General features: G+C 45.7%; 47 protein-coding genes and 1 riboswitch (2 of these 48 only partly in view). Of the genes, 34 read left to right on the top strand and 13 right to left on the bottom strand.

Features of this window, described 5'->3' with window-relative positions; translation table 11 throughout:
* Positions 1 to 190 carry the beginning of a zinc-dependent alcohol dehydrogenase family protein gene (locus C8268_RS19680; protein ID WP_106769237.1) on the bottom strand. It extends 851 nt beyond the left edge of the window, so 190 of the gene's 1,041 nt are visible here — the first part of the coding sequence; its start codon is at positions 188 to 190; the stop codon falls past the left edge of the window.
* A 133-nt stretch (positions 191 to 323) separates the two neighbouring features.
* On the opposite strand from C8268_RS19680, the gene C8268_RS19675 reads away from it, so the two are divergent.
* The 4 genes from C8268_RS19675 to C8268_RS19660 all read left to right on the top strand — a co-directional run bounded on the left by C8268_RS19675 (position 324) and on the right by C8268_RS19660 (position 3,606).
* On the top strand, positions 324 to 1,223 hold the full coding sequence (locus C8268_RS19675; protein WP_106769236.1) for a LysR family transcriptional regulator: 900 nt from the start codon (positions 324 to 326) through the stop codon (positions 1,221 to 1,223).
* Between the two features lie 184 nt (positions 1,224 to 1,407).
* The gene (locus C8268_RS19670) at positions 1,408 to 2,124 is read left to right on the top strand and encodes an ABC transporter ATP-binding protein (protein ID WP_106769235.1); all 717 of its coding nucleotides are present in this window, start codon (positions 1,408 to 1,410) and stop codon (positions 2,122 to 2,124) included.
* Entirely contained in the window at positions 2,121 to 2,858 is a 738-nt protein-coding gene (locus C8268_RS19665; protein WP_106769234.1) for an ABC transporter permease, read from the top strand. Before C8268_RS19670 ends, C8268_RS19665 begins: the two co-directional genes overlap by 4 nt.
* 16 nt (positions 2,859 to 2,874) lie before the next feature.
* The gene (locus C8268_RS19660) at positions 2,875 to 3,606 is read left to right on the top strand and encodes a MerR family transcriptional regulator (RefSeq protein ID WP_106769233.1); all 732 of its coding nucleotides are present in this window, start codon (positions 2,875 to 2,877) and stop codon (positions 3,604 to 3,606) included.
* 109 nt (positions 3,607 to 3,715) lie between these two features.
* Here C8268_RS19660 and udk read toward each other — a convergent pair whose 3' ends face one another.
* The gene (udk, locus tag C8268_RS19655; RefSeq protein WP_106769232.1) at positions 3,716 to 4,360 is read right to left on the bottom strand and encodes a uridine kinase; all 645 of its coding nucleotides are present in this window, start codon (positions 4,358 to 4,360) and stop codon (positions 3,716 to 3,718) included.
* Between the two features lie 521 nt (positions 4,361 to 4,881).
* Here udk and C8268_RS19645 point away from each other — a divergent pair.
* The 5 genes from C8268_RS19645 to mtnA all read left to right on the top strand — a co-directional run bounded on the left by C8268_RS19645 (position 4,882) and on the right by mtnA (position 10,976).
* The gene (locus C8268_RS19645) at positions 4,882 to 5,994 is read left to right on the top strand and encodes a sugar ABC transporter substrate-binding protein (RefSeq protein WP_106769230.1); all 1,113 of its coding nucleotides are present in this window, start codon (positions 4,882 to 4,884) and stop codon (positions 5,992 to 5,994) included.
* Between the two features lie 92 nt (positions 5,995 to 6,086).
* Positions 6,087 to 7,601, top strand: a complete 1,515-nt coding sequence (locus C8268_RS19640; RefSeq protein WP_106769229.1) for a sugar ABC transporter ATP-binding protein — start codon at positions 6,087 to 6,089, stop codon at positions 7,599 to 7,601.
* Position 7,602: 1 nt separating this feature from the next.
* Complete coding sequence (locus C8268_RS19635; RefSeq protein WP_234032910.1) at positions 7,603 to 8,604, top strand: ABC transporter permease; 1,002 nt, start codon at positions 7,603 to 7,605, stop codon at positions 8,602 to 8,604.
* Positions 8,605 to 8,625: 21 nt separating this feature from the next.
* Positions 8,626 to 9,855, top strand: coding sequence for an S-methyl-5-thioribose kinase (gene mtnK / locus C8268_RS19630; protein ID WP_106769228.1), 1,230 nt, complete (start codon positions 8,626 to 8,628; stop codon positions 9,853 to 9,855).
* A gap of 32 nt (positions 9,856 to 9,887) precedes the next feature.
* Complete coding sequence (mtnA, locus tag C8268_RS19625) at positions 9,888 to 10,976, top strand: S-methyl-5-thioribose-1-phosphate isomerase (RefSeq protein WP_234032908.1); 1,089 nt, start codon at positions 9,888 to 9,890, stop codon at positions 10,974 to 10,976.
* Positions 10,977 to 11,186: 210 nt separating this feature from the next.
* Here mtnA and C8268_RS19620 read toward each other — a convergent pair whose 3' ends face one another.
* Positions 11,187 to 11,948 (bottom strand): DeoR/GlpR family DNA-binding transcription regulator, encoded by a 762-nt coding sequence (locus tag C8268_RS19620; RefSeq protein ID WP_106769227.1) that lies wholly within the window; start codon positions 11,946 to 11,948, stop codon positions 11,187 to 11,189.
* A gap of 285 nt (positions 11,949 to 12,233) precedes the next feature.
* On the opposite strand from C8268_RS19620, the gene C8268_RS19615 reads away from it, so the two are divergent.
* From C8268_RS19615 to C8268_RS19590, 6 genes are all read left to right on the top strand, one after another.
* Positions 12,234 to 13,058, top strand: a complete 825-nt coding sequence (locus C8268_RS19615; protein ID WP_106769226.1) for a class II aldolase/adducin family protein — start codon at positions 12,234 to 12,236, stop codon at positions 13,056 to 13,058.
* 438 nt (positions 13,059 to 13,496) lie between these two features.
* Positions 13,497 to 14,033: a DUF3267 domain-containing protein gene (locus C8268_RS19610; RefSeq protein ID WP_106769225.1), complete on the top strand. Its 537-nt coding sequence runs from the start codon at positions 13,497 to 13,499 to the stop codon at positions 14,031 to 14,033.
* Between the two features lie 41 nt (positions 14,034 to 14,074).
* Positions 14,075 to 14,554 carry a hypothetical protein gene (locus C8268_RS19605; RefSeq protein WP_106769224.1) on the top strand — a complete coding sequence of 160 codons (480 nt, stop codon included), beginning with the start codon at positions 14,075 to 14,077 and terminating at the stop codon, positions 14,552 to 14,554.
* An 811-nt stretch (positions 14,555 to 15,365) separates the two neighbouring features.
* Entirely contained in the window at positions 15,366 to 16,193 is an 828-nt protein-coding gene (locus C8268_RS19600) for a papain-like cysteine protease family protein (protein WP_106769223.1), read from the top strand.
* 18 nt (positions 16,194 to 16,211) lie between these two features.
* The gene (locus tag C8268_RS19595; protein ID WP_106769222.1) at positions 16,212 to 16,817 is read left to right on the top strand and encodes a hypothetical protein; all 606 of its coding nucleotides are present in this window, start codon (positions 16,212 to 16,214) and stop codon (positions 16,815 to 16,817) included.
* 686 nt (positions 16,818 to 17,503) lie between these two features.
* Positions 17,504 to 17,588: riboswitch (cyclic di-GMP riboswitch) on the top strand.
* 113 nt (positions 17,589 to 17,701) lie between these two features.
* Complete coding sequence (locus C8268_RS19590) at positions 17,702 to 19,429, top strand: immunoglobulin-like domain-containing protein (RefSeq protein WP_106769221.1); 1,728 nt, start codon at positions 17,702 to 17,704, stop codon at positions 19,427 to 19,429.
* 259 nt (positions 19,430 to 19,688) lie between these two features.
* Here the strand turns inward: C8268_RS19590 and C8268_RS19585 are convergent, their stop codons facing one another.
* The 5 genes from C8268_RS19585 to C8268_RS19565 all read right to left on the bottom strand — a co-directional run bounded on the left by C8268_RS19585 (position 19,689) and on the right by C8268_RS19565 (position 26,798).
* Entirely contained in the window at positions 19,689 to 20,591 is a 903-nt protein-coding gene (locus C8268_RS19585; RefSeq protein WP_106769220.1) for a DUF3298 and DUF4163 domain-containing protein, read from the bottom strand.
* A gap of 37 nt (positions 20,592 to 20,628) precedes the next feature.
* Complete coding sequence (gene rsiV, locus C8268_RS19580; RefSeq protein WP_106769219.1) at positions 20,629 to 21,495, bottom strand: anti-sigma-V factor RsiV; 867 nt, start codon at positions 21,493 to 21,495, stop codon at positions 20,629 to 20,631.
* A complete protein-coding gene (locus C8268_RS19575; protein ID WP_106769218.1) occupies positions 21,492 to 22,007 on the bottom strand; it encodes an RNA polymerase sigma factor in 516 nt (171 codons plus the stop codon). Before C8268_RS19575 ends, rsiV begins: the two co-directional genes overlap by 4 nt.
* A gap of 190 nt (positions 22,008 to 22,197) precedes the next feature.
* Positions 22,198 to 25,146 carry a DEAD/DEAH box helicase gene (locus C8268_RS19570; protein ID WP_106769217.1) on the bottom strand — a complete coding sequence of 983 codons (2,949 nt, stop codon included), beginning with the start codon at positions 25,144 to 25,146 and terminating at the stop codon, positions 22,198 to 22,200.
* Positions 25,143 to 26,798, bottom strand: coding sequence for an SWIM zinc finger family protein (locus C8268_RS19565; RefSeq protein WP_106769216.1), 1,656 nt, complete (start codon positions 26,796 to 26,798; stop codon positions 25,143 to 25,145). Before C8268_RS19565 ends, C8268_RS19570 begins: the two co-directional genes overlap by 4 nt.
* Before the next feature lie 282 nt (positions 26,799 to 27,080).
* Between C8268_RS19565 and C8268_RS19560 the strand changes: the two genes are divergently transcribed.
* From C8268_RS19560 to C8268_RS19545, 4 genes are all read left to right on the top strand, one after another.
* Positions 27,081 to 29,609: a GH39 family glycosyl hydrolase gene (locus C8268_RS19560; RefSeq protein WP_106769215.1), complete on the top strand. Its 2,529-nt coding sequence runs from the start codon at positions 27,081 to 27,083 to the stop codon at positions 29,607 to 29,609.
* A gap of 166 nt (positions 29,610 to 29,775) precedes the next feature.
* Positions 29,776 to 31,095 (top strand): MFS transporter, encoded by a 1,320-nt coding sequence (locus C8268_RS19555; protein WP_106769214.1) that lies wholly within the window; start codon positions 29,776 to 29,778, stop codon positions 31,093 to 31,095.
* Positions 31,096 to 31,117: 22 nt separating this feature from the next.
* Positions 31,118 to 33,409: a glycoside hydrolase family 3 C-terminal domain-containing protein gene (locus C8268_RS19550; RefSeq protein ID WP_106769213.1), complete on the top strand. Its 2,292-nt coding sequence runs from the start codon at positions 31,118 to 31,120 to the stop codon at positions 33,407 to 33,409.
* Positions 33,410 to 33,508: 99 nt separating this feature from the next.
* Positions 33,509 to 35,791: a glycoside hydrolase family 3 protein gene (locus C8268_RS19545; RefSeq protein WP_106769212.1), complete on the top strand. Its 2,283-nt coding sequence runs from the start codon at positions 33,509 to 33,511 to the stop codon at positions 35,789 to 35,791.
* A 145-nt stretch (positions 35,792 to 35,936) separates the two neighbouring features.
* Here the strand turns inward: C8268_RS19545 and C8268_RS19540 are convergent, their stop codons facing one another.
* The gene (locus tag C8268_RS19540; RefSeq protein WP_106769211.1) at positions 35,937 to 36,749 is read right to left on the bottom strand and encodes an AraC family transcriptional regulator; all 813 of its coding nucleotides are present in this window, start codon (positions 36,747 to 36,749) and stop codon (positions 35,937 to 35,939) included.
* A 140-nt stretch (positions 36,750 to 36,889) separates the two neighbouring features.
* Here C8268_RS19540 and C8268_RS19535 point away from each other — a divergent pair, with 140 nt between their 5' ends.
* From C8268_RS19535 to C8268_RS19505, 7 genes are all read left to right on the top strand, one after another.
* Positions 36,890 to 37,663 (top strand): sugar phosphate isomerase/epimerase family protein, encoded by a 774-nt coding sequence (locus C8268_RS19535; RefSeq protein ID WP_106769210.1) that lies wholly within the window; start codon positions 36,890 to 36,892, stop codon positions 37,661 to 37,663.
* Between the two features lie 58 nt (positions 37,664 to 37,721).
* Entirely contained in the window at positions 37,722 to 38,741 is a 1,020-nt protein-coding gene (locus tag C8268_RS19530; protein ID WP_106769209.1) for a Gfo/Idh/MocA family protein, read from the top strand.
* A 125-nt stretch (positions 38,742 to 38,866) separates the two neighbouring features.
* Positions 38,867 to 40,654 (top strand): sensor histidine kinase, encoded by a 1,788-nt coding sequence (locus tag C8268_RS19525; RefSeq protein ID WP_106769208.1) that lies wholly within the window; start codon positions 38,867 to 38,869, stop codon positions 40,652 to 40,654.
* 25 nt (positions 40,655 to 40,679) lie between these two features.
* Positions 40,680 to 42,260, top strand: coding sequence for a response regulator (locus tag C8268_RS19520; protein WP_106769207.1), 1,581 nt, complete (start codon positions 40,680 to 40,682; stop codon positions 42,258 to 42,260).
* Positions 42,261 to 42,334: 74 nt separating this feature from the next.
* Positions 42,335 to 43,657: an extracellular solute-binding protein gene (locus C8268_RS19515; RefSeq protein WP_106769206.1), complete on the top strand. Its 1,323-nt coding sequence runs from the start codon at positions 42,335 to 42,337 to the stop codon at positions 43,655 to 43,657.
* Positions 43,658 to 43,700: 43 nt separating this feature from the next.
* On the top strand, positions 43,701 to 44,576 hold the full coding sequence (locus C8268_RS19510; protein WP_106769205.1) for a carbohydrate ABC transporter permease: 876 nt from the start codon (positions 43,701 to 43,703) through the stop codon (positions 44,574 to 44,576).
* 94 nt (positions 44,577 to 44,670) lie between these two features.
* On the top strand, positions 44,671 to 45,480 hold the full coding sequence (locus C8268_RS19505; protein WP_106770037.1) for a carbohydrate ABC transporter permease: 810 nt from the start codon (positions 44,671 to 44,673) through the stop codon (positions 45,478 to 45,480).
* An 85-nt stretch (positions 45,481 to 45,565) separates the two neighbouring features.
* On the opposite strand, the gene C8268_RS19500 is transcribed toward C8268_RS19505, so the two are convergent.
* The gene (locus C8268_RS19500; RefSeq protein WP_158702786.1) at positions 45,566 to 46,084 is read right to left on the bottom strand and encodes a hypothetical protein; all 519 of its coding nucleotides are present in this window, start codon (positions 46,082 to 46,084) and stop codon (positions 45,566 to 45,568) included.
* Positions 46,085 to 46,380: 296 nt separating this feature from the next.
* Between C8268_RS19500 and C8268_RS19495 the strand changes: the two genes are divergently transcribed.
* The 5 genes from C8268_RS19495 (at position 46,381) to C8268_RS19475 (ending at position 52,567) form a co-directional block, all read left to right on the top strand.
* Entirely contained in the window at positions 46,381 to 47,703 is a 1,323-nt protein-coding gene (locus C8268_RS19495) for an MFS transporter (protein ID WP_106769203.1), read from the top strand.
* Complete coding sequence (locus tag C8268_RS19490; protein WP_106769202.1) at positions 47,675 to 48,592, top strand: polysaccharide deacetylase family protein; 918 nt, start codon at positions 47,675 to 47,677, stop codon at positions 48,590 to 48,592. Before C8268_RS19495 ends, C8268_RS19490 begins: the two co-directional genes overlap by 29 nt.
* 207 nt (positions 48,593 to 48,799) lie before the next feature.
* Positions 48,800 to 50,242 carry a DHA2 family efflux MFS transporter permease subunit gene (locus tag C8268_RS19485; protein WP_420094290.1) on the top strand — a complete coding sequence of 481 codons (1,443 nt, stop codon included), beginning with the start codon at positions 48,800 to 48,802 and terminating at the stop codon, positions 50,240 to 50,242.
* A 33-nt stretch (positions 50,243 to 50,275) separates the two neighbouring features.
* Positions 50,276 to 50,881 carry a TetR/AcrR family transcriptional regulator gene (locus C8268_RS19480; protein WP_106769200.1) on the top strand — a complete coding sequence of 202 codons (606 nt, stop codon included), beginning with the start codon at positions 50,276 to 50,278 and terminating at the stop codon, positions 50,879 to 50,881.
* Positions 50,882 to 51,136: 255 nt separating this feature from the next.
* Entirely contained in the window at positions 51,137 to 52,567 is a 1,431-nt protein-coding gene (locus tag C8268_RS19475) for an aspartate ammonia-lyase (protein WP_106770036.1), read from the top strand.
* 145 nt (positions 52,568 to 52,712) lie between these two features.
* Here the strand turns inward: C8268_RS19475 and C8268_RS19470 are convergent, their stop codons facing one another.
* A complete protein-coding gene (locus C8268_RS19470; protein ID WP_106769199.1) occupies positions 52,713 to 53,693 on the bottom strand; it encodes a hypothetical protein in 981 nt (326 codons plus the stop codon).
* Between the two features lie 305 nt (positions 53,694 to 53,998).
* On the opposite strand from C8268_RS19470, the gene C8268_RS19465 reads away from it, so the two are divergent.
* The 3 genes from C8268_RS19465 to C8268_RS19455 are packed head-to-tail and all read left to right on the top strand — an operon-like array spanning position 53,999 to position 55,833.
* Entirely contained in the window at positions 53,999 to 55,111 is a 1,113-nt protein-coding gene (locus C8268_RS19465; protein WP_337441816.1) for a glycosyltransferase, read from the top strand.
* Positions 55,112 to 55,115: 4 nt separating this feature from the next.
* Positions 55,116 to 55,532, top strand: a complete 417-nt coding sequence (locus tag C8268_RS19460; RefSeq protein WP_106769197.1) for an alpha-helical endospore appendage domain-containing protein — start codon at positions 55,116 to 55,118, stop codon at positions 55,530 to 55,532.
* The gene (locus C8268_RS19455; protein WP_106769196.1) at positions 55,525 to 55,833 is read left to right on the top strand and encodes a hypothetical protein; all 309 of its coding nucleotides are present in this window, start codon (positions 55,525 to 55,527) and stop codon (positions 55,831 to 55,833) included. Before C8268_RS19460 ends, C8268_RS19455 begins: the two co-directional genes overlap by 8 nt.
* On the opposite strand, the gene C8268_RS19450 is transcribed toward C8268_RS19455, so the two are convergent.
* Positions 55,823 to 56,758, bottom strand: a complete 936-nt coding sequence (locus C8268_RS19450) for a cation diffusion facilitator family transporter (RefSeq protein ID WP_420094289.1) — start codon at positions 56,756 to 56,758, stop codon at positions 55,823 to 55,825. The two genes, C8268_RS19455 and C8268_RS19450, sit on opposite strands and share 11 nt — an antisense overlap.
* Positions 56,759 to 56,930: 172 nt before the next feature.
* A protein-coding gene (locus C8268_RS19445) for an AraC family transcriptional regulator (protein ID WP_106769194.1) crosses the window boundary here: on the bottom strand, positions 56,931 to 57,671 show its 3' portion. Its footprint extends 120 nt past the window's final position; 741 of the gene's 861 nt are visible here — the last part of the coding sequence; its start codon lies off the right edge, out of view; its stop codon occupies positions 56,931 to 56,933.

The raw sequence follows: 57,671 nt of genomic DNA, 5'->3' as shown, positions 1-57,671 counted from the left end.
CGCTCATCTCATGGCCGAGAATATGCGGCAAGCCCTTGACTGGAAGATGTCCACTCCAACCATGCAAGTCACTGCGACAAACACCGGTAGCTTCCAATTTCAAGATAACGCCATCTGGCTGCAACTTCGGATACTCGACTTGTTTAATAACCAGTGGTTCATTAAATGCTTCCAGAACAGCTGCCTTCAATTTTATCAGCTCCTATTTTTTTGTAAGTTGATGATTCGATGTTATTATACCCCGGACCCATTCATAAAGTATAATGTATATTAATTTATGATATTATAAATTTAAATCTATTAATTGCGAGGTGAGAGTTTCCATGGAATTGTTGCAGCTTAAATATTTTCAGGCGGTTGCAGAAATGGAGCATATTACCAAAGCAGCACAGATGTTAAATGTGACCCAGCCTTCACTTAGTAAAACGATTGCACGCTTGGAAGAAGACGTAGGTGTGCCTTTGTTTGACCGCCAAGGGCGCAATATCCGGCTGAACTCGTTTGGCAAAGTTTTTTTGGAGCATGTAACACGCGCATTTCGCGAATTGGAGGATGGAGAGAAGAAAATACACGATATGGCTGGAATGAGCGAAGGCAGTGTGAAGATAGCGACATCGATCACCAGCATTTTACCTGATTTGCTAGGGGCCTTTTTAAGGAAGTATCCGAACATACATTTCCGGCAGGTATTACAGCCGCCGACGGTTGTCAAGAAAATGCTCGAAGAAGGCGAAATTGATCTAAGCATTACAGGGCCGATCGAAGGTTCTGATTTGGAATGGCGCTTACTACGAACTGAGGAAATCTATGTTGTAGTTCCGGAAAATCATCGGTTAGCTGGTCAAAGCGAAGTACGAATGAGCGACCTTAAGGATGAGCCCTTTTTAGGATTGGGTTCGGAATACTGGTTCCGTAGCCTGATGGAAGGTTACTGTCATGAAGCGGGATTTACACCAAAATACATCATGGAGGTGGACGAGCCGGATGCCATTGTGCTACTGATTAAACAAGGGCTGGGCATATGCTTTGTCCCCGAGCTTGCCTGGAAGAAAAGAGCTCAATTTTTGCCCCATCGATTAAAGATAAAGGATATGGAATGTCAGTATAGAATGGGCATTACCTGGTCACGAAAACATTATTTATCGAAAGCGGCACAGCAATTTTTCAGCTTCGTCATCGACTATTTTGAGCATTTACAGCAAAATAACGAGCGATCGCTTTGAAGAGAACCTTTTCCCTCATGGCCGGGCAGCGAATACAGAGTTCAGATGATTGAATTCAAGCGCTGTGGGTCAGAGGGCTTTTTTTTATAGTAAGAAAATTTTATGTGAACCCTCCAATATTACACCACCCTATGCCTCATTTGATATAGTGTGAAGCGATTGAACGAAAAGCGAGGTGATAGAGATGACTTTAAGTGTCAAAAATTTATCGGTACGATACGGGGAAAAAGTTGCAGTTAGGGATTTAAGCTTTCATGTTGGAAAAGGTGAGGTGTTCGGACTGCTTGGCGCGAACGGTGCCGGCAAATCCTCCAGCATAGCAGCGATTTTAGGCATGGAGAAAAGTGAGTTTAAAGAGCTGTCCATACTTGGGAAATCACCTATTGCTGAACGAAAGAAAGTGTTTGAAAAAGTCGGTGTTCAATTTCAGGAAACGAATTTTCAGGATCGCATTACAGTCGAGGAAGCGTGCATTCAGTGGCGTGCTCTATATAAAGAAACCCAAGAACTTGAACCGCTGCTGATTTCCTTTGGTTTACAGGAAAAGAAAAAACAGCTCGTCAAGTCGCTATCTGGCGGTGAAAAGCAGCGTCTTGCCGTACTGTTGGCACTGCTGCCGAATCCGGAGCTAGTTTTTTTGGACGAGTTAACAACAGGACTCGATACGAAGGCGCGCAGAATGTTGTGGAAGCAGCTGCTCAAGATGAAGGAGAGCGGTCTGTCCATTGTGCTCACTTCTCACTATATGGATGAAGTGGAGGCACTTTGTGACCGGTTGTTGATTTTACGAGAAGGTCAGACGGTCGCAGGCGGTACAATTCAAGAAATAGTGGGGCTTAGCGGAAAAGCGACGCTAGAGGAAGCTTATTTACATTTTGCAGGGGAAGAGGAATGGGGATGACGATGTTTTGGACCATGTTGAGAATAGAAGGGAAGCTTGTCTGGAAGGGGATGGATATCCTTATATTCGGCATCCTGTTTCCCATGATATTGGCAGCTCTGTTTGGTTATATGCTGAGTAAAGATGCATCTGTGGGCGGTGCGTCTATGTTTGAAGTATCCTATCCTGCGCTCATTACGATCGGGGTGCTTGCTACAGGGGTAATGGGGGTGCCGCTGACGATTGCTGATTATCGCCACCGGGGGATTTTAAGGAGATTTCAGGTGACGCCTGTGTCCCCTCTGCATATTTTGCTCGTGCAGGTAGTTATTCAGCTTTCTTCCGCGTTGGTGTCTTTTATTGGTGTAACGGCTGTATATGAATTATTATTTGATTATGAGATGAAAGGTTCATGGGGAATCTTCTTACTTACGTATGCCTTTGTTATTTGTGCCATGTACAGCATCGGGATCTTCATCGGCAGTGTGGTGCCTGATCAGAGATCAGCGAATTTGTGGAGCTCGCTGGCCTACTTTACGATGCTGCTGTTCTCGGGCGCGACCATTCCATACGAAATCATGCCGCGTTTTTTCCAATGGTTTATGAATATCTTTCCGCTATCTCATGGCATTCATCTTCTCAAGCAAGTTTCGATTGGGGGGACGGCTCAGTCTCTGTTTGCGAGTTTTGCAGTGCTTGTCCTGTGTATTGTTCTTGGTCTAGGCGGTGCGATCAAGTTTTTTAAATGGAAGTAACAAAGGAGGGATTCGGGTGTACAGAACAACAGAGATTGCCAAAGAAGCGAATGTGCATCCGAATACCGTCCGAGTTTATGAAAAATGGGGTTACATTTCGCCAGTTCCACGAGCGGACAACGGATACCGCATGTTTTCAGATGTTCATTTGTTTCAGCTGCGAGTGGCGAGATGCGCTTTTCGCTGCGAGATCGTTCAAGGTCATATCCGGGAAAAAGCAAGAGATATCGTGAAGGCCTGCGGTGAAGAACATTTTAGCCTTGCTCTACAGCTCGCCGAGCATTATCTGACTCATTTGAAACAGGAACATGCACAAGCGCTGGAAGCGATCGAACTTGTTGAGAAATGGCTGGGCGGAACCGAGTCTGAGTTCGTTGATGAATCGTATACCCGTGTAGAGGCTGCCAATCTGTTGAAGGTTTCAGCGGAGACGATCAGAAATTGGGAGCGAAATGGTCTTATAACGGTTCCGAGACGAGATGATGGGCATAGAATTTATTCGGAAAAAGAAATCAATCGATTAAAAATCATCCGCACATTGAGAGCCGCTCATTATTCCATCAGTGCAATTCTCCGCTTATTGAAGCAGGCAGAGAAGTCGAAGGAGTTAAACGTAAAGCGTGTGTTAAACACGCCGGAAACAGATGATGACATTATTACAGTAACAGATTGCTTAATTCATTCACTTGATGAGGCGATACAGAGTGCGAAAGAGGTTATACAGCTTTTAATAACACGTGAAGAATAGGCAGAGTGACAGGTATTAGCCCAAGGAATGAACATAAACAAGCTGTCTCGGCAGATTACCGGGACAGCTTGTTGTCTATGAGATATTCGGCTTCAAACCATGCGCTGAATCAAGATTTCTTGGTTGCATCCCAAGTTCGATCACCCGTCAGGTATTTTTCAGTCAAGATGGACAGCATTTTGATGCCGACCTCGTTTTCCCCGCCTTCTGGAATGATAATATCGGCATATTTTTTGGATGGCTCGATAAAAGCTTCGTGCATCGGTTTGACTGTGTTTAAGTATTGCTCGTGGACTGATCGGATCGTTCTGCCGCGCTCCTCGATATCCCGCACGACTCGTCGAAGGATACGTACATCAGGGTCAGTATCCACAAACACTTTAATATCGAGCAGCTTTCGAAGATTCTCGTCCGAGAGGACATGAAGCCCTTCGATGATCGCAATATGGTTTGGTGTCAGTTCCACCGTTTCTTCTTTGGAGCGGGCATGAGTCGTAAAGTCATATACCGGAGCATGCGCAGATTGTCCTGACTTTAAAAGCTCCAGATGTTCAATAAGCAGCTCATTGTCAATGGCAAAAGGATGATCATAATTGATCTTCTCGCGCTCAGCGAAAGTGAGCTGTGGGTTGTCCCTATAATAATTATCCTGAGATATAAAAGTAACCTTGCCGGGTCCGAGTCGGTCAATGACAGACCGGGCCACCGTCGTTTTGCCGGAGCCAGTTCCGCCGGCGATCCCTATAATGAGCATGGTGTTCCCCAAACCTCCCTAAGGCTTTCGTACACTGCAATTCAATATTCTATCATAGTATGTGTATTTTTTCACCTTGGCTGAGGCTCCGAACCTTTAACAAGGACAGAAGAGTAAAAAGTGTCCAAAGATTGATGAAATTATTAGCTGAACGGCGTCCTTGATGTTATCAAGGGCGTTTTTTTATGCTTGGGAAGCAAGGAAATGATTGGATTCATCTGTGGTCTCGGTTTATATCCTATCGAGTTTCATGGTTTTCCTAATTTAGTGCATGATAATTTTATGTTTTTACTTATTGTTTTGGTTTTTGTTCGCACACGATTGAAAATAATGGCATATTTTTATGTTTTTTATTCAATAAACAAAATGATTAATTATATAAACAACATAAAGAAATATAAAACAATATATTTTCGTTGCGATACAGGTATAAAGGTGGTACTATTTACTCAATAACAGGTTTTTGTAAACGATCACAGGGGCCTGGAGTGTTACTTATTTTTTTAAAAGGGGTGCAGGAGATGAAGTTCAAGAGGATTGCCAAATTTGTCATCATGATGTTGGCCGTTTTACTTGTATTGGCTGGATGTTCAAATGGAGGGGACTCTGCGCAAAGCAAACCAAATGTGGACAAAAGCAAAATTGAAAATCTTCCTCAGCCTATTGCGGAAAAAGATGTGAAGGTTATGGTTATCCGAAAAATTGGAGGTGACGATCATACAGCGCAATACTTGGCGGGGGCGAAACAAGAAGGAGAGGCGATGGGGTTCACCGTCGATACGTATTCGGCTAACGGGGATACGGCCAAGTTTCACGATGCGATCGCACAGGCAATGGAGAAAAACTATGACGGCGTTATTATCTCGCACGGGGATGATGCAGCGACGGTAGATAACGTGAAGAAATTGAGAGAGAAAGGGATTCAAGTCGTTACCTTTGACTCCAATCCTGATCTTGCTTCGATTGACGGGGTGACGCTGACGTCACAGGATGATGAGCAGCTTGCCAAACTTGCCTTGGAAAGTATGAATAAACAGCTAAATGGAAGCGGTAACATCGTGTACTTGTGGGTGGATGGATTTCCGCCGATGGTAAGCCGCAACAATGTGTACCAGCAATTTTTGAAAGACAATCCGGGAATGAAGGAAATCGAGCGCTTTGGCGTTGCATCATCGGATACGTCGGTTCAGACGCAAAATGCAGTGTCCGCCATGTTAACCAAGCATGGCAAGGGAGAGATCGATGCTATTTTTGCAACTTGGGATGCGTTTGCGATCGGTGCGGCCCGCGCCGTGAAGGAGGCTGGACGCGATGAAATCAAAATTTACGGCATTGACGTATCGAACGCCGATTTACAGCTCATGCAGGAAAAGAACAGCCCTTGGGTAACGACGGCTGCTGTAGACCCGAAAGTGATCGGCGCTGTAAACATGCGACTCGCTGCAAAGAAAATCGCCGGTGAAGAAACGCCGCAAACCTTTAATTTGAAGCCGACATTGATAGCGCAGGAACAGTTGAGCGGGGAGAAGGTCAATATGGAAAGCCTTGGAGAGATTATCGCTGGCTGGGGGGTTAGCGACGATTTTGAAGAGGACTGGATGAAAGCGCTTAAGAATGCATATTCAGGGCAATAAGAAGGTGACGGAGGGGAGCGTTAAGGGATGGAGCCGTCAAAACACAGGAATTGCTGGCGCTTGCCTCCCATTTTTGTACAGGAGGTGGAAAGATGACTGCACAGCAAGCGATTCGCCTGGAGATGAAGCAGATTTCGATTGAATTTCCCGGGGTAAAGGCGCTGGATAATGTAGATTTTGCAACCGAAACCGGAAGCTCTCATGCGTTGATCGGTGCGAACGGGGCGGGGAAGTCGACGCTGATGAAGGTGCTGTCTGGAGCATACAGCCATTACACGGGTGAGATTTATATCGATGGTCAGCTGGTGCATATCCGTTCTCCGAAAGATGCCAAAGATTTGGGCATTCAAATCGTGTACCAGGAAGTAGATACCGCGTTAATCCCTTATTTAACGGTAGGTGAGAATATTATGCTCGATGACACCGTTAACGATATGGGGAAGAAGCAGTTGATGAATTGGAAGCGGATTCACATCAATGCCAAGGCGACGCTCGAGCGGATGAATGTGAAAGTGCCGACGAAGAAGCTGGTCAGTGAGCTGACGCTGGCTGAGAAACAGATGGTATTGATCGCGAGAGCGATTACGAAGAAGTGTCGCTTTCTTATTTTAGACGAGCCGACAGCGCCGCTTAGCCATTCGGAGACCGAGGAGCTGTTCCGGATTGTACGTGATTTGAAGCAGGACAATGTCGGCGTGATCTTCATTTCGCATCGCCTTCCCGAGCTGTTTGAAATTTGTGATGAGATTACCGTGATGCGGGATGGAAGATTTGTCATCAAGCAGCGGATTGCAGACACAAGTCAGAATGAAGTGGTCGAGCATATGCTGGGCAAAAAAATGGGGGATCAATTTCCGAAAATTCCGATCGAAATCGGCGGCGCCAACTTTGAAGTGAAAGGACTGTCCGATCGGGGGAAATTGAGAAATATTAATTTCAACGTGCGCAAAGGGGAAATCATCGGTCTCGCTGGCTTGGTAGGCGCTGGCAAAACGGAGCTCTGCAAAGCGCTGTTCGGCGCATCCCGCCTTGAAACAGGCGAGCTTGTGCTGCAGCAGCGGAAGCTTTCCATTCGGAATTGCAACGAGGCCGTAAAGCTGGGGATTGCCCTTGTCCCGGAGGAGCGGCGCAAAGAAGGTATTCTTGTGCAGGAGTCGGTAGCGAGCAATCTATCGGTCGCCAGTTTGTCGAAGTTCTGTGTATCGAGGACATTTCTGCAATTCGGGAAGGAGAAGAAAGAGGCGCGCAGGCTCATTCAGGAACTGGGCATTAAAACGCCAAATGAATTGGCGAAAGTCAAAAATTTGTCGGGCGGAAATCAACAGAAAGTGGCGATTGGCAAATGGCTGACGACCGATGCGGAAGTATACATTTTCGATGAACCGACCAAAGGCGTTGACGTCGGAGCGAAAAAGGACATTTTCAAGTTGATCTCACAGCTTGCTCAGCAGGGGAAAAGCGTTATTTATGCCTCCTGCGAATTGTCGGAGATTATCGGTATTACCGATCGTGTATACGTGCTGTATGACGGCCAGATCGTAAAGGAGCTCTCAACGAGCGCGACCAATGAAGAAGAATTACTGTTCTACTCGACAGGAGGAAAGTAGCATGAGCGCAAGGATTGAGCAGCAGCGTCCAGTAAAAGCGTCCAAGTCTTTCGATTTCTTTAATTTTTTATATAAATATGGAACGATTGTGACCATTGTACTTCTTATCGGTGTTTTTGGACTGATGGCCGATGGTTTCCTCATGCCGTCCAACATCATCAATATTTTACGTTCAATTTCGATTGTTACCGTGATTTCGATCGGAATTACGATTTCGCTGTCGGTCGGCGGCTTTGATTTATCGGTCGGTTCCGTTGCCTCGCTGGCCAACGCTGTCGTGATTTCCATGTTCGTTTGGCATTCGCAAAATGCGTTTGTCGGCATTGTGGTTGCGATTGCGGTATGTTTAGTCGCCGGCGTGCTAAACGCATTCATGATCGTAAAGATGAGAATTCAAGACATGCTGATGACACTGGCGATGATGTTCATTATCCAAGGGGTGGCATTAACGTACACGCGCGGGGCGACGGTTTCGCAAAATATGGTGATGCCCGATGGATCGTTCGCCATGGGGGAAATCAGCACGTTTTTCGCAAAAATAGGCCAAGTACCGTGGATTATTATCATTATGCTCGTTGTTGTAGTTCTCGTTCATATTTTCCTGAATTACACGAAGCATGGCCGCTACATGTATGTCATTGGCGGCAACCGGGAGGCGGCCAAACTGTCCGGAATCCCGGTCAATAAATACCGGGTACTCGCCTATATGCTGTCGGCAGGTTTTGCGGCGATCGGCGGCATTATGCTTGCATCGCGTGTCATGACGGCGGAGGTCAATGCAGGCGCTCCGTATTTGATGGATGCTGTGGCCGCTGCTTATATCGGTTTCTCTGTCGGCGGTGCCGGCAGGCCAAATGCGTTTGGCACATTCATCGGCGCGGTTCTGATCGGGATTTTGCAGAACGGACTGGTCATGTTGTCAGTTCCTTATTACGCGATGGACATTGTTAAAGGAACTGTACTCGCATTTGCGCTCGCTTTAACGTATTACAAACAGAATTAACGATCGCAGGAGGAGATAGGAATGAACAAGTTCAATTCGTACTTCACAATGACGGAAAGCGATGTTGTTCAATATGCCTTGAGCGAGTTGGATTTTTTTGCTCCAGATGCGGAGCTGACATGTAAGGAAATCGGAGACGGTAATTTGAACTATGTGTTCCGTGTAGAAGATGCTAAGGCGGGGCGCTCGCTTATTATTAAGCAAGCCGGTCCGGTCGCCCGCATCTCCGATGAGTTTAAAGTATCGCCGGATCGCAACCGGATCGAAGCGGAAATTCTCCGTTTGCAGCACGACCTTGCACCCGGGCTGGTGCCGGAAGTGTATAAATACGATGCGGTCATGAACTGTTGCGTGATGGAGGACTTGTCCGATCATGAAATATTGCGCACGGCGTTAATGCAACACAAGCAATTCCCGCTGTTCGCTGAACATATCTCGACGTTTATGGTCAATACACTGCTATTCACGTCGGACGTCGTCATGAATCATAAAGAGAAGAAGCAATGTGTCAAGCAGTTTATTAATCCGGACCTGTGCGAAATTACGGAAGATCTCGTTTATACCGAACCGTTCTACGATTGTCCGCGCAATGATGTGTATCCGCCGCTGCGCTCGTTTGTCAAAGAGTATCTTTGGGACGATGAGGCGCTGCTGCTGGAGACGGCAAAGCTCAAGTTTGAGTTTATGACGAATGCTCAGTCGCTGATTCACGGTGATCTGCATACGGGTTCGATTTTTGTGAAAGCGGATTCGACCAAAGTGATTGACCCGGAATTCGCCTTCTATGGACCGGCCGGATACGATGTGGGCAATGTTGTCGCCAATCTGATTTTTGCCTTTTTACATGCGGAAAGTGTGATGGAGGAGGGAGCGGAAAAAGAGATCCATCTGGACTGGCTGCTAACGACGATTCGGGACATCGTCGATTTGTTCAAGACGAAACTGATGGAAGCCTGGCAGGAGAAGGGAACGGAGCGAACGGCTCGCTTCAAAGGGTTCCCCGAGTATTATCTGGATATGATTTTGCAGGATACGGCAGGCGTAGCCGGATTGGAACTGTGCCGTAGGACGCTTGGCATCGCAGGAGTGAAAGATATTACATCTATTTCAGATGCTTCTGCGCGTGAGCGTGCAGAAAAGATGTGCATCGTCATGGGCAAACGCTTCATTATGGAGCGTAAGCAGATGAAAAACGGCGCCGATTTCACGAATGTCGTGGCGGCTGCAGGCGAAGTGTACAGCAGATCGTGATCGTGTACAAAAAGACAAGGAGGGTATAAACGATGGACGATAAGGAAATGGCGGCAGCGGCCATGATTCAATCCGTTACGCTGGATGATGCGAATGATACTCTTGTTATTTTGGATCAGACCGTGCTGCCGAACGAGAAGAGATTTTTGCCGTTGAAAGAAATGAAGGAGATTTGGGATGCGATTTATTATTTGAAGGTACGCGGTGCGCCAGCGATCGGGATTGCAGCCGGATACGGTTTGTATTTAGGAGTAAAAGCGTCGAAGGCGACAACAATGGAGCAACTGGCAGAAGATTTCAAGCAGGTTAAAGATTACTTGGCTTCGTCCCGCCCGACAGCAGTTAACCTGTTCTGGGCGCTTGACCGGATGGAGGCTCGCTTCAAGCAGGAGCAGGGCCGCTCGATAGCCGAGATTAAAGCAGCGCTGCGTGAGGAAGCAGAAGCAATTCGGGTGGAAGACGAGCAAGTATGTGAGCGGATCGGGCGCTATGCTTTGTCGCTGCTGGAGCCGGGATGGGGCATTTTGACTCATTGCAATGCCGGTGCGATTGCGACCGCTAAGTACGGCACGGCGCTGGCGCCGATCTATTTGGGGCATGAACAGGGCTATGGCTTCAAGGTGTATGCCGATGAGACGAGGCCGCTTTTGCAAGGGGCGCGGTTAACGGCCTGGGAATTGCATGAGGCGGGCATTGATGTCACCCTTATCTGTGACAATATGGCTTCCATCGTCATGAAGGAAGGTAAAATTCAGGCTATCCTAGTCGGATGTGACCGGGTAGCGGCCAATGGCGATACAGCCAATAAAATCGGTACTTCAGCCGTGGCAATTTTGGCGAAACATTACGGCATTCCGTTCTATGTATGCGCGCCGTTATCGACCGTTGATCTGCATTGTACGACAGGGGATGATATTCATATTGAATTGCGCCCGGAAGAGGAGATTACAAGTCAGTGGTATGAGAAACCGATGGCGCCGGCTGGGGTGAGCGTGTACAATCCGGCGTTTGATGTTACGGATCATGAGCTGATTACGGCAATTGTCACTCAGCATGGCATTGCCTATCCGCCGTTCACGGAGAGTCTTTCGGCCATGTTCGCCAAGGATCGGGATAAATAATGCCAACATGAGGAATGGAATATCTCTGCTCACTATCTAACAACGGTAGGGGGCAGGGAACCGTCTTTGTTTAGATTATCGTATGAAGACTGAAGACTGCTGTATCAATAGATGAATCATTGAAAAAGAGCGAGATACAAAAGGAAGAAACCTTTTTGTATTCTCGCTCTTTTCTCAGTTTTCGAACTTGTTGATTCACATGAGTTGAACTCAAGTGCACTCATATAGGGCTATATCGTGCTGGTCCAAAAATTCATGCCATTCCTCGTTCAATTGCTTATCTGTAACAAGCGTCTGGGCTCGCTCCAGCGGGCAAATGCTGGCGAAAGAGGTGCGGTCAAACTTCGTAAAGTCGGCAACAAGATACACTTTGTTGGCTCGCTCAACGGCAAGTCGGCGCACTTCTGCCTGCTGTTCGCTGGAATCGGTAATACCGTGCTGCATGCTTACGGAACGGCAGGAGATGAAGGCTAAATCGAAAAAATAGCTGTTCATGTTCAACTCCGCGTTGCGCCCTAGCGCTGACATGGAGCTGGAAGAAATGCCGCCGCCGATCAAGACGAGATGCACATTGCTGTTCTCAATCAGAACATTGGCGATTTTAAGGGAGTTGGTGACGACGGTAATCCGTTTATTGTCCAGCTGCTGCGCAATATAGAGTGACGTAGTGGACGCATCCAGAAAGATGGAATCGCCATTGCTGATAAACTCGGCACATTGCTTGGCTATGCGCTTCTTGCCGTCAACATGGATATGCTCACGCAGGTTCACGTTAACGTCGTTCTGCACGCCGTCAGGGATGTAAGCCCCTCCATAAGTGCGCGTCAGCACCCCTTCGTCCTCCAACTGTTTCAAATCGCGGCGGATCGTTTCCTCCGTGACGTTGAACAGCGAGGTGAGCGCGGCAACCGTTACACTCTTTTGTTCCATAATGATTTCTTTTATTTTTGCTTTTCTGGCCACTGGTAACATCGTTATTCGCTCCTACAAAACATATATTTTATTGTTTTTATTAAGTATAACATACTTTTTTGTGGATAACAGGGTTTGGTTTTATGGTTTAAATATGATTTGTTAGCGAGAAATGAGAAAATTTGATCTTTATATAACAAAACAATAATGAATTCAGTATTATTTCTTTCAAAAACAAATATAAAACAATAAAATACAAAATAAATCATTGACAAACATCGTAGTAGGTAGGAAAATAAATGACATAAAGACACATGTTCAAGGTATTATACAGGAGGTGAGCGCATGCTGACGCAGGACGGGGCATACTATTCTGATTTTGAAGCAAAGAAGATGATTTGTGAAATGGGCAGGAGAATGTACATGAAGAACTTTGTCGCTGCCAACGATGGAAACATTACGATAAAGACTGGTCCCAACACGATTTGGGCGACACCGACGGGGGTGAGCAAAGGCTTTATGACCCCTGATATGCTTGTCAAACTGGATATGAAGGGGAACGTGCTTGCAGGCAATCGGAAACCATCTTCCGAAATTAAGATGCATCTGCGGGTGTATGAGGAGAATCCAGGGGTGAAGGCTGTCACACATGCACATCCACCGGTAGCGACTTCGTTCGCAATTGCCGGCATAGATCTCGATCAAGCGGTATCCCCGGAGGCGGTCGTTATATTAGGAACGGTTCCCGTTGCACCCTATGCTACGCCAGGAACACAGGAAGTACCGGATTCGATTGCTCCTTATTGCAAAGATTATAACGCTGTTCTTTTGGCTAACCATGGCGCACTGACATGGGGCAAAGATATTATTGAAGCTTATTACCGCCTGGAGTCATTGGAACATTACGCATTAATGCTGATGTATTCTAACCGAATCATTGAGCAGGCTAATGAATTGAATTGCAATCAAGTATCAGACTTGATCGCCATTCGCAAGAAAATGGGCATTCATAGTGGAGGCACACCGGGCTGCAAGTCCGAACGAAAGGAGATGACAAGTAAGAAACAGCAGCCGTTGTTCGCAAGTGAAGCGGACAAGGAGCAGCTGATTCAGCAAATTGTAGCGAAAGTGACGGAACAAGTGCTCCAGAAACTGCAATTGAAGGGGTGATGAGTGTGGGCATTCAATTAACGAAAAGCCGATATTCAGAACATTACTCAAGGTGTGCTGCAAAATATTGATCAGCGTTTGCCGAACAGATCAGCGCATACAAGCGACGATTCGCTGTTTTTATCGTGTTCGGGCGAAGACTTGCCAATAAAAAAGTTTCTATAGAACTGAATCATAGCGGTGTTTAAATTAAGCGGCCTTGGTCCTGAACTCCTTCGGACTAAAGGCCGTTTAGTTTTACTTGAATCGTTCCCGTAATTGTAAAAGTTACGTTCGGTCAATATCCAGAAAATACATTGTTTTAGCGGATAAATTGCTGTATATTTATTTCTCTTGATAATGGCTTTGTTAAACTACATTGTTGATATTTAACGTTTACGAATTTTTGTTCCGAAATTATGGGCACTTCGACGTATGGTAGATAGACTGAAGGAGTGGATGTTTATGATTTTATGGTTCAGACACTTACCGCAATTAAGTATGGATTTGTCAGAATGGACTCCTTTTATACAGAATCATTGGTTTCGAAAGCACTATATGAAGTTTGTTTATCTGCTCCAGATCATCATATTTCTGATTCCATATTTCTTTGAGGGATGGCTCCCTCATTTCAATTTATTCGCTCTTATCTTAATAGGCATCTTTGTCTTCATCATTCATGAAGCCCTTCATATAATTGTAATTAACAAAAAAGGTGACATTAGTTTAACGTTTAGCGGTATATTTTTCTGGCTACGTACAAATGCAATTCTATCCAAACCGAGATTTTGGGTCTTTATGAGTTTGCCCTTCATTGCATTATCGGTCATGCCTGTCATTGTATCGTTTTTTGTATCTGGAGATATGAAGTCAATCTTATTATTTGTGAGTTGGATAAACACTTTGATTTCTGCCTCAGATATGATTAATTCATTTTTAATTGCCATTAAACCGAAAAACTCAGTATTTTGCAAAGGCTATTACCGCTTGCAATAAAATAGTGGCAGGAAGCAAATCAATTTCTGTGAGGTTTCATAATGAAAAAAATACGTGTGATTCTTTTACCTATCTGCATCGTTTTACTAGCTTTGTTTATTGTTTTATTTGGATTAGAAAAAAATAAAATCAATTATATTGAAGAACAAATTGCATTTTTGGTTGAGCAGCGGACTGACTTATTAAATTTGATTGAAGGACGTCTACGAGAGGGTTCCGATCCTATATACCAAATGTATGGTGATATAAGTTATGTTTTTGGTATGGATCGTGTGATTAGCCTTGATCCAAATAATAATTACGATTACATCTCGTACAACAATGATTTAATCCAATATATTCACCGGAATCTCAATATGTTTGCTAGTAATAACTACGGTACTAGAGAGGATAGGATTTTTTTAGCTGATCAAGTGAAAACTATTTTAGAAACGATCAAGAAAGAGGGCATAGTTAATAAACCTCGGCTTTTAATGAATGAACTGACAAAAGAAACGAATAAATATCTTGAAAGCAGATAAGTATTTTTGAACTTTCGCCCCGCAGATGAGCAGAGATGAAGTCAGTATTGCTGGCATCATTATCTTTCTCGGATTCGCTGTTTTTATCGTGTTCGGGCGAAGACTTGCCAATAAAGAAGTTTCTATGAAACTGAATGATAGCTAGCCGTGTTTAAATTAAGCGGCCTTGGTCCTGAACTTCCTTGGGCTAGGGCTGTTTATTTTTGCTTTAATCGTACTTAATTGTGATTATTTGGTAGTTTAGTTCACGAATTCGTGTGTTTCCTCTATATATAATTCTATTTCTGTATCTTTCCCCTCGATTGAGAGACGTCTTTGCCGCAACCGTGCCGTTACTATTAAATAATACCCATGTACATATATCGTATCTCATTTGAATCTCCGATTATTGTCCCGCATTTCATTTTCAACCAGTCCCTGCCGTTTATAAGATAGATTACCTTCCTACTATTTCACACATATCGCAGCTTTTTCTATAACTCGATAATAGAACTTACGTACTGATTCGCGATTTGAACCTGTTTCTTTCTATCGATCATCCAAATAGTAGTAATAAATATTCAATCTTATACCTATTTAGTCTTAATTATGGAAAAACGCCTTGAATTTTCATCTCATTTTGTAGATCAAATTAATATAGGATGTTTGCCATAAAAGCTAGAAGCTAAGGTGGAAGACAAAACATTGGCTTGTATTCTAAATCTATCTATTCCAAACTTTCTGAAACAAAAGGAGGGACAAGCGCATACGAACGGCTTCCTGAAATTGTGGCAATGACATCCAAAACATCAATGAAGGGAAGATTGTCATCATGAAAAAGTTACTAAGCATTATTCTGGGGTTTATCTTGTTTTTAGGAATTGGAGTTCCAGCCGAATGGGTGGATCAAGCTTATGCGGAAGAAGTTAAATTTACAGGAACGACAGCTCAAATCGGAGTGAATGTCCGCTCCGGTCCAAGCACCTCTTCACCGGTCATGTTCGTGATACGCGGTAATACCGTTGTCGAGTTTGACGGCTGGGAAACAGGAGAAACACTGAAGGATTATTGGACGGGACAAAATGACAACCGCTGGTTCTATTACAACGATAACGGCCGCAAATATTATTTGGCTTCAGCGTTCGTCAACGGCAATCCTCCGGCGAACGGGTCTGAAACCCCTAGCCAGCAGCCTGCGAAAGGGGCAAGCGTACCGGATGTAAAGCAGAAAATGAGCAACTGGTGCTGGGCAGGAACCTCGGTTGCTATATTGGAACACTATGGAAAAAGGGTATCTCAAGAAGAATTTGTTCGTGTCGTCAAAGGTGGGTTGTATAACAATCCAGCCACTGCTTACGAGTTCCAACGTGGATTGCGCAACTACGGCGTCAATTCACAGGTATATAATCAGAGACTTTCTCTCCAAACCGTCAAGAGTGAACTGGATAAGGGGCGACCGATGGTAGCCTTCATCCGTTGGAATAACGGAGCGGCAATCGGACACTTCCTCGTTATGGATGGTTACTATTATGGTGCAAACGGAACGACCTATGTGAACTATATGGACCCGTGGTATGGAGATCATTTTACGCATTCATTCAACTCTTTTCAACAAAACAGCAGTTTCACCTGGACCGGAACAACTACCACATGGAGATAGCACGAGGAGGCCTTCGATATGTTTCGAAAAAAGCTAGTCGTGCTTATTGCGCTCGTAGCCGCAATCGGTATTCTAATCTGGGGGGTGATCACATTGAAGAAACCAGAACAAGTCGCGTTTGAAGACTATGTTCAGAATGTTAAGGATGCGCCAAAAGAAAACTTGGCCGTACCGGACAGCAGCAATCCATTGCAGTTGTCTGAGTTCTCTATTCCGGTATACTCACCGCTGCCGGACAAAAAGATCATAACCTACAAGGGTGAAGGTATTGCAGATATGCTATTGCCTACGAACGAAAGATTGTGGTTCATGATGAATGGCACGGAAGCGGAAGGAATAGTAGTGGCTACGGATAAGGAGCCGATTAAAATGGGTGGGGAAAACCGCAGCAAAGAACTGCTGCAAATATACAAGAAGGCACGAGACGAGGTAACCCGTGATGACGATATCCTCTACTTTGAATATGTCGGGCACAGCATCATGGTAACCGTAAGCGACAACAGGGAAAAAGTCTATTTGACCCGAAGCGCTGCGGATGTTCTCGATCTGGCAACAGATACGGCTTATCAACCGGAGAAGGTCATCTCCAAGATGAGGCAATTGAGCAAACAGACTCCCAACTGACAAAGTTGGAGTATTGGGCGGAACTGCCCAAACGTTTATCCACCCGCTATATGGTTCTGTCTGTAACTCCCGCAGCGTTTAAATCGCTGCGGTTTTTTTATACAGCAAGGGATACGCCTGCGTAGTCTGTTGTTCATTTACATTCTAACGAAATGTATATAAAAAACATGTCCCCGTTTCGGGGCTGGAGCCACGTAACAGGGACATGCTTTGTTTGGTTAGATGGTAGTGATTACTGGAACAGATTACTGATTAATTCAATCGCTTGTGGAACAATCTGGGCGATAAACTCAATGATTGTGTTGGCAATTTCCATTATAAACCCTCCTTTTCTACTGAAATGTTATTGCTTCCACTCTTATAATTGCACATTTTGCATTTTTTTTGAATATAAAATACAAAAAATGGACTTAAATACCCAATAAAATACATTAATTCACTCAAAAAGTACCCAAAGAAGACAAAACCAAAGCCATCCAAGGAAGGCCTCAAGTTCCAGGGAAATCTCCTTCTGTTCTCCTAAATACAATTCCCACAGGGACTCTTGCCCAGGATTATATATACTAGAAATGAACTATGTATTTTTTTTCACAATCAAGCCGTAAGCCTCATCAAATATGCGCAAAATTACTGTATATTAATGGTTGTATCAGTGGTTTGCAAGATACGAGAGCTGCGTGAAGTTAGGTATTACTAGGCAAAGCTAGGGAAATCTAGTGGCGCAAAGCTATAGGGGCTAAAGAAGAAATTCTATGCCAGCCAGTTGCCGACTAATAGAAATACGAACTCTATATCTATTAGTCGTATGCGTTATTCATAAAATGATAAATGAACCAACTCCCTAGCTGCCTATTATTACAATAAATTAATAGGAAGTGACCTGGATGAATGCAACAAGAAGTGGGTATGCCCGAAAGTTATTTGCAATGATGGTGGTGTTTGTCATGATGTCCGTCATTTTATTGACGCCAGCCTATGCGGAAACAACTGTTTCTACAGCAAAAAAACCTGCTGTAAAACAGAGTGCAATCGAACATGCCTCCCTACAGTATGATTTTGGCGTAGGTCAAGGAATCCAATGGCCAAAACAAGTCAACGCCCCTTTCATTGATATGTCGGCATGGGTTACAAAACCTGGATATTCCAACAACGGAGCACCAAACCTTTTAAAGATTTCTGAGGATACAGGCGTTACATTTTTCAATCTTGGTTTTATACAGCCCATTTCGAATCAAATCGTTAACGGCAAAGTTCCATGGGGTTTTGGGGGGTTCTCGGTACTGAATGAAGAGAATGCAAACAACGCTCAATATCAAGGGATAAAACAGTCGATCCGGGAGCTGCGCGAGATGGGCGGTGATGTCACCATTTCGCTTGGCGGTTTAAATGGCATTACGTTCTGGGAAGTGACTCAAGATACCGATACGTTATTCAATACGTATATGGAGCTTGTTCAGGGCTTCGGGTTGACAAGATTAGACCTTGACATTGAGGGAGGCGGAGCTTCCAACAAAGCCTTTAATATCGCAAATGCGAAGGCGATTAAAAAGCTGCAGGATGCAACCGGGATCGATATCGTATTAACACTTCCTGTATTGCCAAGCGGTCTGACACATGTTCAATTGGACGTATTGGAAGCTTACTTGGCCAATGGTGTGGATGTCGAAGTCGTAAACATTATGACGATGTGTTATGGAAGTGGCACACTTCAACCAGGTGAAAATTACGGATCAGCTTCTTTGAGAGCCGTCGATTCGACGAAGGACCAATTGAAGCAATACTTCAAGCATTTTGCAAACATGGATCTAACCGATCAGGAGGCTTATGGAAAGATAGGAACAACGCCTTCTATCGGATTCGAAAGTGCGGCACATCCGATTTTTACGACAGAGTGGGCTCAGTGGGTAGTCGACCATGCAATCGAAAAAGGGTTGGCGATGACCTCTTTCTGGTCCATGAACCGAGATGCAGTATTGTTAAGTAATGCTGGTGTAACGACACCTTATCAATTTACCGACATCTTCAAACAATTTGGAGATGGAAGCGCCCCAGCGGTTCATGCCAAGCCTGTCATTTATGGTACAGCAGATAAAACGATTATGGCAGGTGATTCCTTCAACCCGAGAGAAGGCGTTACTGCCATGGATCGAGAAGATGGTGATCTGACATATTACATCGAGATCGAAGGTAGCGTAGATTCATCTATACCCGGAACGTACAAACTGATATATGCAGTACAAGACAGTCAAGGACAGACAGCATATGCAGAGCGTTATATTACGGTTATCGGTAGTGATGATACTGGTAATGATACAGGCCATGATGGACTTGTAGATACTTATGATCCAAACCAAATCTATTGGGGCGGAGATACCGTTATATATAAAGGTGAACAATACAGAGCGAAATGGTGGGTACAAGGAGAAGCGCCGGATTCTTCTCACGCATGGGAAAAAATAGTGAATCCAAATGAAGATGGCAGTGTCGATTACGTGCCTGGTTCTGTCTATCTCAATGGCGACTTGGTCCGCTATGAAGGCAAGCTCTATCAAGCCAAGTGGTGGACTATAAGTATTCCCGGAAGCGATAATTCCTGGATGCTTATCCAATAATCCATGACGAATGATTAAGCAGATGATGGTTTCATGCCATGAAATTTCCATGCTATTAACTAAATTTAACTAAATGGTTAATCTGTTGTATAGATTATAAAAACAAAAAGAAATAGGCCACCCGTGCTAGGGTGACGACCTATTTCAAATCCCTGTACAGCCTACCGCCCTTATAAGCGGCTGTTGTCAAGGAGTGAGGATGTTAGCGCATCTTCGCTCCTTCATTATTATATCCAAAGTCACTCATGTTGAGTGGCTTTTATTTTTCAGAGGGGTGATTTAATAGTTCGAATTGCAAGCTGCTCATTACATCGCCAACCGGGATCATAACGGTACCGTCCTTTGTCTTGAACGTGGATTTTGAATCAATTACGGTTTTTATCGGACTTGCGCTGGCGGCATCTTTAAGATCAAAAATGAATTCAGGCGTTCCGGTTGACCCCGGTGCAATGCTGTACTCATCGAAGACAATAACTGCTTTTCCATCGTTGGTTACGTAGAATGACTCATGAGCATCTACTCCCTGGAAACCGTCTTGTCCGCTAAAGTAGTCTTCGGAATTTGCGGCAATCTCTGCTTTAATCTTGGAATCGATCATTTGCTTGTAGTTGCTGCCGAACAGATCCTCAATCGTAATGCGTTTGGCTTCCTTCTTATTTAAGAAGTTGTACGTATCCACACGCTGGGCGGGAGCGTTACCGGTTGTAATTTCGGTGATCACTTTCAGGGAGACGACATCAGGAATGGTCCCTTGTCCGTCTGCTGTAAGCTCATAATTGATGTTGAGCACGTAAGGAAATATAGTCTTGTTTTTCTTTTTGGCGCTATCCGCCAGTTCTTTGGCTTCTTTCTCCCACTTGTCCAGATCTTTGGAAGCATGGGATTCGATAATATCGTTCAACTGCTCCTGGTATATGGTATCTTTCAGTCCTTGGAACACGGGAATGCGAATATTTGCCTCGAGTGCAGACTCGCTTGATTGCAGCGTTTTGAATGTTAGAAGCGGTGCTTCGGTTTGAACAGCTGTGGATTCAGGCTTAGCAGCGGAGCGCCCGTTGACCTCTGTCATCATTGCGATCGAGCCACTGACAAGAATGGCTCCAGCTATGCTGGCGTAAGCCAGTTTCTTCTTGAGGGATGTAGAAGATGTGTGCATGTTCATAATAAAAACCTCCTATTTCTCAAATGGATTATTAAAATTATTTAATATATTCGTGGCTTGTTAGAATATCGGATATCGTTTCCGTTGGAATGATGAACTCCACCAGACCCATAGACCCGGGTGCAACTTCGTATTCATTAAATGAAATGACCAGTTTGCCGTTTGCGTTAATATAGAAACTCTGGTCTTTCGAGATGCTTTCAAACGGAGTCATCGAATCTTCCTCGTTCAACCAATAAACCTTCCCGGGGTCCTCTTGCATTTGCTTTTTCATCTGTTGTTTAATTTCATTACTGATGACCTGGACATATGAATCGTCTTTAAACAGGCTGGGCAGGGTGATTACGATTTTCTCCTGTTTGTCGATCGTGTCAAAGGTTATTGTCTCTCCCGAGGAGCCAGCAGATGTCGTAACATAACGAGATAATGTCAACAATCGGTCGGTATTGGTTACGATCTCATAGCTGCTGTCAAGGCTCATATTGGCCTTTCCTTTCTTCTCCAGCTCCTTGACCTCGTCTTCAAAGGCCTCGTACAGTTTCTTGTTCTCCTCTGCATATTTGCTGTTCAGCGTCTGTTCAAGCTCTGGATGATCCAGATTGGTTATAGCTGGTGTTTGGATATTTGCTTCGGATGATTCATCTTTTCGGGTGTACTCATTGATCGTGATAACCTTGACAATACTGCCGAGTACGGGCACTTCCGAGATTGCAGCGGCAAACGCTGGGCTCGTATTCACTATGGTAAACAATAGAATGGAGGCAGCTGCACCCCCAGCTAATGACTGAAGTCTCATACGCCGATTTTTCCTTTTCTTGATCGCCCTTTTGACGACCAGATCCAGTTCTTCCGGGACAGGAATGGATTCGTATTTTTTTCTCATGTTGTCTAATCTTTCATTCAACGGTGATGCACCTCCTTTAGCTGTTCTTCGTCGAGACTGATTCGCAGTTGTTTCAGCGCTTGATACAGCCTTGTTTTGACGGTATTGACGTTCTCCTGAGTCACTTTGGCAATATCCTCTATTTTCATATCTTCAAAAAATCGCAAAATGATAACCGTTCGGTATTTTTCAGGCAGATCATCTATGGATTCGGCCAAATCCAGATTGGTATAGGCATCATGTTGACCGGGGATGAATGACTCTAATATTTCATCCTCCATGACATGCATATGTTTATGTTTTCTCAAAAAATCAAGGGAGGTGGTTACAACGATTCTGTAGAACCAGCTCTTGATTGAACCCTTATTTTGCAACTTATTAATGGATAGAAATGCTTTATGAATTGCGTCTTGTACAATATCAAGGGCATCGTCTTTATTTTTTACATAGCTGTACGCCAGCCTGTAGATGCTTTCCTTATTTTCTGTAACACAATCCATAAGAAGCTTTTCCTGTTTCCGGCCACCTCTCATGGGTATATGACACTCCTTTGCTGCTCGCGCGCGTCAGCGATCAATTGCAATTGAACCTTTCATAGGCAAGACGGGCAGGTGCGGAAAAAAGTTTGATCTTGTTAGAAAAAAATAAAAAAGCGAACCCCGGGTAACCGGGGTCGCCTGTCATGCCGAAATCTATCGATTTCTGAAGAGACATTAGCTGCAGCTATGACCAGTCTCGTCGCAACGTGAACAGATCCTTCAGTTCATCGGTCGACAGCTCGGTAATCCAGCCTTCGCTGCTGGTGATGATGTTATCGCTGAGTTGCTGTTTGCTTTCCAGCATTTCATCAATGCGTTCCTCCAGCGTGCCGAGGGCGATGAACTTGTGTACCTGCACATCTTTGGTCTGGCCCATACGATAGGCACGGTCTGTGGCCTGGTTCTCCACTGCCGGGTTCCACCAACGGTCGAAGTGAAAGACGTGATTTGCTGCAGTCAGATTCAGACCTACGCCTCCCGCCTTGATCGAAAGGATAAATACATTTGGCTGTTTTTGGGCAGGTAGTGTCCGTGATTGAAACTGTTCAATCATCCGATCACGCGCCGTTTTTGAGGTGCTGCCGTTCAGATAAAGCACGGGTTCATCCAGCTCTTGCTGAAGCACCTGCTGCAGCATCTCGCCCATGCCAACGTATTGCGTGAAAATGAGGCATCGCTCGTCTTCTTCACGAAGCTCTTTGACCATCGATAGAAGGCGCTCAAGCTTGGATGAGCGGTTAATGAGCGCTTCCGTGTCAAGCTTGCGGCCGAAGGCGTCTGTTACTTCCGGCATGGCTTCTTTAGTTAACAGAAGCGGATGATCGCATATTTGCTTCAGATGGGTGAGCGTCGAAAGTATGGCGCCTTTTCGCTCAATTCCCTCCAGCTTCTGCATGCGTTCCATAAGCTCATTTACACTTTGATCGTAGAGCGCACTTTGCTCGGCGGTAAGATGGATATATGCTTTCATCTCGTTCTTATCCGGCAAATCCAGCTGAATGGCTGGATCTTTTTTCTTGCGGCGAAGCATAAACGGCTTCACGAGCTTTTGCAGATCGGCGGTTTTCTTCTCATCTTGATCCTTCTCAATCGCTTGAATGAATCGGTTGGTAAAAGCTCGTAGGCTCCCCAAATATCCCGGGTTTATAAAATCATAGATAGACCACAGCTCGGATAGACGATTTTCAATCGGTGTACCGGTCAGCGCGATACGATGCTTCGCCGGAAAGCTGCGAACGGCTGCTGACTGTTTGGTCTGGGCATTTTTTATATTCTGCGCTTCATCAAGACAGATCGTTTCCCATCTGTATTCCTTAAGCAGTTCCTGATCCAGGGCAGCTGTAGCATATGAAGTCAGAACGATGTCGGCATCGCTTGCCTTCCGCTGGAATTCATCGCAGCTGTAACGATTGCTTCCGTAATGAAGCATAACGCGGATGGATGGGGCGAAGCGGCTCAATTCCTTCTGCCAGTTACCAAGAACGGAGGTAGGGCAGATCAGGAGGGATGCTCGCCTGTCCTCCTTCGAAGGCATCTCTTTAATATGAAGCAGGTACGTAATAAACTGAACGGTTTTGCCAAGACCCATATCATCGGCGAGACAGGCGCCGAGCCCGAAACGTCGTAAAAAGGCAAGCCAGGCAAACCCTTCACGCTGATAGGTTCGAAGCTCGGCCTTTAGACCATTCGGTATCGGCGGCTCCGGCCACTCGTGCTGCCGCTTTAGCTGACGGATCAGCCCCAGCAGATGCTCATTCAGCTCGACTTCAAGCTGGATGCGTTCGGGGGTTGTTTCTTCCGATGTGTGCCCGTTATCCTCCGGTGCATCTTCGCTGCTCAACAGATGAAGGTGAAGGATATCCTGCAAGGATAAACCTTGTGAGGAATCCACTCCAGCCATGGCCTGGCGAATTTGCGCCACCAACGCCGGATCAAGCGCGATCCACTGCCCCCGGAATTGGATCAGCCGTTCGTTGCGTGCGACAAGTTCAGCGAACTCCGCTTCTGTAAGGCTGGTATCGCCAATGGCAATGCGCCAATCGAAGCTTATCAGCGAATCCAGGCCGAACAAGGAGCTTCCGGCGCTTCGCTCGCTGCCTTCGCCGGAGCGAATCTTGGCGCGCAGTTTCGGCCGCTTGCGGGTGGCAGCTTCCCACCAGCCTGGCAGGAGAACCTGCCAGCCGGTTTGAAGCAGACGGTGGCTGTCTGCCGTCAGAAATTGCCACGCTTCCCTGTCGGACAGCTCGTTCCCGAAGATGTCCGGTCCGCTGCTCGCCAGCATCGTTGCCGGCAGCGCGGCGCGCAGACGTTCCAGCCATGTGCTGGAACGTTCATGAACATGCGGCGTCCAGTGCTCCGGCCATGAGCCGACAGCATCGCCGTCTTCCGTCAGGCGGACCGGGTACATCAGCGCCGGGTCCTGCTTGTCCTGCAGGACAAGCTTAAGCCGCCAGGACGGGGCCTCTTCGTCCGGCTCAAGCAGCTGAAGAAGCGGACGGAAGGGGGCCATATCCGCCTTCCAACCCATGGCAATGAGCCAGGACTGAGCGTCCATCCCTGCGGCGGCGGAGCGGTCACTTGCGAAGAGAAGCGGATATTCCCGCCGTAAATCGGCGGCTTCGGCTTCAGTTCCGTAGCACTTTCGAAAGACAGCCGCCGAGAAAGCAGCTTCCAATCCTTCACTAAGCAGAGGATCGTGATCCAGATGATCCAAGATCGGATTGGCTTTTGGATCGATAAACTCCGGGTCCCAAGTCCATTGAAGCTTTCCTTTTTGATAAGCGCTAAAGCTGGGAATAAATGCTCTTTTTTCAATGCATTCATCTAGCCATGGGGCAAGCTGGATAAACGGGGTGCTCTCATCACCCCATATCCATTCAATATGCTTCAGCAGCTTCATTTCTGCAAAGAAAGGAATGACCTGCTCTGCGGGCAGGAGAACAAGCTCTACATCTTGTATTTTTTGCGTTTCCAGCTCTGTTCCGTAAAAAGATTCCTTGTGCCACGCGAATAGCCGCTGTTTCAAATACTGTCCAGACAGGTATCCCTGCATCAGCGTGGAACCGTAAATTAGTGCATCTCCGTAAGCAGTCAACGTAATCTGGACGGTGATCGACTCGGTAAAATGGTTCATGTTATCAGTTTTCCTCTCCGAAGCTCTTCTTGAAGGGCGCGAAGACGGCTGTGCCGTTCGGCAAGGGCGGTAATGTACGCTTCCCAACGGTCTTCTTGTTTTGTTTTCTTATATAGTTTGGATAAACGTTTCAACAGCTTGACGGCTGATTTATAGCTGGCTCTATTTTTTTGGACAATATATCGTTCCACGGCTTGATGAAAAAATGGAAGCAACAGCTCGGGTGCATTTTTCTCGATCGGTGCAAGGACGCTGACGCGAAACTCCAACGGCTCTTTGCCGATGCTCAGCTGGAAATCTATCCATTGCTGCCATTTGCCATGGGTAAGCAGGGACTCTTGATAGATTTCTTTAGAATAAGGAAGCATCTGGGTAAGTGTATTCCATAGAGACGTTTCTGCTTCAGGCCGATGCTGTATAACCTGTTCCCAGTAGGCCATATAGCTGTTTAAATTATGATTGCGGTAGTTGGCGAGCAGCGGGCCAATTTCGCTCAGCCATGCCGTCAATCGCGGCCAACTCTGGTCTTCAGCGAGCATCTCAAGGAAATGAATCAACTGCTCCGGCTGAATGTACAGTCCTTTGTCAGCGGCCCGCAGCAGCTCCCAAGCCTTTTCATCCTCGGATAAAAAGAAATACATCAGGCTTTGTGCCAGCATCCCGGCAAACCGTGAATATGCATTTCCCAGCTTCGTTTCAGCCGATTTCAGCTGTTTCAGCTCTTCAGAATACCAGTCTGTCTTTCGTTCATTTGAACTGGGAGCTATGCCATGTATCCATAGGTAATGGTATATATGGGAGAAGAAAAAATGATTTCGCGCTTCGCTCAGCATGTTTTCACGCAAATAAGCTAGCGTTTCGCTTACTCGCAGGGAATACTCGGTTGTAACCGGAATAGAAAAGCGACCGGAAGCAAGGAGACCCTCGATATGATTTTGGATATTCTCCGCAGCTATTTGGGTGTGATAGCCCATGAAGAGCCCCGAGCCTGGATTGTGGCTTTGCGGCTGTTTCACGAGCTTTTCCAGTACAAACAGATGGGCATGAAGCTCGAACAGCGCATCCATCACATCGCTCATAACAGGCTTGATGCTAAAGATGGCTTGAAGCGCATGTTTAGAGTATAGGGAGTTCGAAATGCTGATCCCTAGTGCAGTTATGCATTGGCTAAATAGTTGATGCCAAGCTGAAACAGGTAATTCTGGCAGTTTTTCAGCCTGTTCTATAAATCTTGCTATACCGGTCGTCTGCTTACTGTCGGTATGAGAAAAGCCCGCAAAAGCTCCTTCATTTGAAAAAGACGCTTCACCGGATTGAATAAGTTGGGTGGAATGAGCGTTCACAAGTGCATGAACAGATCGTCCCTGCAAAACAACGGTCTTCAATAGAACAGCTATAATGTGCTTGCAGTTTTTTTCGAGCGGACAAGTGCAGCGGCTTTTGCCCGGGAAATCGATGACAAGGTTTACTTGATAAACCTGACGTCCTTTCACCGCAGCTGTAATATGGTTTTCATCCAGCTGTAATTTGGAAACCCTGTTTTGTTTGTAATATTGGAATCCGCGTTTAATTGTCAGATCATTAAAAAAATCGGCTGTATGTTGTATGAGTTTCTGCCATTGTACATCATCCAGCGGCTGGATAAGGTTCATGATGAATCCATCTCCTGAAAGCTAATAGTATTATGGACTATAATCTATCATATATAAGATGAACATCAAAGTTGGCCATAGGCCGAACATGGACATGGACATTCCGTGGCCCATAAGCTCACCTCCTTTTCAAGCCGTTTGGCTTATAATTCTCGAAAGGAATGATCATCCTTAATGAAGAACTTTATCACATTTATGAAGGCTTGGCTTTAAAAAACGTCATACCAGGGGTGGTATGCCAATGTAGCGGTTTGATGACGATGAAGCAAAGGAGAGATACGATTGAAGTCTTCCATCTACGAGCTGGTAGAGACGAACGATGCATTGCCATTCGACGTTTCCCTGCATCGAGTCAATTATGTGCCAAGCCATTGGCATAATAGCGTGGAGATTATTTTTGTATTGAACGGCAATTTGGAGGTTACAGTAGGGAGCCAGCGGAGTACGCTGGTCGAAGGGGACGTACTTTTGATCAATCAATGTCATGTTCATGAAGTGATTGGATTGGATAACAACATCATCGCTACGTTCCTGATTCCCATATCCTATTTAAAAGAAAACATTAAGGGGATTGAGAATATTTTATTCCAATGCGAATCCCAATCGGTAAGGGAAGAGCAGCGCGAAGCGCTCGATCAAATTCGCCAGCTTCTTGCGGAGATGGTCCAGCTGAACAATAAAAAAGGGGAGGCTTATGAACTGGACATGGGGGTTCGGATGCTGGCCGTGTTCTCCACTCTTTTGAAGCAATTTCGGACAACCGGCTCCAGCGGGGCAATCAATAAGAAGTATATGGAACGCATGCTGCGAATCATTACCTATATTGATGAGCATTACAGAGAGCCGATTTCGCTGCAATCTTTAGCGGAACAGGAGTTCTTGTCAGTTCCGTATTTATCCAAATTTATCAGTGAAAATATCGGACTGAATTTTCAATCCTATGTGACCAGTATCCGTTTGAAAAATGCAGTTGAAGAGCTGCTTCATGACGATGAGATTCCGATTGCTGAACTAGCTTTGAATCATGGGTTCCCTAATGCCAAGTCGTTTTACACTGCCTTTAAGAATCGATATCATATTACACCGCATGAATATCGCAAGCAGTATCGTCCTAACATGGTCCGGCAGAAGAATAAAGACATCTCATCCCACTATGTGAACTTTAACCATTCCAGTGCACTTGGCATCATCCGCCAGTTTCTTGAGCGGAGTCCTTCGAGAGTGGTAGAAAAAATCCAGGCTTTAGATACAAGATCTTACGAAATAGATGCCTCCACATCAGGAACTATCGTTCAGCATACATGGAGGAATCTGATTACGATCGGAAAAGCGAAGGAAGGGTTGCATGCGGATGTACAGCAACAGTTGAAGTATGTGCAAAAGAAAAGTCCGTTTCGTTTTTTGCGGTTTCACGGTATTTTTGATGATGGGATGATGGTTTACCATGAGGACGAAGCCGGGGAACCCCGATATAATTTTCGCTATGTGGATCAGTTGTTCGATTTTTTATTGTCTATCGGGCTAACGCCTTTTGTGGAGCTTGGGTTCATGCCTTCCGCATTGGCATCCGATCGGGATCAGTCGATATTCTATCGAGCCAGTTTCACAAGTCCGCCAAAATCCATGGACAAATGGTGTGCTCTCGTTGACCGGTTTATTCGTCACTGCATACATCGTTACGGGGCAGCGGAAGTAAAGAGCTGGAAGTTTGAGTTTTGGAACGAGCCGGAGTTTTATATATTTTGGCCTGCGTCTCAGGATGAGTATAGAGAGATGTATTTCAGAACCTATCAGACGGTCAAAAACATTTCGCCATCTTTGCAGATTGGCGCTCCTGGAAGAATCATTACGGTGGACTCGCTGGCCATGGCCAAGGACTTTTTCGAATTTTGCAAAAATCGAGGATGTTTGCCAGACTTTATACCGCTTCACTTCTATCCGCATGAGAGTATAGAGAATATTGTAAACAGGGGGCAAGTGGATGACATGCCCGATACATCTTCCTATCTTGAGCAATTTGGCGGAATTTCACCTAATCCGGATTTTTTGAAAGAGAAGCTGGTTGAAGAACTTCAATTCATCAGGGAGCAGGGCTTGTCCGACTGCGAGGTTTATCTGACGGAATGGAACTCAACGGCATATCATCGTGAGCTTACGAATGACACGTTGTATAAGGCAGCGTATATTGCCAAAAATTTACTCGAAAATCTGGACATAATCCACGGTTTTGGTTATTGGGTGCTCAGCGACAATATTGAGGAGACATTTCCATCCCATCAATTGTATCACGGTGGGCTTGGTTTGCTGGCACAGTACGGGATTCCTAAAGCTGGAATGTGTGCATACGAGCTGTTAACGAAGCTTGGAAACACCGTCATGGCTCAAGGAGACGGATATATTGTGACCGCAGGGGCTGGAGGCTATCAGATTTTGACGTATAATTACTGTCACTTTGATGATTTGTATGCTATGGGCGATATTTCATTTATTGATGCAACCCATCGATATAATGGATTCAAGGATGAGCGGACCTTGAAAATGGAGATGATTTTTCGCCATCTTCCGTACAGGGAGTATAAAATGGTCACACATACCTTAACTCGTGATCAGGGCAGCAGTTATGATGCGTGGGTAGCAATGGGAGCACCGGAGTCTTTGACACAAGAGGATGTCCAATTTCTTAAGGCAAAGTCGCATCCACTTAGGTCTGTTCGGCTTGTAAAGGTGGAGGGCAAGACAGCATTAACCGTGGAATCCATTTTAGAACCGCATGAGGTTGAGCTCATCGAGTTGATTCCGGTTTATGATTGAATTGTGTTGATTTTTATCCTATCCCCGTTTAGATAAAGATAGCGTTTACAAAACGACATTAAAAATGTGCATAGAAGTCAGTAAGAAGCCACCTGTCTTGTTGAAGGGGCTTCTTTTATAATTATTAATGTAATCGTTTTCATTTATTACTGGGGGGTTATATAAAATGTCTGAAGCGACAGTGAAAGGGCAGGCTCGAACACCTTTAGGCAAATTGACTTTCGGCATTATGCTGGGCTACGGCTGTATGATGCTGGCATTGATGACACCAGCATCTTTACTGCTGACATTTAAGATGATTGAGATTGATCCGAACGGATACACCTCTTCATACGGTCTGGTTGCGGGTATCGGCGCATTTTTTGCTTTAATCGGAAATCCTTTGGGCGGTGCGATTAGCGACCGTACGAACATTTCGTTTGGGCGCAGGCGGACATGGATTTTGCTCGGGCCTTTGATTGGCTGCGCAGCGCTTCTTCTTATTGGCATGACATCTTCGATAGGGCTCATTATTGTTGGCTGGGCCATTGCACAACTGTTCTTCAATTTCGGGATGGCGGCCTATACGGCACTGATACCGGATCAGGTCAAGCAAGAGAAGCAAGGTACTGTATCAGGCCTGCTTGGTTTGGTTCTTCCGATTGCGATTGCAGTCGGTATGGTTTTGATGACAGTGATGACGGACGCTTCTTCAATCACGAAGTGGACTTTGCTGGCTGTAATCGGGATCGTAGGCCCTGTCCTCAGCTTGTTCTTAATTCAAGATGGTAAAGTGGAGATCGTTCAGAAGAAAAAAGACACGACCTCGCTTGGCGAAAAGCTCAGCAAGGTTTACCCAAGCCCTCGCCGTTTTCCGGCATTTTCCTGGGCGGTCGTATCCAAATTTTTGATTATGATGGGCTACTGCAGCACTCTTTATTTCACGATGATGCTGGTCGATCGGATGGGCTATACAGAAGCCGAAGCAACGGCTAGTGTAGCAACCGTGAACATTATCGCCATGCTTGCAACGGCCGCCACAAGTATATTTGGCGGGGTGCTGTCGGATAAACTCCGTAAACAAAAGCCATTTCTGTATTTATCGGCTTTCATTATGATTGTGGCAACATTGATTCTTGCTTTTGTACCTCATTTTGTTGCATTCGTGATCGCTTCAGCGATTCTTGGTCTTGGTTTCGGCTGTTTCACTGCTGTTGATATGGCGCTCGTTGCACGAATTTTGCCTCGTAAAGAAGATTCTGCCAAAGATTTCGGGATCATGAACGTGGCGAATGCGCTGCCACAGTCTATCGTACCTGCCATTGCACCGTTCTTGCTTGGTATGGGAACAATAACTGGTATTGGGGATTGGTCCTTCTTCTATATCGCTCTCGCTGTGTTTATTTTGTTCGGTATGATATCGATCAAGCCGCTGCCAGAGGTCGGTGAACCATTTGCAACTGAAAGCGGTTCAGAGCCATCTGATTTGACAGCACCAACGGTTTAAAATGTATAAGGAGGGGTTTTGTATGAACCGGAATATACAAGAGATCGTATCGCAGATGACTCTGGAAGAGAAGGCAAGTCTTTGTTCAGGTCTGAATATGTGGCAGACCAAACCGATTGAACGTCTGGGTATACCTTCCATTTCGATGACCGATGGTCCGCATGGTTTGCGGAAACAGGGGGATCTCGCTGACATGTCCAGCAAAACCGTTCGATCGACTTGCTTCCCTAGCGGGGCCGGGCTTGCCTCATCATGGGATCGTCAGTTGATCCGGGAAGTCGGCAAGGCTCTCGGAGAAGAGTGCCAGGCGGAGGATGTCCAGATCATCCTCGGGCCGGCGGTCAATATTAAGCGCTCACCGCTGTGCGGCCGGAATTTTGAATATTTCTCCGAGGACCCCTACCTGTCCTCGGAGCTGGGAACATATCACGTATATGGTGTGCAGGGGGAAGGCGTTGGAACTTCAGTAAAGCATTTTGCCGTCAACAATCAAGAGACGCTCCGAAACTCCATTAACGCCGTTGTGGATGAGAGAACGCTGCATGAAATTTACCTTCGCAGCTTTGAAGGACCGGTTACGGCCGGAGAAGCCTGGACCGTGATGTGTGCGTATAATTTGGTGAATGGAGAGTTTTGTTCGGAGAATGAATATTTGCTGACCGATGTGCTCAAACAGAAATGTGGACATAAGGGAATCGTCATGACCGACTGGGGAGCTATTAATGAGCGTGTCAAAGGATTAAGAGCTGGACTAGAGCTGGAGATGCCTTATGTTGGGAAAGAGCATGATCAACTGATTGTGGATGTTGTATCATCCGGTGAATTGGAACAATCGGTACTGGATGGTGCAGTCGAGCGGTTGCTTACCGTTATTTTCAAAGCGTTTGATAACCGAAAGCCAGGCTTTACTTATGATCAAAAGGAGCATCATAAACTGGCTCGCCGTACAGCTGCGGAATGCATGGTTTTGCTGAAAAATGAAAACAATTTGCTGCCCCTGAAACCTGAGCAATCTGTAGCTGTTATTGGGGCCTTTGCCAAAAATCCGCGCTATCAGGGTGGAGGCAGTTCACATATTGCTCCAACGCGCCTGGATGCGGCTTATGATTCGATCATGGAGGTAGCCCAAGGGAAAGTAGTATACGCAGAAGGTTACAGCTTGAAGGGCGATGCTGTCCATGACGATCTGATTGCTGAAGCCGTAAAAGCCGCGGCTGGGACAGAGGTCGCTGTTATTTTTGCAGGCCTCCCGGATTCCTATGAATCGGAGGGTGTCGATCGCACACATCTCAATATCCCGGACTCACACGTCGAGTTGATCAAACGGGTTTCGGCAGTGCAGCCGAATACGGTCGTTGTACTCTCTAATGGATCACCTGTTTCCATGCCTTGGGCCTCTGATGTGAGAGCCGTTCTGGAAGGATATTTGGCAGGGCAGGCATCCGGTTCGGCGACGGCTGATGTTCTGTACGGTGTTGTCAATCCGAGCGGTAAGCTGGCCGAGACCTTCCCTGCTTCATTGGAACAAACTCCCGCCTATCTCAATTTTCCGGGCGGAAAAAGCGAAGTGTATTATGGAGAAGGGCTGTTTGTAGGATATCGATATTACGAAGCCAAGAAGGAACAGCCATTGTTTCCGTTCGGATATGGACTTAGCTACACGCAATTCGCTTATGAGAACATTTCATCTGATAAGAATCAGATGAAGGATACAGAAGTAATAACGATTAACGTAACGGTTCGTAATACTGGAGACCTCGCGGGGAAAGAAGTGGTTCAGCTTTACGTCAAGCCGCTGGACAGCACGGTGGTACGCCCGGTCAAGGAATTGAAAGGATTTGAGAAGGTTCATCTGGAGCCGGGTGAAGCCAAAATAGTGAAATTCACTTTGGATAAGCGTGCTTTCGCGTATTATAATACTGAAATTGAAGATTGGTTCGCAGAGACCGGTGTGTACGATATTTTGGTGGGCGGGTCATCTGTAGATACGCCGCTCTCTTTATCTGTCAATGTCATATCAACGGCAATTCCATTCAAAAAAGTGACACGCAATACGAAGTTTTACGAGCTTCTGGCTGTACCGGAAACAGCACCGCTGGCTGCGGAGCTTATGGAGCTTAGTATGGAACGAATCAAGCAAATGGGGGCCATGTTTACAGACAGTATGGATGCCGGCTTAAACGAACTGTTTGATGCGGTTGTGAAATGGAAGAAATATGACGGTCTTCGTTCTATTGGCGGTATGATTGGCGGTATGTCGGAAGAGAAGCTGACAGCAACGATCGATGAGATGAACCGGAAGCTGGGACTGTAAGAGTTAAAGAAAAGCTGCATATGAAGCTCTTTATTAATATGGAAAGATGGAAAGCTTGCGCATACGCGATAATAGGAAATTTGGAGTGGAGGGACTGTAATGAATAAAGAAAAAATTCAGACCTTGAATGAAAATGGGGACAACATCCGATATGTACACAATCCGGGAGGGCCCAAGCTGGGTTATTCTCCTGAATCAGGTGTCACGATTATTGAGCAGGACGGACTGCTGTTCAAGGATTTGAGCCGTGACGGAAAATTGGATCGGTATGAGGATTGGCGGTTGCCGGCAAAGGAGCGGGCCAAGGATCTGGCATCAAAAATGACCATCGAACAGATCGCAGGTCTAATGCTGTACAGCCGACATCAATCTATTCCGGCGGCCAGCACCTCCTGGTTCTCTGGAACCTATGGTGGAAAATCGTATGAAGAGAGCGGTGTAAAGCCGTGGGAGATGACCGATGAGCAGCTGAGTTTTCTTGCCAACGATCATTTGAGACATGTGCTGGTCACTACGGTAGAGAGTCCAGAAGTGGCAGCACGATGGAACAATAAAGTACAAGCTTATGCCGAGAGCACGGGACTTGGGATTCCGGCAAATAATAGCTCAGACCCGCGGCATGGCTCAGATGCCAGTTCGGAGTTTAATGCGGGATCGGGCGGGCATATTTCCATGTGGCCGGAAACGCTGGGCCTGGCAGCTACATTTGATCCGGATATCACCCGGAAATTTGGCGATGTGGCTTCTAAAGAATACCGTGCGCTTGGTCTGGCAACGGCGCTCTCTCCGCAGATTGATATTGCAACCGAGCCGCGCTGGTTCCGGTTCAATGGTACCTTTGGCGAGGATTCCCGTCTGGCAGCCGATATGGCTCGTGCTTATGTGGATGGATTCCAGACTTCGGAAGGAGAACAGGAGATTGCCGAAGGCTGGGGATATGACAGTGTGAACGCGATGGTGAAGCATTGGCCCGGCGGAGGCTCGGGCGAGGCTGGAAGGGACGCGCATTACGGCAGCGGGAAGTACGCCGTGTATCCGGGGGATAACTTTGATGAGCATCTGATACCATTTATTGATGGAGCCTTCAAGCTGAATGGCAAAACGGGTATGTCTTCTGCGGTCATGCCGTATTATACGATCTCGGTAGATCAAGATAGCGCAAACGGAGAGAATGTCGGTAATGCCTACAGTTCTTATCTGATCCAGGATCTGCTTCGCGGAAAATACGGATATGACGGCGTTGTCTGCACCGACTGGCTGATCACAGCTGATGAATCCGGACCGAAGGACTCCTTCCTAAGCGGCAAGCCTTGGGGTGTGGAGGGGATGACTGTAGCGGAGCGTCATTACAAGCTGCTCATGGCCGGGGTTGACCAATTTGGCGGCAATAATGAGGTCGAGCCTGTACTGGAGGCTTATGAGATGGGGGTTAAGGAGCATGGGGAAGCGTATATGCGCGAGCGCTTCGAGCAATCCGCGGTACGCTTGCTGAGCAACATCTTCCGTCTAGGACTATTTGAAAATCCGTATGTTGATCCGCTGAAAAGTGCGGAAGTCGTAGGAAACCCGGCATTTATGCGTGCTGGTTATGAAGCACAGCTTAAATCGATCGTGATGCTGAAAAACAAAGAAAACGTGCTTCCTTTACCGAAGAAGAGCAAGGTCTATATACCGAAACGTTATATGGGACCTGGCAGGGATTGGTTCGGCCATCCGATACCGGAAAGCTTGGAATATCCGGTTAACCTGGACATCGTAAATAAATACTTCCAATTTACCGAGGAGCCAGACGAAGCCGATTTTGCATTAGTGTTTATTAGCACTCCAAAATCGGGAACCGGGTACAGTCAGGAGGATGCGGAGCAGGGAGGAAACGGTTATGTGCCGATCAGTCTGCAATATAAGACTTATACGGCAGAGCATGCTCGTGAAGTCAGTCTGGCCGGAGACGCTCGCCCGGATGACGTGCTGAACCGCTCCTACAAAGGCAAGTCCGTGACACCACAGAATGCAGCCGATCTAGACATGGTGCTGGAGACCAAAGCGAAAATGAAAGGCAAGCCGGTCATCGTCTCCATGCTGTTATCGAATCCGACGGTGGTCAGTGAGTTTGAAACCGAGGTTGATGCCATTCTTGCCAATTTCGGAGTACAGGATCAAGCGATTATGGAGATTTTGTCAGGTATGGCTGAGCCAACCGGCCTGCTGCCAATGCAAATGCCAGCGAATATGAAGACGGTCGAAGAGCAGCTTGAGGATGTAGCGCATGATATGGAATGTCATGTGGATTCCGAGAACCATACGTATGACTTTGCCTTTGGCCTTGACTGGAATGGAGTCATAGAGGATGAGCGGACGAAGAAATACCGCAAATCTCGCTGAGCTTCACCACAAACGTGATTGAAATATAGCAGAAAAAGTTTTTGAACGTTGGAATAGCCCACTTTTTAGACTCGTGTTAAATAAACCTGTGCTAAAAGTGGGCTGTTTTCTATTCATTCTCACTTTATAAACGGTTCATAAGATGTTACCTGTCCTTGACAGGGGGCATGGTTTTAGTCTCTCTGAACTTTGCGGGGGATATACCATATTTAGCCCGAAACACGCGGTGAAAATAGGAGTAGCTGGCAAATCCACACGTTTCAGCTATATCCTCTAAAGTTAAAGAGCTGTATTTGATTCGTTCCACGGCAGCGTTGAGCCGGATCTCCAGCGCATATTGGATCATGGTTTTGCCATAACAAGCTTTAAACAGTTGCGTTGCCCGGGACAAGCTGAGCCCGACATGATCCGCTGCCTCTTCAAGCTTAAACGTTACGGTCGCATGTTCTTCAATAAACCTTTTTAAGCGTAGTGCAGTGAAGGCTGAGCGATCTGCAGGTTTCATCTCTGTGATGGCCCGATCCAGGCAAAGGCAAAGGCCGCGCAGCAAATAATCGGTGAGTTCAGTATCCTCTTCTCCCGGTCCGCGTCGTTTCTCCAGCAGAAGCTGTCTCCATAAGTTGAGCATATAATCGTTTACACTAATGTGGCTGACGGTTTGGCGCTTCATACGATTCCACCAGGAATCGATCCAAGTCCCATCGCAAAAAATATAGTAATCCCCACTCGACACACGTCCGTCGCTCCCGTGATCCTTCACACGCATCTCGTATTGATCTCCAGGTTTAAGGAGCAGCAGATCACCAGCCTCTAAATCATATGATTGGCCGTTACAAAAAGCTTCACAGGAACCTTCGGTTTGCAAACGAAACAAATAAGTCGTTAATCCGTTTTTATGGCTGGTATGAAAAGGCTCAGCATGATAAGAGTAATCGCAAATCAGCAGTCTGGATTGCATGTTAGCCTAACCTCCATTCAAAAAAATAAGCAGATAGTTCATGTTATGACAATATAGTTTATGTTCATTTCAGCTTGCTTTCATGTATGATTGTACCAGATAGAGCATTAATATAATCAGCTGAATTGAGGTGTCCTTCCATGAGAAAAATGGGTATTGGATTACAATTGTTTACGCTTCGTGATGAAACCGCTCAGGATTTTCGCGGTACACTTCGTAAAGTGGCGGAAATGGGATATGAAGGTGTCGAATTCGCAGGTTATGGAGGTATTCCAGCCGAAGAGATGAAAGCGCTGCTCGATGAGCTTGGACTTCAGGCAATCGGCAGCCATGTGGGCCTGGAACTTTTACGTAATGATCTTCAAAAAGAGATCGATTATTTGAAAACGATCGGCGCCAAATATATGATGTGTCCGTATGTTGCACCGGAAGATCGTGAAAATGCAGAAGGCTGGAAAAGTCTATTCGCTTTTTTGGAAGAGGTAGGTATCGAGGCACGCAAGCAGGAACTCATTTTTGGATATCATAATCATGCATTTGAATTCGAAACTGAAGTGGATGGCCAATTTGTATTTGATGCGATGTATTCAGCAACTTCACCGGAAGCGGTTCAAGTTGAAATGGATGTATGCTGGGTACAGTTTGCCGGACAAGATCCGCTACAGTATATCCCGAAATATGCAGGACGTTTACCGCTTCTTCATCTGAAGGATTTCAGCAAGGATGCCGAAGGCAATATGCAAACGCTTGAATTGAGTCAAGGCTTAGTTGATTTGAAGGGTGTTATTCAGGCCGCTTCGGATGCAGGTACGCAGTGGCTGATCGTAGAGCAGGACGTATGTCAAAATCCGCCTCTGGAGAGCGTTTCGAATAGCTTTAACTGGCTGAAGGAAAACTATCTGAATCAATTCTAATTAGGATCGTAGTGATGCGAGACTTGAAATATTGTTAAACATAAAAGGAGAGAATCATATGAACAAAATTAAAGTTGCTGTTTTTGGCTGTGGAGCGATTGCCCAGCGTAGACATATTCCTGAATATGCTGCTAATCCGAACGTAGAACTGGTTGCCTTTGCCGATCCCGTTAAAGAGCGTGTTGAAGAGGTCGCCAAGACCTATGGTGGAAAAGCATATACAAGCTATGAAGAATTGCTGAAAAATGAAAAATTGGATGCCGTAAGTGTGTGTACACCGAACTATCTCCACGCACCGATGACCATTGCAGCTGCAAATGCCGGTCTGCATGTACTGGTTGAGAAGCCGATGGCTACAACCGATGAAGAAGGACAGCAAATGATTGAAGCTGCGCGGAAAAACGGCGTTTATCTGATGGTCGGCCACAACCAACGTCTGATGCCGCCGCATGTCAAGGCGAAAGAAATTCTTGATTCCGGTAAACTTGGTAAAGTACTGACGTTCCGTACGTCTTTCGGTCATGCTGGCCCGGAAAGCTGGAGCCTGGACGGACGTGACAGCTGGTTCTTCCGGAAAGAAGAAGCTGCTATGGGTGCTATGGGTGATCTCGGCGTACATAAGTCCGACTTTATCCGCTATTTGCTGAATGATGAAATTGTCGAAGTGGCCGGGTTTATCGGTACGGTTCATAAGGAAGGAACAGATGTGGATGACAATGCCACCTGCATCGTTCGTATGAAGAGCGGTGCTGTCGGCACGCTGATGGCGAGCTGGACACATTACAGAGCTGGCGACAACAGCACGGTGGTATGGTGTGAGAACGGCGTGATGAAGATCGGCGCTGATCATGGGGATGAGGTAGTCGTTGAGCTTACGAATGGTACGGTTGAAACCTACAAGGTAGGCGCGATGGCTACTAACGAGAACCAGGTTCATAGCGGAGTCATCGATGCGTTCGTGGAGTCCATTCTGACCCAAACGCCGCCGTCCATTTCCGGTGAAGAAGGCTTGCGTTCATTGAACGTGATCCTGGGAGCGTTCGAATCCCAGAAGACCGGGAAGATCGTGAAGCTGTAATTTAACAACGGAATAGAGATTTCTGATAAAAAGAACCCCCGTTTGGGCAATCGCAAATGATATAATTTGCTGCGATAGCTTATAGCGGGGGTTTTGTGTACTCCAATCAAAACTGAGGTGAAGAGATGAAGAAATGGCTCGGCAAATCGCTAAAACACAAGCTTTCATTGCTCATTATCATTGCAACGATGGTTCCGCTTCTGTTTCTCGGTTTGTTTTCGTACAATATGGCGGCCGGTATTACCGAGGAGAAGGCCAAAATTTCAGGGATGAATACACTTCGGCAACTTGAGGCTTATCTGGTAACGATGGTGAAGGACGTGGAGAACATGTCTCTTTTTTTAATCGGGCACAGTGGAGTTCAAAATTATTTGAAATCACCAGAGAGAGACAGCAACTATACGGAGCAGACATCCATTATTAATTTTTTGACAAATCTTGCGTTCTCGAAGGATTACATTGCGAACATTATTATTGAACCGCTTGGAGCGAAGCAGCCCATTTCGCATAAATCGTTAATCCGGTCGGAATTTACCGACATCACGGAGAACATCCCGGACTATTATAATAAATATTCCAAATGGTGGTCAGATGTACATAGGCAATGGACATCGGATGGAGTGCGTCAGGTCATCACGCTGTCCCGGCCGATTCGAAGCACAGATAAGTATAAACCTATTGGCAAGGTTCAGATCAATGTCGATCAAGCGGTGATAGCTTACCATGTCTCCCAGGCCGCTTTGGAGAAGACCGGGTTTGTATTACTGTTGGATGAGCAAGATCGGATCATCGCTGGTCCTCCTGACATGGAAACGAACCGATTGTTAACCGATTACTACCCGGAAATGAAACCGCTTCAAGGAACAAGTGGCACATTGAATTATGGAGAAGGGGCGGATAAGAAGACGGTGCTGTACAAATCGGTTTCGGATGTGAACTGGAAGCTGGTTGGGATGATTCCGGCAGCTGAATACCGTTCGCAGAACCAATATGTGCTTGGGTTAATGGCTGTTGCAGTGACCGTCGCCGTTTTGCTTGTCATCGTTCTCGTTGTTTTTTTGATTCGAAAAATTACGAAGCCGTTATCGGCCCTGACTCAATTTCTTATAAACTCAAGTCCGGAGGAGCCGCTTCCCGCGATTCCGGTAACAACGATTGACGAGGTAGGGCAGCTGGTGATCAGTTACAACCGTTTAAGCTCCCGAATTATAAAGCTGACGGAGGAAGTGAAGCTTAATGAATCGCTGAAAAAAGAAGCTGATATGCAGGCACTGCAGGTACAAATCAACCCCCATTTTTTATACAATACGCTGTCTTCCATTCAGTGGCTTGCCTTAATGAACAAAGATCGCAAAATCGCTGATATGGTCGGATCGCTGAGCGATTTTCTCCGGTTTAGCCTGAACAACGGTCAGGAGTACTGTACGGTACGACAGGAAATCGAACATGTACAGAATTATGTGAATGTTCAGTCTATTCGTTATCCCGACAAGTTGAGCTTCGATGTGTATATGGATGATAGGGTACGTGACAAGTTGATGCTTAAGCTGCTTCTGCAGCCGCTTGTTGAGAATGCGATGCTGCACGGTATTCTGAAACGGGAAGGACCCGGAAGCATTAAGATCTATGCAAGCTGTGATGATAGAAGCATTCATTTGTCGGTAGAGGATGATGGGCTTGGCATGAGCGAGGAACGATTGATATGGCTGCGAACTCAATTGGAAGGGCATCCGATTCATGAAAAAAGTCGCTCTTCTCAAGGAAGCTACGGACTTCGCAATGTGAACAATCGGCTGTATCTTCATTACGGCAAGAATGCGGTCCTCCGGATTGAAAGTACGGAAGGGCAAGGAACCATCGTCAGATTTACGATTCCGTTTGGAGAGGATCGATCAGGTACGAAGCAGGTCTAAAATCATAGGAAGGAGAGGGTCTTGAATGAAGGTGCTTATTGTAGATGACGAGGTGATCATTCGGACGGGATTGAGCACGGTCATTGACTGGGAGAGCTGCGGTTTTTGCGTATTGGAGCCAGCCGCTTCCGGCGAAGAGGCGCTGCAGCGATTTCCGAATGAAGAACCGGACATTATTTTTACCGATATTCGGATGACCGGTATGAGCGGAATAGATCTCGCCCGTGAGGTGCTGAGGATGCGACCGGGTACAGAGGTCATTATTATATCGGGGTTTGATGAATTTATATATGCTCAGCAGGCGATGCGTGAAGGGGTCAGTGAATATTTGCTAAAAACCAGCCGGCCTGATGAAATCATACAAGCTGCGGTTCGGGCAAAGGCTCGGATTGAGCAGCGGCGCAAGGAGGAGGAGATTGCCCAAACGAAAGAAAGAGCGGTTAGTCACAGCTTTTTGTCAAAAATGTTTGCCTTGGCGTCTCCTCCCGATGACCAGATGATCATAGAGATGTGGAACAGGTATCCCGAGCTGAGAATGATACAAGGAAAGCATTCGCTTCAGGCTTGGATCATCACGCCCCGTTATAAGGGGGATATTTCGGAAGAAGGCCATGCACAGGAGGACCTTTGCCGTGCTTTAGGAGAGAGATTGACTGAGCTCCTTCCTTACGGTTGTGAGTGGCTGCAGAGAGGCCGCTCCATCCTGCTGTTCATTCGAGTCGAATTGGAAAGGCAGGATACAAGTAATCTGGCAAATATGATCCGCAAAGCGGGAGAAGAGTTAAATTGCACGATCTTTGCTGCTTGCGGCGAGCCGATCCATGATGTCAAGCACCTCAGGCAGGCTTTGGACACAGCAGTCGAAGCCAATTCCTATGAATGGTTGTTAAACGACAAAGAGGTTGTGCGTTATGAAGATATAAGCGGGCGTAAAGGTGTAAAGATGCTCTGTACATTGGAGGAAGAGAAGGATCTGGCTGCATGGATTCGGACAGAGGACAGAGGGCGGTTAAGAAGTGAAATTGCGAAGCTGCTGGCTCGTTTGCGGCAGGATCCGCATGCAACGCCAGGCTCGGTGCAAGGTTATCTCCAGTCCCTGATCGTTGCCGGACATCGGTGGCTGGAGCGTGCAGCCATGTCTGTCGGTCGTTCCTATGAACCGCCGATTGGAGAAAAACTGGATATGGCGGAGTTGTCGGAGCAGCCGGAGAAGGCGCTGTTTTGGCATTTTGAAGCGATGATGAAACAGTATACTCAGCTGGTATCGGGTATAAGTCCGGTTCAGCACGCGATTATTTATATACATGAGAATTTGGGGCAGGGACTGTCCTTACAGCAGGTTGCCAATCATGTGCATATGAATCCGAATTATTTCAGCGAGTTGTTTAAACGGGAAATCGGACAGAACTATATTGAGTTTGTTACAGAGGCCAAAATAAAAAAAGCGATGACGTTGCTGCGTGAAACCCCAGCCAAAATCAGTGAAATAGCGTATGAAGCCGGTTATGAAGATATGAAATATTTTAATCGTTTGTTCAAAAAATTTACGGGAATGACTCCTTCAGAGTATCGGTCAAGTGCTGAAGTTTATCCCTCTATCGACTGAATTATATCCCCTACGGGTCTGAGAGCTTCTCTTCTATACTTGGGTTATATTGACGCTATTAAGGAGGACTGACAATGAGACCAATGCGAAAAATAGGGGCAGTGTTGCTGATGCTGACACTTATTTTGGCAGGTTGCGGAGGAACCGGCAGCAAACCGGAAAGTGAAACCGCTAACAATGGGGGGAAGGTCAAACTGACGATTTGGCATAACTTTGCCGGAGATGATCTTCGTGCCAAAACCGTGCGGAGCTTTATTGACCAATTTGCCGAGGATCATCCGAATGTAGAGCTTGATGCGCAAGCGATCCCGCCGGATGGTTACCGCCAGCGACTCAGCACGGTAGCCGCAGCGAATGAATTGCCGGATTTAATGTTTGTATATGCAGGCAGCCATTCTCAAGAGCTGTATAATGCGGGTCTGCTGCAGCCGATTACGGATGTGCTGGATCAATATCCAGAGTGGAGAGACAAGTTCCTTCCGGGTGCTTTCGATCCATTTACTTTTGAAGAAAATGAAGTTTACACCGTTCCGTTAGGCATGTCGGCCACTTCGATTTTGTACTACAACACGACGCTGTTTGAGAAACATAATGTTAAAGTTCCAACGACCTGGGAAGAAATGATGACAGCGCTCAAGGTATTTAACGATAACGGCGTAACACCGATTGCCCTTGGCAATAAAGCACCATGGGTTGCACAGTCGACTATTCTCGGTTCATTGGCGGATCGCGTGACGGGGACGGAATGGTTCATGAACGCTGTTGAACAAAAAGAGGCTAAATTTACAGATCCTGAATTCGTGGAAGCGCTCGGATATTTTAAGCAGCTGGTTGACAACAAGGCTTTTCAGGAAGGCGCGAACACGATAGATAACACTCAGGCCGAGCAGTATTTCATTCAAGGCAATGCTGCGATGTTGATTAGCGGGGCATGGACACTGACGAACCTTGCGGCCTCGGCGAGCGAAGAACAGATGCAGGATATCGATGTAACCGTACTGCCGTCCATTCCAGGAGGCAAAGGTGATCCGAACACGATTTCCGGTGGAGCAGGCGGCGGCTTCGCTATGAGCAAACGGACGGAAGGTGCTGCCAGGGAAGCTGCGCTTCAGCTCATTTATACCGTCAGCGGACCGGAGGCACAGAAGGCGATTGCAGAGAGCAATTCAATGGTTATGTATGATACAGAGATCGAGGAATCCAAAGTAACTTCGCTGTATTATAAAGCCTATAATCTCGTGAAAGAGACGGGTATTACGCCGGTTTATGATGCTTACCTGTCTGCGGAAGGAGCCGATGCGATCAATAACGGCCTTCAGGAAATCATGATGGGTGGATCACCTGAAAGTGTAGCGAAGAAGCTCCAGGACGCGCAGGCCAGATCCACAGCAGAGTAATGACTTCGATAAGGGTGTCAGAGGAAGGGAGGCGTTTTTTTAAATGCCAACAGCTATTCGAAGTAAAGGATTTATAGCTTTAGCTCTGCTTCCGGCGCTTCTGCTGTTTCTGGTGTTTGTTATCGTTCCGGTATTTTGGTCGATGTATTACGGCTTCTTTAACTGGAAAGGGCTGGGCGAGGCCAAGTTTATCGGTTTAGACAACTATGTGGAAATACTGAATGACCCTGTTTTCTGGAGAGCATTGCGGAACAACCTGATCATTGTGGCATCGTCCATTATAGGGCAGATTCCGATCGCTCTGATTCTTGCGCTGTTGCTTCTTCGAAACTCGTTCTTCTCCAGACTTATCCGCTCTGCGGTATTTATGCCAATGGTACTCTCCACGGTGGTGGTCGGTCTCATCTGGGGGTATATATACCATCCGCAATTCGGTCTTGCGAATAAAGTGCTGGAGATCATCGGGCTTGAATCCTGGACACGGGCCTGGCTATCTGATCCGAAAGTGAACATGCTCGCTATCTCCATTCCGATCAACTGGAGCAATATCGGTCCGTATATGGTCATTTTTATTGCCGCTCTGCAAAATATTTCATCTGAAATCAATGATGCGGCAAAAATCGATGGTGCGACTGGCTGGAAAAAGCTGACTCGGGTGACACTGCCCATGATTTGGGGAACGGTTATTGTAACGCTGATCCTTTGTATTTCTGGAAGTTTGAAAGCGTTTGATCACGTTATCGTGATGACAGGCGGGGGACCAGCCCAATCGACAGAGCTGCTGGCTACTTATATGTATAACAACACGTTTGATGTCTACCGATACGGGTACGGCTCAGCCGTGTCTACTATGATCATTATCATCAGCGCTTTACTGATCACCATAAATTATGTGCTGACACGAAGGAAAGAAAGCTGATGGAAAGGAGGAGCATGTGAAGCTACAACAGACCACTCCGACCAAAGCAGCTGCTGATTCTGCATACCCGAACCGAAATCCAATTAAAAAAGGGATGTCGGGCTTGCTCAAGCTGCTGCTGCTGGCATACTCCTTGATCACGTTGTATCCGCTGTATTGGCTGTTTATTAGTGCGTTCAAGACGAACCAGGACTTTTTTAACAATCCTTACGGTCTGCCTGAAGTCTGGATGAAAGAAAACATAATCCGGGCGTGGGATTTAGGGAATATGGGCAGAGCGATGATTAACTCTACGATTGTTACCGTTACCGCGGTCGTATTTACGATTGTGCTCAGCATTTTGGCAGCATATGTGCTTGCCCGGTTTCAATTCCGTTTCAAAAAGGTTGTTATTTCGTTATTTCTGGCCGGGATGCTGATCCCGATTCACAGTACGCTCGTTCCGCTGTTTCTTATGATGAAAGAAATGGGGCTTCTCAATACTTACGGCGCGTTAATTTTGCCGTATACGGCGTTTGAGCTGTCGATTGCGATCTTTTTAGGTATGGCTTATATGAGCTCCATTCCACGGGAGATCGAGGAGGCGGCTATGATCGATGGCAATGGTTGGTGGGGTATATTCGGAAGGATTATCCTGCCGCTGTGTTCACCGATTATAGCGACGATATCCATCCTTGCATTTTTGCGCTTCTGGAATGACTTTTCCTTTGCACTTGTATTTATCAATTCTCAGGAGCTGAAGACATTGCCCCTCAGTTTGTCCTTGTTCTCGGACGGTTTCGGGACGGACTATAGTTTGACGATGGGAGCCATGGCCATTGCAGTCATTCCAACGATCGTCATCTATCTTATTTTGCAGGAACAGATCATGAAGGGTATGGTGGCCGGATCGATTAAGGGGTAGAAGCAGTAAAGTATAGGGGTTAACGGTAAGGGGGGCTCAAGGTCCATGGACCTTTGAGACCCCTTTTGTCTGGTTGATTGAGCTCTTAATTTATGATTGGTTTGATATGCTTCGCCGCTTTATTAAAATCTTGAGCAAAATCTTTTGTATTCTTGAATTCCTTTGGTAATGCCTCATTAAATAAATGGATTTGTTTCTTAAACTCATTATGGGCTTGAAGGTTTGATTCATCTTTATTTGAAATTTGCTTTCTTACAAGAGGTTCATAGTAATTTTTTAGTAAGGAAAGATCATTTTTTAGGGTATCTAGCTCAAGAGAGTTATCCGTATTATCTATTAAAAGATCTAATCGATCATTTACAAAATTAATATAAGTATAGACATCAAACATACGTACAGCAATTTCATCAGGTTCTTGATCTTCATCAATTTGAGCCAAAGCCAGATCTAGCGATTGGACACTTGAAATAAAACTAGCATAGTACGAGCTAACTTTGTTTTTGGACTTATTATTAAATCCTCCGTTGTTAAAAAGAAGAAAAATCGATAAAAGAACAAAAAATACAACGACAAAGGCAACGGTTTTAGAATATTTTTTACTCATGTATTCCTGCAACAAATGAAATAAACATCCGAATGAATCCTCCTCAAAATCGGCTAGCCCCCAAAATAATGTTATAAATTTCTTCTGTTTCGAAACGATCATCATCAAAAGATAAAAACAGCAAAAGCTACATTATCATAAAATAATAGGTAAACAAAGAGACATTTTCTTACTAATAAACAATCAACCTTGTTATGCGACGAATATATGGAGGTACGTTGAAGGAATAATGCGGGGTGATCCTGAATACTGTACACCATTATTACTCCTTGATCTTGCCGATAGGGGGAATGCCGATGAGGCGAAGCTGGATCAATTCACCGTATACATTTTCATTAGGGATGTTTGCGATGATGGTTCCCAGTCAGGCATTTAGTTCATTTTACAGTTATTTTTATGTGGATAAATTAGGGCTTGGCATTGGGCTGGCTACACTGGCAAGGACGATCTTTCTCATCTGGGACGCAGTCAACAACCCCTTGTTCGGGTACTGGTCAGATCGCACCAGGACGCGGTATGGACGTCGAAGACCGTGGGTGTTCGGAGCTATTCCGCTGTTTATGCTGATGTTTGCACTCATATTCTCTCCACCGGAAGGGTTATCCGAGAACGGTCTGTTTGCATGGTTTCTGGTAGCGCTTATTCTGTATGAGGCTGTGTCCACTGTGTTGTGGGTCAATTACGGAGCGCTGTTCCCCGAGCTGTTCCGGGGAGACCGGATTCGTGCTAAAGCTTCTGCGATTCAACAGGGGTATCAAGTGGTGGCCTTGCTTATCGGAACGGCGTTAACCCCGATCATATTTGGAGCGATGGGCTTCTCCCGCATGGCTGTACTATATGCATGTATTTTTGGTGTATTTATGTTCATCTGTATGCTGAGTGTAAAGGAAAAACATGAGCCCTTGGCAAGTGAACCATTAAAGCTGGTCGATGCCTTTCGCAAGACGTTGCGGAACAAAAAATTTTGGGTGTTCAACATCTCCAATTCGTTCGCGCAAACGGTAAATGGCCTTCTTAGCTCAATCATTCCTTTTTACGCCAAGTATGTTTTGAAAATTCCGGAGACTCAGGTGTCGATTTTGCTCGCATCCGTATTTGTATCGGTGATTCCACTCGTCTTTGTCTGGTACTGGATCATTCGCAGAATGGACGGAGTCAAGGCATGGCGGCTGTCTCTTGCGGTGTATGGATTGTCTGTGATTCCGCTGTGGTTCGGATATGATCTTGCCAGCGGCGTAGCTGCGGGAATTGCGGTTGGATTTGGACTTGCAGGCTTCCTGGTAACCCCCGCTATGGTCAGCGGCAGAATCATAGATGAGGACGCGGAAATAACAGGACAACGCAGGGAGGGAATCTATACAGCCGTCAGCGGATTTATTACCCGTTCGAGCGGGCTGATCTCGGCGTTGGCATTTTTCATTGTCGGACTAATCTTCAGTTATGAAAGCGGTGACAATCCAGGTTCCAATCCGGAATTAACATTCAGGTATTTGATCAGCGTAGTTCCACTGTGTCTGCTTGTCATATCATTTCTGATCTCTTTTACGACAAAAATCGAATTCAAACACCAGGCGGGAGGCGTCTTGGATCATGGAGAAAAGACTGATTATAAACTGTGATGATTTCGGTCAGAGTGCGGCTGCAAATCAAGCGATTATGCACATACTGGAAGAGGGGAAAGCTTCATCGGCAACGATCATGGCCCCGGCTCCGGGATTTGAAGAAGCGGCAGAATGGAGCGTCCGGAGGAAGCAGAGAAATATAGGCCTTCATCTGACACTGACAAGCGAATTTGAAAACATGCGGTGGAGCAGTTTAACAGGACATCCCTCGCTTCACGATGAGAGCGGATACCAATATCGCACGGTTAAGGAATTTGAGCAGGGGGCGGAGACGAAAGCAGTAATGAAGGAGATCGAGGCCCAATTTAACCTTGTGAAAAAGGTGGGGATCAACATCAGTCATGTCGATAACCATATGGGCAGTCTATACGGCTTAGAGACCGGGCGAAGCTTGCTTCCCCAAACGTTGTGGAAGACGTCCCGCTGGGGGCTGCCATCGCGATTGTTCCGCAAAATATATAAAGAAGACCCGCTTTTAAGCTCACTTTCGAACATTGAACGTCCTGTTGCGCTAGCATCAGCGCTTGCCGATTCGTTTGGTGTCCCGATTCCGGATTATTTGCTCTCACACCCGTTCGCTCTGCTGGAGGGGGAGTCGTATGAAAGCTTTAAACAGAGCATTCTGGATAAGCTTTACAAGCTTCCATCCGGTGTTAGTGAAACTTATTTTCACCCTGGTGCTGAAGACTCGTGGATGCTGGAGAATATTCCGAGCTGGCAAAAAAGAGTGTGGGAGTACCGTCTGCTCTGCGATGACGACTTCACCTATACGCTACGCGATGCCAAAGTTATTTTGACAGATTATCGATATGTGGAAAAGCATTTAAAGCGATCTCGTTTGCGGTCGGTTGTGAGATTAGTTAAGGAATGGTTAAAACCACGCTGAAAATGGCTTCTATAATTGAGAAACGCCTTTGGTTTCCGTCTATTTAAAAGGGGACTGAGGGCGTTTTTGTTAGTATGTGATTTTGATATTTTAAAGTTAAAATAAATTTTTGTTGACCTGCGGACAATTGTCCGTTACAATAAATAAGCACTTACGGACAATTGTCCGCACATATAGACAAGGGAGGAAAAGGTCTTGGAAACGGGAGTGGGGCCAGATAAGGCCAAGCTTGATTTAAGTAATATAAAGAGAGGGCCGATTGTTGCTGCATTGATCATTGGCGCATTCGTCTCCATTTTGAATGAAACGCTGCTCAACATCGCTTTCCCAAGCTTGATGGAGCAGTTTGGTATTGGGGAGTCCACAGTTCAATGGCTTTCCACATCCTACATGCTGGTTGTCGGTATTCTGGTGCCGATCACCGCACTGCTTCAAATGTGGTTTACCACCAGACAGATGTTTATAGGCGCTATGTCGTTATTTTTGATAGGAACGCTGATCAGCGGGTTTGCCCCTTCATTCGGGGTACTGCTGTCCGGACGGATTTTGCAAGCTCTCGGAACAGGGCTGCTGATTCCGATTCTGATGAATACAATCCTTAGCATCTTTCCGCCTGAGAAACGTGGCGGGGCTATGGGGATGATCGGTTTGGTTATGATGACAGCCCCTGCAATCGGACCTTCGCTGTCCGGCTTGATTGTTGATGTGCTTAGCTGGCGCTGGTTGTTTTTCCTCATCGTTCCGCTTGCAGCATTTTCGATTATTTTTGCTTTCATTTACTTGAAGAACGTTACAGAGCTGACCAAACCGAAGGTGGACCTTATCTCTATTGTTTTGTCCTCTGTCGGTTTTGGCGGAATTGTATATGGTTTTAGCAGCGCTGGAGAAGGCGGCTGGTCAGACCCTAAAGTGGTATGGTTTATTACCGCTGGTGCAGTAAGCTTGCTGCTCTTTGTATGGCGTCAGCTAAAGATGGAGCAGCCGATGCTGGATTTGCGTACATTTAAATATCCGATGTTCTCGCTTGTGACGGTACTTATGCTTGTACTTATGATGAGTATGTTCTCGACAATGATCATGCTGCCGCTCTTTTTGCAAAATGCGCTCGGTTTAACCGCACTGGCAGCCGGACTTGTCATGATGCCGGGCGGCATTGTCAACGGTCTGATGGCTCCGATCTCAGGCAAGCTGTTTGATAAATTTGGACCAAGAGTACTGGTTATACCTGGATTAGTTCTGTTGTGTATTTCGATCTTTCTGTTCTCGAACATTGATGCTTCGTGGACAGGTGGTTATGTGATCTTCCTTCATGTTATGATGATGATAGGAATTTCGATGGTTATGATGCCTGCTCAGACGACAGCTTTGAATCAGCTGCCACGTTTGCTGTATCCACATGGAACAGCCATTATGAGCACTTTGCAGCAGGTGGCAGGGGCCATTGGTATGGCACTCTTTATCAGCATCATGACAGCGGGAGCTAATAATTACGTAAAAACAACCGGCGATATGAATCCGGTAGAGAGTATGGTTGCCGGCCTTCAAAGTGCCTTTATAACCGGACTCGCGCTTGCATTGATTGCTTTGGTGCTTGGCTTCTTTGTCAAACGTACCCATTCACCGACGGTTCAGGAGAAGTCTGCAGCATAAAGCTCCCGTGTTCAATCAATTAGAGAGGGATGCATGGTGAGTAAAAAAGAGAATGATGAGTTAAGTCAAAAAATACTGGATACGGCTCAATCGTTATTTGACAAATATGGGGTCGAGGATGTTTCTATGCATCAGGTGGCGAAAACAGCAGGTATAGGGCAAGGAACCTTATATCGCCGTTATCCCAGTAAAAGCAGAATTTGCTTTTCTCTGATGGAAGCGAAGATCGATCGGTTCATCCAGGAGGTGGATGCTTACCTTCGGAGCAGCGGTGACGAACCTGTTGTCGTCCGGATACGGACGGTGATGACGAAGTTGATTCTTCACTTTAATGAAGATTTGGAATGGCTGCGAATCATATTGACCTCCGGCAAACTGGAGGATAACAAGAAAGAAATAGATGAAAATGAGCCGTTCAACTACTTGCGATTACAGGTAAAAAGTCTTCTGGAACATGCGGCAGAGCAAGGGATTTTGAAGCCGATGGACCCGGGATTTACCGCCCTGTTACTGATTTCACTTCCCCGGGCTGATATTATTTTATATTTGCGCGACAAGGGAATGGGTGCGGAAGAAATCGCTCAGGAGTATTGCAGAAGCTTTGTGGATACGTTGTTTGTAAATACATCATTGAAATAAAATAGCTGGCTAGCAGTAGCCGTTCCGATTGGACTTTTAAGTTTGATCGGAACGGTTTTTTATTGCTTTTAGAAGTTGAAGAAAAAACGTCTTTTTAAGCTAGAGGAGTGATATGCTTTAAGTAGATGGAAATGACTATCTTAACAAAATCGGGATTATTCAACAAAATATTTATGAAAATTAAAGGATTATAATAGGCAAAACCGAATGTTTAAGTACCAGGCATAAAATGCTGGAATTCGAAAGGTAATGGTGATGAAAATCATGGACGTGAACTATCGGGTTGAAAAAGACTTCCTCGGTGAGAGACAGCTTCCTGCGCAGGCTTACTACGGAATTAACACGGTCAGAGCAGTAGAAAACTTTCCGATCAGCGGGGTTCCTGTTCATGGAGAATTGATCTCCGCATTGGCAGAAGTAAAAAAAGCTGCTGCGCTTGCTAACATGCAGCTAGGCTTGCTTCCGAAAAACATCGGTAATGCCCTCGTTGAAGCAGCTCAAGAAGTTATCGAAGGAAAGCTTCGATCTGAGTTTATCGTTGACTCTATTCAGGGTGGCGCAGGAACCTCTATTAATATGAACATGAATGAGGTGCTGGCCAATCGAGCGCTGGAGTTAATGGGAAAAGGCAGAGCGGACTATTTCCACTGTAGTCCCAACAACCATGTAAATATGTCGCAATCGACCAATGATGCCATTCCGACCGCTATTCGTATCGCAGCTTTTCGCTTGACACAGGAACTTCTTACAGTGTTCCGGACGCTTGTAAACGGCATTAGCGAGAAGGCTAAAGAGTTTGATCATGTTATCAAAATGGGCCGAACTCACCTTCAGGATGCTGTACCGATTCGTTTAGGTCAGGAATTCAGTGCCTACGCAAAGGTGTTGGGCAGAGACATCCGGCGCATTGAGCGGGCTGCGCAAGGCTTGTTAATTATAAACATGGGGGCGACGGCTGTGGGAACCGGCCTGAATGCACCTGTTGAATATATGGATAACGTAGTGAAATTGCTTAAAGAGCAAACCAAGATCGATTTGGAACAGGCTGAGGATTTGGTTGATGCTACGCAGAACACGGATGCTTATTTGGAGTTGTCTGCGGCGCTGAAGGTTTGTGCTGTCAACATGTCTAAAATGTGCAATGACATTCGGATGATGGCATCGGGGCCGAAGGCTGGATTCAATGAGTTGTTGGTGCCGGCAAGACAGCCGGGGTCGTCTATTATGCCGGGTAAGGTTAACCCGGTTATGGCGGAAATGATGAACCAGATTTCATTCCAGGTGATGGGCAATGATCATACCATCGGTTTGGCATGTGAAGCAGGCCAGTTCGAGTTGAACGTGATGGTTCCGGTTGCGGCGAACAATCTGATGCATTCCATCAAGATTTTGAAGAACGGCATGGACGTATTCTATAAAAATCTCATCGCCGATCTGCAAGCTAACATCGAAAGATGCAAACATTATGTAGATACAAGCTATGGCATTATTACCGCTTTAAATCCGCATCTGGGATATGATATCGCTTCCCGTCTTGTGAAGGAAGCACAGCAGACAGGCCAGACGGTGAAAGAGATTATTCTGGAGAAAGGTCTTCTGACGGAAGAACAGATTAACGTCATTCTGGACCCGTTTCAAATGACTTCCCCGGGTATTGCCGGGGAAGAGTTTTTGCTCAATCAATAGAAGGTCAAAGTAAAGAGCTGCCTGGGGCGAGTTTGAATAAGACTTGTCCCAAGCAGCTTTTTTGTAGAATGAATACTGGAGCGCTCAATGGATTATTATAATGCACGATTCATTTGCAGTGTAGATTTTATATGAAAAAATGTAATTACGAATAACTAATTTGGCCTACCCAGATGTACAAGAACATGAGTCCAAATAGAAAAATGCCAAAATTAACGGATACAAACAAGCTTCGTAACATTAGAGAACGATGAAATTGAAACAGCGTTTTATAATTGTCACTCCCTTCTATAAGAAATATAAGAAGCAATGCATGAACAATGGTATGTCCTACAATTTCCTTAAAGCCGAATACTGCAGTGGTCATTAGAAACACAGTTGTCAGTAGAATGGCGGTGAATCTGCTCATCAGCCCTATAATAAATGCCCAGGCCAGTCCCAACTCGATGAAGGCACTGATTAGAACGAATTCCTCCATACTGAATCCGAACGTAGGAATATTGTAATCATGTATTAGGGAGTATGACAGTGTGGCGATGGTCATCTTTTCCATAGCAAGCCAGGCTAGCGACAAGCCGGTAAATAGATACAGTACTGGAGGGGCTGTTGCTTTCCAACGCGTTGTACATACAAACAGGTAATACACGATACCAGGATAAAATACATAATCGAGGGTATGAAAGATACCATAATTCCAAGTGGCGTGAATATATAATATGAGTAGGGCTGTGCCGGTAATAAATAAGGTTTTACGGTGAAACAATCCTGCTATGGCCAGAATGAGAACCCCATTGATCCAGTTCGATTCCGGATGAAAATCAGGCGATAAGTATGTTCCTGTGCTGAGCTGCAACAGCAGCCCTATTCCGATACCAATTCGGAGAATGAGCTGTCTATATTGTTTTAATGGGCATAACCAGTCATGAATCTGTTTAATGAACCGTATACGTTTTATTTTGTTATGGAAGAATGCCAACAGGAATAGTACGATGATTGTAAATCCCAGCCAAAAAAGAAAAGTGATATCGATGATGTGAAGCAGCGGCTGAGGAAACCACGTATCTTCCTTTGAAAACCATTTAACATGCAAGTGCATTTCGCTCCACTGAGGAAGCCAAAAGTCCATTGAGTTGAATCCCTCCTTAACAAATGCTGGCATTCTTGGCTTTAAATCGATGAGCGCCCTTTTCAACAATAATTGATTTTAAAGCAAAATATTACATTTTATAAAAATATATCCCCAAATGGAATGAAATTACCCCTCCACTCTCTCTACAAAAAACCGGTTGATTATATTGGAAAATTGGCTGGTTAATGCTAACTTGTGTTTTTGACATGCTAAGCTAACAGGCTGGAGCATATATTGGATCTTAAGAAACAATAGTCAATCAGAATATGATATGGAAGCATATGTAAGAGGGAGGCAATTCTATTAAAAAGCTATCGTTATGTCTTGCCGCCGGGCTTTCGGATCACCAGTGGGATCGTTGTCTGAGAAGTGTGCAATGGATAGTAGATGAAGTCATTGTTGTAAACATCGGATTAACGGCGTCGTCCCGGGAACTTTTCAAAACTCACGGTGCAAAAATTATAGATTATCCAAGGGGGCATATTTCGGAAGCACTCAATTACGGAGTTGAGCAGGCTACAGGGGACTGGGTTCTATGGTTGCATGAAAACGAGTACTTGGTTCAATCCGCACATTCCCGATTGCGTGAACTTATTTATAATGAATCGCATGATGTCGTTTTTTTGCATGTACAGGAAACGGTGAAGACAACGGGAGATCAAACCCATGTTCGGGTACTGGATGTTGCACGTCCACGTTTGTTCAGGAATCGAATAGGTTTTCGGTTTGTTGGTCATCTTCAGGCGGTAACATTAAATTTCGAAGAAATCTTTCAAACAAAAGACGATAATGAGCGGATACAACTATACAGTGCTTGCCAGATCGTCGGTACACAATCTTTTACACAAGAGCAAATGATGAAACAGCCGACCTTATTATATAGGGAAAATGAACTGAGGCATTCGATGAAAAGTCCCTGGAGTTATTATGAGCTCGCATGCGAATACTTCCGTTATCAGAAATTTGAGAGTATGCTCAAGCAGTTGAACGAATCCATCAGATTGTTTTTGAAAAATAAATCGATTCCCCCGTCCATTTACTATGTCATGAAATATGCAGAAGTTATGGAACAGCCTCTTTCTGATAATATGTGCCGCGGTCTTGATCTCGCTCTTCAAATGTATCCTAATCATACAGATCTTCATTTCTATAGAGGCTTAATTTACTACCGAAGGCAGCAATATAAAGAAGCGCTGGCTGTTTTTGTTGCTTGTACTGACCCGGAAAATCTAAAGGGCAATTATACGATCAGCCAAGGTGCGGGATGCTACCGAACATTCTATTTTAAAGGAAAATGTTTGGAGAAACTGAAGCGTTTAGACGAAGCCACCCAAGCGTATATGGACTCGATATCTGGTATGAACACATTTGCACCTGCCACCCAATCCCTTGAGAAGTTGAAAAAGGAGAGGTAACGACATGAAAAATGGACCTGTTCCTGAAGAATTGCTTGAAGAGCTGGCCATGCAGGAGCTGAAATATTCAACTCGGGAAAAGGAAAAATTTAATTTAGGAAGCTCTCCATCTATGGCAGATCAGTTTGACTGGGAAACTCAGAAGTTGACCGAGGCTGACCCTATCAGGGAATTGATCCGTTCAATGGCCAAGGAGGAGGCTGCTATCGCACATCTTATTCACGCAGAAGCAAATCAGATTAAAGCTTTTACAGGGCAGAGCAGTCATTTTCCAACATCACCAACGAATGAACAGATCAGCGATTTTCAAAATGCTCTGGCCCGTGTCCTTGAGGCGTTGGCAGAAAAGCAAAAGCTGCTTATTAAAACGCTTGAACTGAGCAAGCGGCTTTTGAAGCAGGAGGGAAATAAGCATGGATAAAGCATCTGATGTGCATGGACCCATGACGGAAGGTATGGAAAATCAGAGCATGGGGAGAGCGGTAGAAGAAGCAATTCGAGGGACGCAGCAGTTAATCCGTTCGTGCCAGAAACTGTCCGTAGGGATTCAGCAGCAAGCTGTTGATTTATTAAAAGTGACCATGAAGCTTGCTGAAGCAGAAAGGTTGCTTGATGTTCCAAAAGAGAATGAAGGAAATGTTGGTGTTCAGGCATTTGATGATATCAATATGCGCAATAAAAATGCACTTTCAAAAATTTTTGTCCCCTCGCTCAGACTTTGAATGTAGGGTGCAAAATATGGGGTTTTTCAACCTGGATAGTAGTGTGTTGAATTTTGAAGCGTTCTTCAATCCGGGTGATGGCTTCCTGAAGGACCTGCTGACTATCAGCATGGTCTTCGATGGCAAGGTGACAACTCAGGGAATCCAGTCCGGAAGTAATGGTCCAGATATGAAGATCATGGACGTTTATGACGCCTTCAATTGCTTCAAGAGTCTGAACAACTTGCTCTTGGTCAATTGTAGTAGGCGTACCTTCCATCAGTACGTGAATGGTTGTTTTGATCACATTCCATGCGCTTTTAAGAATGAGCAGGGCGACAAATACACTTACGATCGGATCGGCAATATACCAACCGAACAGCCAGATCAGCAGACCAGCGACAATGGCGCCCACAGAGCCCAAGGCATCCCCGATAACATGAAGGTACGCACTGCGGACGTTAATATTTCCTTTAATATCACTCTTCCGTGTTAAGGACCATGCACTAAGCAGATTGGCCAACAATCCAATCGAAGCGATCATCATCATGGAACTGCTGGCAACCGTTGGCGGCTCCAGAAAACGACCATAAGCTTCCCAGCATATGATTGCAGCGATAACAAAGAGGGAGATGCCATTAAAGAGGGCGGCCAATATCTCAAACCGGTAAAAGCCGTAAGTTTTGCTGGGTGAGGCCGGTCGTTTGGCAAACCACATCGCGGCCAGACTAAGTGCAAGAGATGCGGCATCACTGAGCATGTGACCGGAATCCGAAAGGAGAGCCAGGCTGTTAGTAATAAGTCCGCCGAAAAATTCCAAAATCATAATGCTGGTTGTCATGGTTAACGCAATTGCAAGTCCTTTGGCGTTGTTCTTACCCCCATGCCCATGCATATGATCATGTCCATGATGGCTATGTGAATGACTCATATGAGGTTCCTCCATGATCATTTGTGTATGATCGAATGTTTATATAAATTACTCTTCAGATAATGAATGATATTGGTGATGAACTGTTATATGTATAACCCAAAGTGAAGGAAAGTATTAAAAAAAGATAGAGATGGCAGCATCTATATCTTTTCTACAGGTACAAAGTATTTTTTTGGACATTTCTCTACTGTTCTTTGTTTCTCATATGAAGGGGCGATAATCCAGTGACTTTTTTGAACATTTTAGAGAAGAGAAACGGATCGATGTATCCGACGGATCTTGATATATCGCTGATCGACAGCTCCTTGTTCTGCAGCAGCTCTTTCGCACGGTTCATTCGGTATTCCAGCAGAAATGCTTGAAGCGATAAACCAAGTTGAGATTTAAACAGGCCTGACAAATAGGTTCGATCCAGTCCGACGAAGCGTGCGATATCCATTACGCTAATTCGCTGGCTGTAATTGTTCTCTATAAATTGAATGGCTTGACGTATATAAGCTTCTTTGGATACTTCCGGTTTTGAATCGGGCTCTTCCGGAGAGTTTTCAATAAGCTCCGCCATCAATCGATATAAAATGCTTAAGCTGAGCACATCCCGGCTTCTTTTCTCACGGGCAGCCATCAGCTCCTCATAAAAAGTTTCGAAGCCAGTTACAGGCTCTCTTTCCGTACCCGATTTGTCCTTGCAGACGATTTGAAAGATCGGGTGGCGGGCGGTTAAACGGGATTGCTGCAGAAGAGACTTCGCATGAAGTCCGCGAAATCCGAACCAGGAATATGTCCATGGCTCCTGCTCATTAGCACAATAATACACAAGCACTTCGGGGGGGATCAGAAATCCTTGGCCTGCATGAAGCTGGTAAGTGTGATTATGTATTGTGAAAGTGCCCCGTCCACTGTGGATATAGTGAATAATGTAGGAATC

Origin of the sequence: Paenibacillus faecalis (assembly GCF_900289175.1) — a bacterium.
Lineage (GTDB): Bacteria > Bacillota > Bacilli > Paenibacillales > Paenibacillaceae > Paenibacillus_AQ > Paenibacillus_AQ faecalis.
Note: the sequence above shows the minus strand (reverse complement) of the source record. Positions and strands in the feature narration are given on the sequence as shown.

Excerpts from the sequence above, each read along its gene's own strand:
- C8268_RS19675 (WP_106769236.1), top strand. The coding sequence starts at position 324 with ATGGAATTGTTGCAGCTTAAATATTTTCAGGCGGTTGCAGAAATGGAG.
- C8268_RS19670 (WP_106769235.1), top strand. The coding sequence starts at position 1,408 with ATGACTTTAAGTGTCAAAAATTTATCGGTACGATACGGGGAAAAAGTT.
- C8268_RS19665 (WP_106769234.1), top strand. The coding sequence starts at position 2,121 with ATGACGATGTTTTGGACCATGTTGAGAATAGAAGGGAAGCTTGTCTGG.
- udk (WP_106769232.1), bottom strand. The coding sequence starts at position 4,360 with ATGCTCATTATAGGGATCGCCGGCGGAACTGGCTCCGGCAAAACGACG.
- C8268_RS19645 (WP_106769230.1), top strand. The coding sequence starts at position 4,882 with ATGAAGTTCAAGAGGATTGCCAAATTTGTCATCATGATGTTGGCCGTT.
- C8268_RS19640 (WP_106769229.1), top strand. The coding sequence starts at position 6,087 with ATGACTGCACAGCAAGCGATTCGCCTGGAGATGAAGCAGATTTCGATT.
- C8268_RS19635 (WP_234032910.1), top strand. The coding sequence starts at position 7,603 with ATGAGCGCAAGGATTGAGCAGCAGCGTCCAGTAAAAGCGTCCAAGTCT.
- mtnK (WP_106769228.1), top strand. The coding sequence starts at position 8,626 with ATGAACAAGTTCAATTCGTACTTCACAATGACGGAAAGCGATGTTGTT.
- mtnA (WP_234032908.1), top strand. The coding sequence starts at position 9,888 with ATGGACGATAAGGAAATGGCGGCAGCGGCCATGATTCAATCCGTTACG.
- C8268_RS19620 (WP_106769227.1), bottom strand. The coding sequence starts at position 11,948 with ATGTTACCAGTGGCCAGAAAAGCAAAAATAAAAGAAATCATTATGGAA.
- C8268_RS19615 (WP_106769226.1), top strand. The coding sequence starts at position 12,234 with ATGCTGACGCAGGACGGGGCATACTATTCTGATTTTGAAGCAAAGAAG.
- C8268_RS19610 (WP_106769225.1), top strand. The coding sequence starts at position 13,497 with ATGTTTATGATTTTATGGTTCAGACACTTACCGCAATTAAGTATGGAT.
- C8268_RS19605 (WP_106769224.1), top strand. The coding sequence starts at position 14,075 with ATGAAAAAAATACGTGTGATTCTTTTACCTATCTGCATCGTTTTACTA.
- C8268_RS19600 (WP_106769223.1), top strand. The coding sequence starts at position 15,366 with ATGAAAAAGTTACTAAGCATTATTCTGGGGTTTATCTTGTTTTTAGGA.
- C8268_RS19595 (WP_106769222.1), top strand. The coding sequence starts at position 16,212 with ATGTTTCGAAAAAAGCTAGTCGTGCTTATTGCGCTCGTAGCCGCAATC.
- C8268_RS19590 (WP_106769221.1), top strand. The coding sequence starts at position 17,702 with ATGAATGCAACAAGAAGTGGGTATGCCCGAAAGTTATTTGCAATGATG.
- C8268_RS19585 (WP_106769220.1), bottom strand. The coding sequence starts at position 20,591 with ATGAACATGCACACATCTTCTACATCCCTCAAGAAGAAACTGGCTTAC.
- C8268_RS19575 (WP_106769218.1), bottom strand. The coding sequence starts at position 22,007 with ATGAGAGGTGGCCGGAAACAGGAAAAGCTTCTTATGGATTGTGTTACA.
- C8268_RS19570 (WP_106769217.1), bottom strand. The coding sequence starts at position 25,146 with ATGAACCATTTTACCGAGTCGATCACCGTCCAGATTACGTTGACTGCT.
- C8268_RS19565 (WP_106769216.1), bottom strand. The coding sequence starts at position 26,798 with ATGAACCTTATCCAGCCGCTGGATGATGTACAATGGCAGAAACTCATA.
- C8268_RS19555 (WP_106769214.1), top strand. The coding sequence starts at position 29,776 with ATGTCTGAAGCGACAGTGAAAGGGCAGGCTCGAACACCTTTAGGCAAA.
- C8268_RS19550 (WP_106769213.1), top strand. The coding sequence starts at position 31,118 with ATGAACCGGAATATACAAGAGATCGTATCGCAGATGACTCTGGAAGAG.
- C8268_RS19545 (WP_106769212.1), top strand. The coding sequence starts at position 33,509 with ATGAATAAAGAAAAAATTCAGACCTTGAATGAAAATGGGGACAACATC.
- C8268_RS19540 (WP_106769211.1), bottom strand. The coding sequence starts at position 36,749 with ATGCAATCCAGACTGCTGATTTGCGATTACTCTTATCATGCTGAGCCT.
- C8268_RS19535 (WP_106769210.1), top strand. The coding sequence starts at position 36,890 with ATGAGAAAAATGGGTATTGGATTACAATTGTTTACGCTTCGTGATGAA.
- C8268_RS19530 (WP_106769209.1), top strand. The coding sequence starts at position 37,722 with ATGAACAAAATTAAAGTTGCTGTTTTTGGCTGTGGAGCGATTGCCCAG.
- C8268_RS19525 (WP_106769208.1), top strand. The coding sequence starts at position 38,867 with ATGAAGAAATGGCTCGGCAAATCGCTAAAACACAAGCTTTCATTGCTC.
- C8268_RS19520 (WP_106769207.1), top strand. The coding sequence starts at position 40,680 with ATGAAGGTGCTTATTGTAGATGACGAGGTGATCATTCGGACGGGATTG.
- C8268_RS19515 (WP_106769206.1), top strand. The coding sequence starts at position 42,335 with ATGAGACCAATGCGAAAAATAGGGGCAGTGTTGCTGATGCTGACACTT.
- C8268_RS19510 (WP_106769205.1), top strand. The coding sequence starts at position 43,701 with ATGCCAACAGCTATTCGAAGTAAAGGATTTATAGCTTTAGCTCTGCTT.
- C8268_RS19505 (WP_106770037.1), top strand. The coding sequence starts at position 44,671 with ATGTCGGGCTTGCTCAAGCTGCTGCTGCTGGCATACTCCTTGATCACG.
- C8268_RS19500 (WP_158702786.1), bottom strand. The coding sequence starts at position 46,084 with ATGAGTAAAAAATATTCTAAAACCGTTGCCTTTGTCGTTGTATTTTTT.
- C8268_RS19495 (WP_106769203.1), top strand. The coding sequence starts at position 46,381 with ATGAGGCGAAGCTGGATCAATTCACCGTATACATTTTCATTAGGGATG.
- C8268_RS19490 (WP_106769202.1), top strand. The coding sequence starts at position 47,675 with ATGGAGAAAAGACTGATTATAAACTGTGATGATTTCGGTCAGAGTGCG.
- C8268_RS19480 (WP_106769200.1), top strand. The coding sequence starts at position 50,276 with ATGGTGAGTAAAAAAGAGAATGATGAGTTAAGTCAAAAAATACTGGAT.
- C8268_RS19475 (WP_106770036.1), top strand. The coding sequence starts at position 51,137 with ATGAAAATCATGGACGTGAACTATCGGGTTGAAAAAGACTTCCTCGGT.
- C8268_RS19470 (WP_106769199.1), bottom strand. The coding sequence starts at position 53,693 with ATGGACTTTTGGCTTCCTCAGTGGAGCGAAATGCACTTGCATGTTAAA.
- C8268_RS19460 (WP_106769197.1), top strand. The coding sequence starts at position 55,116 with ATGAAAAATGGACCTGTTCCTGAAGAATTGCTTGAAGAGCTGGCCATG.
- C8268_RS19455 (WP_106769196.1), top strand. The coding sequence starts at position 55,525 with ATGGATAAAGCATCTGATGTGCATGGACCCATGACGGAAGGTATGGAA.
- C8268_RS19450 (WP_420094289.1), bottom strand. The coding sequence starts at position 56,758 with ATGGAGGAACCTCATATGAGTCATTCACATAGCCATCATGGACATGAT.